Here is a 52,278-nt window from a genome sequence, read left to right on the forward strand (position 1 = left end):
GTCGTCCGCGTTCCGGCGGACGACCCGCGGGCCAGCCTTCGTATCGTGTTCGCGCTCGATACAGCAGTGAACGTCCAGCACCGCCAACGACTCTGTATCGGTTAGTGTCGTCGCTTTGACCGTTGTAACTGTTCGATTCTGACGCTGGAGATAGTACTGCGAGGCTTGGTCACGTTCGAAGAACGTGCTGTCCAAGGCAACGTGTCCAGACTGGCGGAGTTGCTGCGCTGAAACGCGCAGCAACGCCCGCCACACGTACATCGCGTATCGGTCTAACGAGTGTAGAACGTGGTTGGATCAGGCAACGCCTCAGTGTGGATGCCGAGGCGGTCACACACCTCCGGCATCAGCCCGAACCGATCAATGAGTTCCGTGAAGGTGTGGCCTTCTTCCTTGCGAATACAGTGGGCGACGATATGATTCCCCAACGCTTGTTTGGCTACACGTAGTGCTTTCTCAACGAGGTTGAGGAGCGCGACAGCCATAATCGACTTCGCGACCTCATTCTCTCAAACTCTAACGGAACAATCACGGTGAAGTCTGCTGTTTTCAATAGAGCAGTATTTATGGGGGTTGGCGCCGTCATTCGCCGTATGAGCGAATCGGCTACGGCGTCCACGGGGGCGACGAAGCGTCTCTGTGAGTTTGTCGCGGCGGTATCGTACGACGACATCCCTGAAGATGTCATCGACCACGCAACCCTGATGATTCGGGACACATTCGGCGTCTCGCTCGCGGCGACAGTGAGCGATCCATTCGAGCACGTTTACGCGGCGAAACGAGCCGAAATCGAGGGCAGCGAACCACACGCTCGCGTTCTTGGGACACCACTTGCCGGCGTACTCGGTGACGCCGCACTCCTCAACGGAATGCTCGCTCATGCACTTGACTTCGACGACGTCCACCCCGACATGGGTGGCCACCCGTCGTCACCGATTCTGAGTGCGCTCCTCCCGGTCGCCGAACGGCGTAGCGCGTCCGGAGAGGAGCTGCTCCACGCGTTCATCGTCGGGACGGAAGTCGAGATCACACTGGCGAACGTGCTCAACCCGGGCCACTATGAACGCGGCTGGCACCCGACAGCAATACTCGGAACCCTCGGTGCGGCCGTCGCGGTTGGCGTCCTGTTGGAGCAGGGGAGCGAGACGCTTCGTCGAACAGTCGGAATCGCAGCTTCACAGGCCAGCGGCATCAAGGCAAACTTCGGGACGATGACGAAATCGTACCATGTCGGTCGGGCCGCCGCATCAGGGATCGAAGCAGCGCGACTCGCGGACGCGGGTTTCACCGCCAATCCGGACGTGCTCGAAGAGGAGTTTGGTGGGTTCTGCGACCTCTTCGAGGGAACCCCGGAACACGACTTCGACGGCCACCTCGACGCGCTCGGGGACCCGTGGAAAGTCACCACGCCGCGGGTCGGGTTTAAGCCGTATCCGTGCTGTGGTAGCACGCATGGTGCGATCGATGCCGCGATGGCCGCCCGAGAGAAACTGGGTGGCGACGTCGTTCCGGATGACGTCGCCGCGGTTGAGATATCGGCACACTCTCGTCGGCTCGGACATACGAACCGTCCAGTCCCGCAGACCCGACTCGACGCCAAGTTTAGCGCCCAGTACTGCGTACTGGCCGCGCTGGTTGACGGAGATCTCTGGTTTGACCAGTTCGATCCGAAGACGGTCACGGCGATGAACCGACAAGAGGCCCTCAAGCACGTTACGGTACACGAACGGCCGGACGACTTCGCAGGTGACGAGTGGGGAGCCGCCGTTCGCGTTACGTTGGTCGACGGAACAACGGTGTCTGCACGCGTTCCCTCCCCGACGGGAACGGCGGACAACCCGATGTCAGACACCGCGCTTGTACAGAAGTACCGTCGGTGTGCGTCGCGTGCGATCAATAACGAGTGTGTCGAGAAGTCGGTCAATCTCCTCACAACCCTCAATGACCTTGATGACGTGACGACAATACTAGATGTCGTGACTCCGTGAGCCCCCTAACGACCGGCGGCGAGCACTCTACTGGCGTACGATCGGCGTATGGCTTTTTGAGAGTGTGGATAGATGTGTTGAATCGCCATACGGCGTACGATTTCACCGTTTCACGGCTCGCTTGATGTTGTAGACGTTACACATCAGGGCGAGTTCACGATCTCTGTCATTGAGCGCTGATTGTACCGTTCTTGGTCGAGTCGCGCGTTGTGCGCATGGTCGTACGGTGCGAAGATGCGGTGTTTGATGAGCGGGCGAATCCCGAGGACGCGAAGGGATTCGCGCAACGCTTGCTTGTCGTAGCCCTTGTCAGCGGCGAGGCTCCGCAGATCGCCCGCGTTCCGGCGGGCGATCTGCTCACAGAGATCAGCGACACTCCCTTCTCGAGTCGTTGAGCAGTGAACGTCAAGGACGGCTTGGGAGTCTGTATCGGCGAGTTTCGTGACTTTTAGCTTCTGCACGCGGTAACTCGTTCGATGGCAGTAATGGCGGCTCGCAGCAGATCGCTCGTAGAACGTGGCGTCAATCGCACCGTGTTCGGAGGGGTCGTGCAGCTGCGCCGACTGGCGCAGCAGCACTCGACAGAGGCTCATCTCGATTCGGTCGAACGCCTTACACAGCGTGGATGGGGCGGGGAGATCGACCGACTCAAGGCCGATCTCCCCTGTTATTTGCGGCATCTCCTTCAGTAGGTCGATAGTCATGCGGTAGGACGTATCGAGGTAAATTCGGAGACAGTGGAGCGAAACGGAGGCGTAATCGGCGAATCCGCCGCCACCCTCCGGGGCGGCGGATTCGCCTCTCTCACCCGTAACACTTTGTGCGATCGAGACGCAACGTTCGGTGAAGCGGGAGATTTGCGTCATGGACAACTCAAGTCACCCGCTTCAACTCCTTTGATTTAGCGACCTACCCCGATGCCGTCTAGTGATTCAACACAGCCGCTAGAATCGAACCGTCCGATCTCAGAATCTACAGCTAAAGCGCCGCTACCGGTAGAAAATCGGATATCAAAAATTAAATATTTCCGCAGTCTTGCGTTCAACACGGTATTTCAGTTGAACATCCTCGCTGTGTTCCTCGATGCGGTCTTCAACTCTGTACTCGATCCCTATAGTATCGATTAGAAGTAATTGCTCACTTTTGGAATAGATAGTTGGTCGAGAGCGGTATCGATTGCGGTTGTAAGCTCGTTGAGTGAGTCAAAGAAGCGATTGCTGAGAGCTGCTTGGAGCTGTCTCCAACATTCCCCGACAGGGTTTAACTCCGGTGAATACGATGGCAACGTCACGAAATCAAGGCCGTCACGGTCCGCAAGGTCCGTGACGGCCGACTGGAAATACGACGCTCCGTCGAGGACGACGAGCAAGTAATCTTCGAACTCTTCGCATAATGCTGAAATGAAATGTTTCGCGTGCTCGGCGGTAACGTCCTCTTCAAACCGGGAGAAGAAACGATCACCGTCGTCGGTAATCGCGCCCAGCAAGCACGTCCACTCGCGCTGTCCAGAGAGCTCGACCGAAGGCCGCGTGCCGCGCGGAAACCACGCGGCTCAACTTGCACGGATTTCTTGGTCTGGTCGATACAGACTACGGTGGCGTCCATCTCCCGCCGCTTTTTTTTGAGCTCGTCGCGGAATTCCTCTTGCTCGTCCTCCTCGGATTCAGCGGCTGACCGGCGTGGTTTTTGATAGCTCAATCCCGCTTCTTTCAACAGCCGCCGACAGCTCGGGATTGAGTACTCAACGTCGAAGGCGTCAGCGAGAAATTCTTGGGCGAGCGCCGGCGTCCACGCCGGCGCACCGATTCTAACTTCCTCAGGTGGGTCGTGAACAGCGTCCTCGAATTCCTGTTACTGTAATTCTGATAGCTTGCTGTTTCTCTCAGTTCGCTTAGCATCAGTCACAGCCTGCTCAAGCGGCTCGTCGGTGTCGAGCCGCTTGAGCCAACTGTAGATCGTTCGACGACCGGTATCGTACCATCCGGCTAGCTCGGTCTGTGTGACACCGTTTTTGTACGCAATCGCCGCTAACAGCCGCTCTGTCGGCTTCTTCCCCTCCACGTTGTCGAGAGCCTCTTGGAGCTCTTCGACAGATATCTCGTTGAGATGGTCTATTACATACTACAACACGCTCTACGCGGAAAGTTCTACTGACTACTATAGACAGTGCCGGGCTCTTCGTCATGTCCACCACACACTGGAGCCACTCAAATGGCATCTAACATCACACCCGCTGTTGCCGATGACGCCCCGCCCTGGCGGGGACGATCGTCCTCCACGCCGAGAGCATCTGTGAAACCGCCGAGCACCTCTGGCGGGTCCTTGGAAACGTCTCCATTCCACAGAGGGACTGACTGACTCTCGCCAACAGCACAAGGTCACGTTCGGGACCGAGCAGATGGCACGAGTCTACCTCTACCAGTCGATCTACGACCATCCCGATAGCAGCGGAGTTCACACAAGCCAAACAAGCGGATCAGGAGACAGCGATGCGCGTCACCCGTGACGCGTTCGCTGTCGATACACCGATCTAGATGCTCGGAGACAGTGCGTACCGCATTCTCAACTGGCACGACCATCTGTGTTCGGTTAACACCCTCAGTAATATTTCTCCAACTGCTATACAGCCTCTCTTACATGTTCTCGTAGGAATCGTGCTGACCTCAGATTCGGCTACTTCGCCTCGACGTGCCTAACCGAACACGGATGCTGACACAACTACCTGCTGGCCGCAGGGGTCGTGCCAGTCGCTCCGTACAATCCGCGAAATACTGACGGCCCGAAAGACCTCGCGTACAGGGTCGAAGACCGCATCACCGAACACGGCGAGGATGCCCAGCTGAAGCAATCGACGCTAGACCAGACGTACAACCACCAGACAGGAGTTGAACGAACCAACGATGCGGTTAAGGACTCGACCTTGGGCATGTCCGCACCCGAGGCCGCGTCCACGCACGAACAGAAGTGTACATTGCGCTCTGCCTCCGTCTCGTCGTTGCAATGACTAACTAGGCGAGGAAACGAATTGGGCTGTGAGAAGCTATGAGATGGATTCTATGACACGCTCTCTGTGGGGGCGTTTTTGAATGACCTGCTCCTATTCCACCATAATACTGGATGAACAAACAACACAGTCTGAGTAAAGTATATGAGTGTTGTTTTATTGGGCCATTCTCTACTTCGAATATCACGAGAGTATACCGAATATAAATAGGCCCCGTGGGATTACATCAATAGGGGCGTAAATTGAGGTGTCTGATCTATCCGTGGTAAGTCACGCGCTGTACTGAGGGTCTTGTCAGGACGCGACATTTGTCTGTCCCGAATCGAGAGGACTTGGGGACACATTCATCGACATTTCGTGTATCGTTCCAATTCATACGCCTAAATCTGGAAAAATACATCTTCTTGCTTCTGTATTAACCTCGGTATCTGATGAAAGGCGACTAAATAAATATTTCCGCATCCGGTAGAGTCAATAGGTGATGTACTGTTCTCTCGTCCGTGGATTTACGACCACCTACCACCACTGAAATCGAACGGATCGGCGAGGATCTCCACCTCAATCTCACAGACGAGGAGATTGACTACTTTCAGGACCTCCTGGCTGACGGGCTTGACGCCTACCAGACGGTCCGCGACTACGAGTACTCCGAACCCGACGTCACGCCCCGAATGCGTGACCCCGGCCATCGTGTTCAATCAGACGACCCCCTGAACACCTGGATCACGAAGTGCGAAGTAAGCGGGGACGCCGATGGGCCTCTGGCCGACTGGGACGTCGGCGTCAAGGACAACATCGCCGTCGGTGGCGTGGAGATGACGTGTGGGTCGCAAGTCATGGAGGGGTTCGTTCCGAAACGAGACGCGACGGTCGTCTCGCGATTGCTCGACGCCGGGGCCACTATCGTCGGGAAGACTAATATGGACGACTTCGCATTCACCGGGAACGGACACTCAAGTGCGTTCGGGCCGACACTCAATCCCCATGACCCCAACCGGCTCACCGGTGGGTCGTCAGGTGGGTCGGCGAGCGCCGTCGCGGAGGGGGAGGTTGACCTAGCACTGGGCGGTGATCAGGGTGGGTCCATCCGCGCCCCCGCATCGTGGTGTGGTATCGTCGGTCATAAGCCGACACACGGACTCGCTCCGTACACGGGCGCTATCGGCATCGAGAACACCGTTGATCACTGCGGTCCAATGACGCAGGATGTCGTGACCGCAACCCGGGCACTCACGGTTATGGCGGGGCGCGACCCTGAGGATCCGCGCCAACCGGCACACGTCCCGACTGCGGATTACGCCGCGGCGCTCACCGGTGATGTCTCCGATCTCTCTATCGCCGTCGTTGAGGAAGGGTTCGAACAGCCTGAGCACGAGACCGTCGTCAACGATCACGTCCAGGATGCGCTTGCCGCGCTTGAGAACGACGGCGCGACGGTCGAGACCGTGTCGGTTCCGATACACGCCGACTCCCAGGACATCACCACCGTGACGGTGGCTGAAGCGTTCCTCCAGACAGTTCGCGGGGAAGGAATGGGGCACAACTGGAAGGGCCGCTACGATCTCCAGTGGGTCGACGAGTTCGGGAAAGCCCGCCGCGCGCAGGGTGGTGACTTCCCGCCGAGCGTGAAGTACCAGCTCCTCATGGGGGCGTATACTAGCGAGCGTTACCACTCGAAGTACTACGCGAAGGCGATGAACCTCCGTGCGGAACTCACCGAGACGTACGACGAACTCCTCGGGGACTACGACTTGGTCGCGATGCCGACGACGCCAATGCGTGCGCACGAATACAAGCCAGACGCGGATATCTACGAATGGTTCGCTGACTCGTGGTCGAACCTCGCGAACACGTTCGTCTTCGATGTCACCGGACACCCCTCACTCTCAGTTCCAGTCGAGCCCGCCGATGGCCTTCCGGTCGGTCTCCTCCTCACCGGCGCGCATTTCGACGACGAGACGGTACTGAACGCGGGGTACGCCGTTACTGGCGCATAGGGCTGTCCCGCCCGGCTCCGCACTGTATTCGCTGACGGTCGATACTTCCGACTGCCCACGACGATGGTCGGTAGGCCATTAATTTACTGAAACACCACTATAAATATGGGCTATTGGGTCATCCTATTCTAAGATACAGAAAATATGAGTGGGTTTTAGTCCCACAATATATCGCCGCTCACCTCGCAACCGATAGCTACCCCGCCATCGTAGAGGACGAAGAGCAACGGTCGGTGAGTGTATTCTACCGACGCATCAGTAGGATACTTGGCGTCGTAGTCTCGGTCAGTTCATCGCTGCACTGATACCAAGATGACGCTTGATGACACCACTCTCGCGGATCTCCTGACTCGTCCCCTCTGAGACTATCTTCCCGTTCTCCATCACATAATTGTACGAGGACACCTCGAGAGTCAACTCGACGTTCTGCTCGACGAGGAGGATCGTCGTTCCGAGGTCGGCCATTTCCTCGATGACGTCACGGACATTTTCGACGATTTGCGGGGCGAGCCCCTCTGTCGGCTCGTCGAGCAGTAGCACACGTGGATTCGGCCGTATTGCCCGGCCGAGGGCGAGCATCTGCTGCTCGCCGCCACTGAGATTCTTAGCCTTCGAATCCTGTAGCTCCGCGAGGTTCGGGAAGTATTCGAAGATACGTTCCATCTGCCAGGAGTTCGATTCGCTGTGCAGGCGGGGAACCTGTAGGTTCTCCCGGACCGTCAACTCGGGGAAGATCCCGCGTCCCTCGAGCACCATCCCGATCCGCTGTTGATACCGTTCGGTGGTGGACAGGTCGGTGATGTCCTCGCCGTCGAAGGTCACCGAGCCCGAGATCGGATCGATGAGCCCCATAATCGTCCGAAGTGTCGTGGTCTTGCCAACCCCGTTCCGGCCGATGATCGAGGTAATGGAGTCTTGCTCGACGGAGAGAGACACGTCGTGGAGCACTGCCCCCTCGCCGTATCCAGCGGTGATTCCGTCGGCGGTGAGGATCTCGCTCATACGTACCCTCCGAGGTACGCGCGCTGTACCTCCTCGTTGTCCTCGATCTCTTCTGGGCTACCCTGTGCGATTCGCTGTCCGCTCTCGAGCGCAGTAATCCGATCGGAAACGCCCATCACGATGTCGATGTCATGTTCGATCAGAATGACGGTGATATCCGCGGTCATCTCGATAAGTTGGTCGATGATCCGCTGGGAATCCTTTTCGCTCACACCGCTCGTCGGCTCGTCTAGCAGGAGGCAGTTCGGTTTCGTCGCTAAGGACATCCCGATCTCTAGGCGTTTCTTGTCGCCGTGACTCAGATCCTCGGAGTTCGTCGTCGCGCTGACGCCGAGGTCTATCGCGTTGAGCATTTCCTCGGCGTCGCGCTCGTGTCCCTCCTTCTGTCGACTGAGCGGGTTCAGCGACTGTTCTCGCGATTGGGCGGCGAGTCGAAGGTTCTCTTTTACGGTTAGATCCGGGAAGATCTCCGCTGACTGGAAGACGCGCGTGAGCCCGAAACGCGTGCGTGCGTCTAGGCTCTTCTTGGTGACGTCTTGGTCTTTGAACTGGACGGACCCGGCTGTAGGCCTGAGTGAACCCGTGATCAGATTGAATAGTGTCGTCTTCCCGGCGCCGTTAGGGCCGATGATCGTGTGTACTTCTCCCTGTTCGATCGCCAGGTCGACGTCGGATAGCGCTTTGATCTCGCCGAAGCTCTTTGAGAGCCCCTCGACCTCGAGAATCGGCGAGTGGCGCTCGTCGGATCGGTTGGCTGTATCGGCAGACACGAGTGAGACTCTCTGCCGCAGGGATAAATATATTGTGGACCCACAACGATATGCGAGAATAGAGAAGATATGGATTCTATACACCGGTATTAGAGCCCGATTGATGAGAAAATATTGGCATTATGCGCCACATTTTTATCCTACTGTCTGGAAGGTGGTGATGATGGATTGCGACCCAGCGAGCGAATCTCGCGACACAACCCACGAATCGACTTCGCGTACCGCCATCAAGGCGACCCGCCGGCACTGGGTTAAAGGACTCGGCGCGGCCGGTCTCGCTGCGACTGCCGGCTGTAGCACCTCCAGCGGTGGTGGTAGTGGATCGGACAGTGGGAAGTTCGTTCTCGGACTCGATGCCCCACTGAGCGGGGGGAACAGCTTGATCGGGCAGAATATGCAACGGACCCTCCAGATTGCCGTCGACGAGATCAACGAGAACGGCGGTATCCACGGACAGCAAGTCGCCATCGAGGCGGTCGACGACCAGAGTAGTCCACAGACCGCCGTCCAGAAGGTGAACCAGCTCATCAACCAATCCGGCGCCGACGCGATTATCGGCACCGTCAGCAGTGCGGTCCGGAACTCCGTCTCGCCTGTCTGTCAAAACAACAACGTTCCTCTCCTCTACCCGACGCAGTACGAGGGAACCGCGGCGCCGGACTACTGCAACCCGTACCTTGTCAAGACTAGCTGGGTCCCGACGCAGCAGGTCAAACCATCCGTCCCGTACCTGATGGAGAACTACGGTACGAGCTTCTACTTACTCGGCTCCGATTACCTCTGGCCACAGGAGATGAACAAAGCGATCAGTAGCCGCGTCAAGGAGAACGGGGGGACAGTCGTTGCCGAGAAGTATGTCCAGCTCGGTACGACCGACTTCTCCTCGGTCCTCACGGACATCGGGAACAAGAACCCCGATGTCCTCCTCATGACGCTCGTCGGCACGAGCGTGCCTGCCATCCAGAAGCAGCTGTACAATAACGGGATGCGCAAGAACCTCACGGAAGTCGGGTTCGGTCACAGCGTCGCCAGCCTCGCCGGCCTGAGCCCGGAGACTGCCGAAGGTGTGGTCAACATTATGGGCTACCACAACAACATGCAGAACGAGGCGAACCAGCAGTTCATGCAGAAATTCAACAACCGCTACGGCGACAACGAGGACGCGCTGGTTGACGGGATCGCCGGCGGTACCTACTGGACCGCGAAGATGATGGAGAAGTCATACTCGCAAGGAGAGGATACCTCGGCCCAGACGCTGCTGGATGACTTCTCCGGGATGACCTACGACTCGATTGCCGGTGAGCTGACCGTACCGTACGACCAGCAGGTCAAGATTGGCTGCGTCGCCGCCACCGTGAATTCGGACGTTGAATACGAGACGGACACGAAGTTCGAGCCGGCGATGCCGGACGACGCGTGCTCTGATATCTAACATGGTGGATGTAGGGACAGTCGTCTCGGTCGGCTTGAACGCGGTGAGTTCCATCCTCATCCTCGCCATCATCGCCCTCGGTTTGGGGATCATCATGGGGATGATGGGTGTCATCAACCTCGCGCATGGCTCCCTAATGACTATCGGCGCCTACACGGTCTGGTACTTCCAGTCGGAACTCGGCCTCGGGTTCTGGAGCGGTTTCGTCATCGCCCCGTTCGCCGCGGGACTGTTCGGGCTCGCGCTTGAATATTTCGTCATTCGCCACCTCTACGACCGGCTTATCGACACGTTGCTCGCGACGTGGGGGATTTCGCTGGCTGTTACCGAAGTCATCAAGATGCTCGCAGGGGATTCCGGGAAATCGGTGGCGAACCCGATTGCGGGCCGGCTTGATCTGGGCGTGACGACGTATCCGTTCTACCGGGTGTTTCTCATCGTCTTCACCCTTGCGGTGATACTCGCGGTGTTTGGGATCTTTACGCGAACGAACTTCGGGATCCGTCTCCGCGCGGTACTTCAGGACGATGAGGCTGCCTCGCTGCTCGGCGTCAGCCAGCGGCGTACCTATCAGAATGCGTTCGTCTTCGGGTCGGCACTCGCAGGCCTCGCCGGCGCCGCGGTCACGCCGATCGTGGCTGTCGGCCCCAACCTCGGGACGAACTACCTCATTCAGGCGTTCCTCACCATTATTCTCGGTGGTGCCACGACGCCGCTGTCGGTCCTGCCGGGAAGCGCGTTCATCGCCGGGCTCTCGAATATCATGTCGTTCCTGATGCAGCCGGTGCTCGCTGAGACGCTCGTGCTCGTATTCGTCGTCCTTATCATCATCGCTCGGCCGCCGGTCAAGCGGGCCGTCGCCCGCTGGAGGGAGGTGGTATGAGCTTCGTCCAGCAGAAGGGAGACGGGACGGTCACGCTCACTCTCTTCGGATGGGACGTCTCCGTCCCGACGGTGTTGAAGCTGGTCGGGCTGCTGCTGTTGCTCGTCGTTCCCTACATCATGGGATCGTACACGTACCTCCTAACGACGGCGCTCATCTACGTCGTGTTCGCCCTTGGGCTCGACTTCGTTTGGGGATACGGCGGGATCATGTCGTTCGGACAGGCGGCGTTCTTCGGGCTTGGCGCCTACATCGCTGGAAAGGCTTTTACCGAGGGATGGATCCCCGGCTTCGATATCGGCGTCATCCTGCTAGCTATGATCGTTCCGGGGCTGTTCGGACTCGTCCTTGCCGGGGCGCTGTTCTATCAGCGCATGGACCCGCTCAACTTCGCGGTACTGACGCTCGTACTCGCCGCCATCGGCGAGCAGGCCGCGACGTCACTCACCGGGATTACGGGCGGGTCGAACGGGATCGTCGGTATTCCAAACTTGGTCCTCGGGGTCGGCGGGATGGGGGTTGAACTCGGCCAGCTGCAGTACTACTACTTCGCGCTGTTCCTCGCCGTGGGTGGCTACCTCTTGGCGTGGCGGATGCTGCGCTCGCGGTTCGGGACGGCACTCGTCAGCATCCGCGAGAACGAGACGAAGGCGCGTGCGCTCGGGTACAACGTTGAGCTCTACAAGTCGCTGGCGTTCGGAATCGGCTGTGCGTTCGCCGGGCTCGCCGGCGGCGTGTACGCGACGCACGTCGGCTTTATCTCCCCGACTGTCCTCGGATTCGTCCTGTCAACACAGGTCGTCATCTGGGTGCTGATTGGTGGGAAGGGAACGCTCACCGGAGCATTCATTGGCCCGATCCTCATTCAGCTCCTTGAGCAGGAGTTGAGCGAGGCGCTGCTCTTTTCGTGGCAGCTCGTGCTCGCGCTCGTGCTCGTCGTGATGGTCATCGCCCTTCCTGGCGGGCTCGTCTCTATCTACAGTCGCTTCAAGCGACGGATGCGCGCGCGAACAGCCACGAATGCGTCCGATATTGAGGACGCCGACGGCGTCAAGAGCTAACCCACAGATCGACCAACCCTAAACAACTCATTCACATTCTTCTCCCGCTCATACACGAATGTTTATAATCCTATCTTCTGTATATGGGGATGGATGACAACCAAATTAGCGTATATAGCTAGTGAACGTTTCGAGAGTGAGATGCGTGCCATCGATGCGGAATACCGCAGAGGCGACCGTTGATGAGGGCGCCGACGGAGGACGAAGTCGCGGAAATCGCCGCAGACCTCGGCATCACGTTTGGAGTGGGCGAATCCGAAAAAGTCGCGGAGCTCGTCGCGGAGTCAATCGCGCTCCTCGAAGACGTCGAGGAGATGCCGACACCGCGCCTCGGACCGCGTGAGTACACGTACACCGACCGCGGGCCGGGCTATCAGCCCGACGAGGAGGAAGACCCCCACAACGCCTGGATCACGAAATGCGAGATTGAAGGGGCGAGCGACGGTCCGCTCGCTCACATGACTATCGGTCTCAAGGACAACATTAGCCTCGCGGGGATCGAGATGACCAACGGCTCCGACGTCATGCAGGGGTACGTTCCGGCTGCCGACGCGACGGTCGTCACGCGGTTGCTCGACGCTGGTGCCACGATCCTTGGGAAGAACAATATGTGGAGCTTCTCGCTTGGCCCCTCAGATTACGGCCCGGCGAAGAACCCGGCGGCTTCCGAGCGCAGCATCGGTGGTTCGTCCTCGGGGACCGCAGCCGCGGTCGCCACCGGTGACGTCGATATCGGGATGGGTGGCGACCAGGCGGGGTCGGTTCGCATCCCCGCGTCCTTCGGTGGTCTCGTTGGGATGAAGCCGACACACGGACTCGTCCCGTACACGGGGATCTTCGGCGCCGACCCCACTCAGGACCATACGGGGCCGCTCACGCGGACCGTCGAGGAGGCCGCGCTCGCGACTGAAGTCCTCGCTGGACGTGACGGATTCGACCCCCGGCAGCCACACGATCTCTCCGTAGATGCGTACACAAAGGCTCTCAGTGAGGACATCTCCGACGTGACGATCGGCGTACTAACCGAGGGATTCGAGCACGAGGAGAGTGACCCCGAAGTGAATGAAGTCGCCCGCGAAGCTATCGCCGACCTAGAAGAACTGGGTGCCGATGTCACAGAGATATCAGTCCCGACTCACCTCCACTCACGCTCGATTCATACGGCGCTCGGCGGCTACGGCGTCGGCCAAGTGCTCCAGCAGAACGGTATTGGAGTCGGTTTTCAGGGCTGGTACGACACGAACGCCATGGAGTTCCTCGGGCGCGCCTTCAACTCGAACTTCAGCGACCTCCCGAACTCTCTTCTCGTCTCCGTGTTGACCTCGGAGTACCTCAAACGCAACTATCATGGCTCGCTCTACGGAAAGGCCCAGAACCTCACGCTCGAACTCCGCGAGCAGTACGACGAGGCGCTCGCCGACGTCGATGCACTCGTCATGCCCACCATCCCCATCACACCCCCAGAGTACGGCGACGTTCGCTCGCTCGACACACTACTTGAGTCGAACGACCGGGACGCCGTCATCGCGAATACCGCGATGTTCGACCTCACGCATCATCCCGCGTTGACGGTTCCATGCGGAACGGCCGACGACGCCCCTGTCGGGTTGATGTTCGTCGGTGATCGCTTCGATGAATCGACGCTCTTCAATCTCGGATACGCTTACGAGCAGGGACGGACGGACTGAATCGGACGAGCGCTGTCTCTCGGACTGGCGCTAGTCTCAGAACTCGTCTTCTTCCCAGTCGAATCGACTCGCCAGCTCGTGTGCCACGCGGAGAACAGTCGCATCTTCGAACTGACCGCCAACGAGCATCAGGCCGACCGGGAGGTCATCCGTGAGACCGGTCGGCATTGAGAGCGCAGGATGGCCGGTGACGCCGATCGGACATGTGTTCGCGAGCATGCTCATGCCTCGGTTGACGAGATCGATGCGGCTATTTCCTTATCGATACGCTTGTAGGCCGTCTGCGGCGTCGTCGGGAGCGCGAGAATGCCGACGTCCGCGAGCATGTCGTCGTACGCGGCGGCGAGGTCGTTCGAGAGGTTCTGTGCCTTTGCGTAGTAGTGCTTCCCGTAGTTGTCAGCCATGTACTCACCGAGGATGAGCGAGAGTTTGAGTGTCGGCGGGAAGTCGTCGGCTTGCGCGCGTCGAGCCCGGGCGAACGCGTCCATGAACTGTATGTCGTAGCGCCCGTCTCCGAAGTAGCCTGCACTCTCACCAGCGATAGTCGCGGCGACCGCCTCGGTGGCGATCCCAGACCAGATGGCAGTCCCATCGAGATGCATCGGGACGGAGACGGTCTCGACGTGATACCGGTATCCTCAAGGTGGCCGGGGAGCATGTGGACAGTATCGTCGGTACCCTTCTCGATCTCCTCATAATCGAACCCTCTTCAAGAACGCCGATCGTCACCTCGTCAGGGGAATCTTCAGTACCTCACAAAGCCGGTTAGTTGAGTCGTCTGCTTGTTGACGGTGTGTCCAATACCCAACAATCAGATGGTTCGATTCACGAAGACCAGATGCTTAACTTCTTCGTCAACTCGATTGACGAGGAAGTAGCCCTTGGCCTCGGCGAGAACGCCGATTTGACGCCTGAAGGCATCTACGAGGTCCTCGTCGGCGCGACCGGCGACGAAACCTCGATCTCCAGCCTCTGCGAGAAAAGTACGGACGCTCCACACCCGAACAGCATCCTCTACCACCTCCGCGAAAAGTTCGACGGTAACGCCGTCGAACGCATCGGGAACACGCTCCTCCAGCAGGACACGCTTGAGATGCTCCCCCAGCAGGTGGAGGTCATCACCGACCTCCACCTGCGACCCTACTACAGCGACGAAGGCGACATAGACGGCCTCTACCACTTAGAATCGAACCGAGGCACGACGGCGTTTCACGCCTATGCGACGCTCTACGCGCGTGTGCGCAACAAGTAGTACTATGCTGGCGGTGCGCCGTCTCGTCGACGGCGACACCGCCAGCGACGTCCTTGCAGCGTTCCTCGCTCTCCTCGACGGCCTTGACGTTGGCGTCAAGGCGGTCTACCTCGACTGAGAATTCTACGACAGCAACTGCCTCACACCCCTGAAGCGGCACAATCTGGCGTACGTGATTCCAATCGTCCGGTGGGGGAAGACGATCAAGCAGGAACTCTCCACCGGATGGAGTCGGATCATCCAGCACGACCTCTCGGGGGAACTCAACGGTCAGGCCGTGACCGTCGAGTTCCCGCTCTACATCGATGCGACGTACCAGCGGGGTCGCTACGGTGAGCATGGAGTGGCGCGTCACGGCTCGCCGTGGACGCGCCGTTCATCGAGACACCGCGCGAAGCGCGATACCACTACGGGAAACGGGTCGGTATCGAGGTGATCTACCGGCTCTGTGAACAGGCGTGTGTCTCGACGACGACGCGAGATACGGTGGGACGGCTATTGTACGTGGTGGTGAGCCTGTTGTTACAGAACTGTGGCGGTATCTGCACTGGGAATACGTGGCGACGCCCCGCCGTGGCGGCCGTCGCCTCTGGAAGTGGCCATTCGCGGAGTTCATCGAGATGGTGTGCCGAGCAGCGTGGACGGCCCGACGCACCGCGAGGGCCGTCCCCGCGAACCGGCCACCGGACGACCGGTTCGGCCGGTAAGCACCGACCGGGTATGCCCCTCTCGTGAGTGGCAACGCTGTCGCGTCGGCGGCTAACTGCCGCCGACAGCGACAGCTCCCTTCTCGCTTGCCGCTTCTCACTCACCGCCACCGCCTCGTCAGGTCAAACAGCCGGATTCAAGCCGAGTTGCTGCTGACGCTTTGTGAGGTACTGATACTGTCGGCTAAAAATTCATGGAGCTTGAGCCAATAGTGGCGGTATGGCGACGTTGGAGAACGTCTCTGTGGAAGACCTCCGCCAGATCCTGGCGGAGGTCGATGATGCCGATGCGACAAAGCGGCTCATGGCCGCAATCACCTACAAATGGACGACCTCACGCAGGCCGACGCTGCCTCACTCTACGGATTTTCTAGCAGTTGGGCTTCGAAATGGTTCAACCGACTCGAACGGCTCGCCGACGAGCCGTTCGAGTCGTTCGTCTACGATGAACCACGTGAAGAGAGACCGTCCGAACTCTCAGACGAAGAATACGACCAGTTCGTTGAGGCACTCCACGACTCACCCGAAGAAGCTGGATTAGATGCGCCCGCGTGGTCTGTTCCACTAGCTCGTCACTACCTCCTCGAGGAATTCGACGTTGAATACTGTGAGCGGCACGTCCGACGATTGATGTCTGAGGCCGGGCTGTCCTGGAAGACAGCCCGGCCGGAGTTCTACAAATCCGACGAGAGAGCACAAGAAGCCTGGCAAGAAGGCTTCAAAAAAAAGCGCAACGACCTGGACGACGAATACACGATCTTGACGATCGATCAGACGAGACAGGTTCTCTCGACGCTGATCTATGCGTGGTTTCCAGAAGGAGAGCGCCCGTCACTCCCGGTGACGGGCGCGTGGGAGAACATCAAGTTGCTCGGTGCAGTCAGCGACGGCGGTGAGACGTTCTTTCTGCCGTGTGCAGAGAATTTCAACAGCGACACAACAATCCGGTTACTCGACGCACTTCAGACCGAGTTCGGCGAGCAAATCTGTGTCGTCTTGGACAACGCGTCGTATTTCACGGCGAACGCAGTGCAGGAATCCGTCGAAGACACACTGATCGAACTCTGTTACCTTCCGCGGGGTTCAGCTCCGGTGAACCCCGCGGAAGAGTGCTGGAGACAACTCGATCAAGAACTCGGGAACCGTCTGTTCGAGACACTGGACGATCTTCGTGGTGCTGCTCTCTCTGCACTCGACCGAATCGAAGTTCCAGATGTCTTCACGTATTTATGTCTGTGAGTATGAGATTTGGAAGCCGAATTCGGCGAAGATAGCCCAAGTCGGACCGCTCGAAGACGAGACGGGACGCATCAAGTCACCAGCTGGGTCCGGTCGAACGCGAAGCACGTTGAGGAAGGTGAGCGTGTGCAGATTCGCGGTGCAAGAACAAGAGGTTGTACCAAGGGCGTGTCTCGATTGCAGTGACTGGCTGGACCCATCTCCAACTCCCTGAGCGCGGCTACTACTGGGAGTAACACGACCAGCGTGAGATCGTTCTTTTTGTCTGCCAGACCCCGCCACCCCACACCCCACACCCCCCGCTCCGTGCTCGCGACCAGACGGTTGCTGCGCGCGCAGCCACAACCTCGCTGATGGTCGTTCCAGCAGGACATCGCCGAGGTGCTGTACAGTGAGGATTCCGACTGTATGCCGCATTCAGCTATTTCGACACGACGTATCGCGACTACGCCGAGCGTTCAAGGACCCATCTCATCCGAAGTTCTCCACGGGAGAGACCCCACTTTGCAACTGTTAGGGGGCGCTTTTGGCTTCGATTTCTTCGCGGACGTTGAGAACGGCATTGAGGTCCATGTTGGCTTCCCAGACGTAGCTGCGGCCACCACCCTTGCCGCGGTTCTCCTCGCTCTTGATGACGAATCCGAGCATTCCGAGGTCGTCGAGATGGCGCTGTGCGAACTTGAGGGAGGTACTAGGGTCGGGGTCGCCGTAGGATCGGGCAACCTGCTGGTAGTATTCTTGGATTTCGCGCGTCCGCGGTGGCGTCCCAGTATCGCGTTGGAGGCGAGCAGCAGCCTCAAGAATGCGCTGGGCGTTCGTGGTTTGGTCGCTGATTTTGTCGTGGAGCTGGCCGCGGTCGATGTCGTCGCGGAGAAGGTTGAGTGCGCTCGGGCGGGTGCCGAACCGCCCGCGATGCCCTGTGTGCGACGGCGCTCGTCGAGGTGGCATACGAGTCTGCGCGGACCTCCCGTACACTCTCGTCGTCGAGCGCGAGTGGTTCCGGCCGATCATCCGGGACGCGAACCTTTAGGGTCAGGTTCCCTGACGAGTAGTGTGATGAACGACTCCGCCCAGTCGGGGTGTGTCGCGAATGAGTGAGATGGCCACGCCAGTGACTGTCGGCGTCGTACAGGCCGACCCGACGGTCGGGAACGTAGAGGCGAACCGCTGCGCGCTCGACGACGCGACGGCGGATATCGTCGCGGCGGGCGCGGATTTCATCGTCCTCCCCGAGCTCGCGAACACGGGCTGTGTCTTCGAGACGCGTGAGGAAGCCTTCGAGCTCGCGGAGCCCGCGGACGGCCCGACAATCTCCGCGTGGTGCGAGACAGTGGCGGACGCGGGCATCTGGCTGGTCGGCGGATTCGCCGAGCGCGACGGGAACACCCTCTACAACAGCGCGGCCGTTGTCTCTCCCGACGGTCTGGAGACAGTCTATCGGAAGGTCCCCCTCTGGGACCGTGAGCACCTTTTTCTTCGAGCCGGGCGACGGTGGGCCCCTCATCATCAACACGCCGTTTGGGCGCTTCGGTGTGCATGTCTGTAACGACCTCTGGTTCCCGGAGGCGACGTGGACGCAGGCGCTCGCGGGCGCCGACATCGTTGCTCTTCCGACGAACTGGCCGAACGAGGGCGAGCGCCTGGTGGCTGGACGAACGCAGTCCACCTCGCGGTCGCACGTTCGACAACGAACCGCGTGTCCTTCGCGTGCGCCGACCGCTGTGATGTCGAGCGCGGCGTCACCTTCGAGGGACAGAGCGTCCTCGTCGACCCAGCTGGAAACCCAATCGCGGGCTCGGCGGACGACGCGGACCCGACAACGCTTGTTGAGACGGGGGACTTCGCGGAGGCGCGCAGAAAACAGCTTGCGTCGCACGCCGACGTCTTCGGCGACCGGTGGCCGGAGACGTACGACTTAGACGCAGTAGCTTACTCCGCGAACGTGCGTTCGAGGAGCGTGACGAGCAGGTAGGCACCGAGGCGGGCGGTGCTCCCCTCGGGGTCGAACGGCGGGGAGACCTCCATCAGGTCGACCGCGCCGACGGCGTCGTGCCCGCCGAGCGTCTCCATGACGGCGAGCGCCTGATGCGCGCTCAAACCGCCGGACTCGGGCGTGCCGGTGCCGGGCGCGACGCTCGGGTCGACGCCGTCAATGTCGAAGGTGACGTAGACGGCGTCGGTGTCGGCGGCCGCGGCCTCGACGGCGTCCTCGGCGACGGCGGCGATTCCGCGTCCGTCGACATCGTTCATTGTGAAGAGGTTGAGCCCAGTGTCGTCGGCGAACTCGAAGAAGTCAGGGGACTCGTAGCCGCGGATGCCGATCTGACTCACCGAATCGAACGACCCGTAGTCGCCGGTGGCGATGTGGTGGGTGCTCGAGCCGTGGAAGTCTTCGCCGAAGACCGGGCTTCCCTCCGCAGTGTCGGTGTGCGCGTCGATCTGGACGAGGCCGACCGAGTCGTGGCCGGCGCCCATCGCGAACCCCTCGAAGGACGGCCATGTGCAGAAGTGGTCGCCGCCGACGAGAACGGGAAACGTCTGCTCGGCAATCGTCGCGGCGTGCGCGCGGATGGACTCCGCGGTCTTCTCGTGGTCCATTGGGAAGACCGGGGCGTCCCCGGCATCCACGACGTCGAACTGGGAGTAGTCGACCTGCTGTTCGGTGCGCATGTTCGTCAGGCCGTCCTTGTAACCGGAGAGGTACGCCCACCAGGCGCTCGCCTCGCGGACCGCGTTCGGCCCGTAGCGCGCGCCCGGCCGGTTGCTCACCGCGTTGTCGTAGGGGACGCCGATGACGGCGGCGTCCGCGTCGCCGACGTCCTCGACATCCGCGGGACGGCCCTTCAGGAAGGTGTCGAGGCCCGCGTACGGGAGTTCGACGTTCGCGCCGCTCGCGCGCTCGCGGAACTCGCCGGCGCGCTCGTAGTCGTGGCTCACGCGGACTCCTCCTTGATGGCCGCGTGGAGGCCCTCGACGGCGGTCTGGAGCTGGTCGCGTTCGATGGTCAGGGGCGGCTGGAAGCGCATGACGTTCCCGTAGAAGCCGCCCACGCCCATGACGATTCCCCGCTCGCGGAGGTTGTCGCTCACGCGTTTGGCGAGGTCGTCGTCGGGCGCCGGGGCGACGCCCATCGGGCCGAGGCCGCCGTCGGGGTCGACGAGTTCGACGCCCTGCATCAGGCCGAGGCCGCGGGTGTCGCCGACGACGCCGTAGTCGGCTTCAAGGTCGGCAAGCGCGTCGCTCAGCCACGCGCCCTGCTCGCGGGCGTTATCGACGACGCCGCTCCGCAGCCGGTCGATCGTGGCGAGCGCCGCGGCGGCCGTGACGGGGTTCCCGCCGAACGTCGAGAGATGGTCCCCCGGCTCGAAGGAGTCGGCGACCTCGGCGCTCGCGCTGAACGCGCCGAGCGGGAGGCCGTTCGCGATGCCCTTCGCCTGTGTGACGATGTCGGGTTCGACGTCGAAGTGCTCGACCGCCCAGAACTCGCCGGTGCGCCCGTAGCCGGACTGGACCTCGTCGACGATGAGGAGAGCGTCGTGCTCGTGGGTAATCCGCTGGATCTCGGCGAGCCACCCCTCGGGCGGGACGATGATACCGCCCTCGCCCATTACGGGCTCGACGACGACGGCAGCGAGGTCGTCGGCCGTGTGGCTCTCGATGACGCGCTCAAGCTGGCTCGTACAGGCGTCGTCGCAGTCGCTCTCGCAGCTCTGACAGCGGTACGCATACGGGGGAGCGGTGTGCGCAACGTCGTTGATCGTCGGCGCCATCCCGTGCTTGTACTTGTGGTTGCCAGTGAGCGCGAGGCTCCCGAGCGTGCGGCCGTGAAAGCCCATCTCGAGGGAGACGACTTCCTTCGAGCCGGTGTATTTGCGCGCGAGCTTCACGGCGCCTTCGACGGCCTCGGTGCCGGAGTTACAGAAGAAGCTCTTCTGGAGGTCGCCGGGGGTAATCTCGGCGAGCGTCTCGGCGAGTTCGGCGACCGGCTCGTTCGGGTGGACGTAGCTGCAGCCGTGGACGAACTCGTCGAGCTGGTCTTTCGCGGCCTCGACGACCGACTCGTCGCCGTGACCGACGTTCGTGACGGAAATCCCGGAGAAGACGTCGAGGTACTCGTTGCCGTCGAAGTCCTCGAGCGTGCACCCGGACGCCCGCTTCACGGGGACGTCGAGGTTCTTCCAGATCGGCATGACGTGCTCGTCGTACTGTGCTTCGATCCGGTCGTTGGATGGGGATGGATCGGACATATTTCGGTGGCAGTGTGTTGCCGGTGTTTGACCTTTGCTATCCCCTTCCAAAAGTATACCGTCGTAGGGTCGACAATCCCTTACCCCACCATCAATGCACCTATCGCCAAATCAGTCTGTACCCGTAACCTATTTGAGGGACAGTCACACTCTATCAGGGTGGAGAGATATGACCACCTCTGAGCCGAACACCCACGATCGTCGCAGTTTCCTGCAGGCCAGCGGAGCCCTCGGTGCCGCCGGCGTTCTCGGCGGCCTCGCCGGCTGTTCCGGCGGGGGCGGTGGAAGCGGCGGCAGCAGCACCGTCAAGCAGAAGGACCCCTCGAAGGACGACCCGCTGACCGTCGCCGTCTACGGCGGCACCTTCAAGGACGTCCTCGATAAGCAACTGTTCGAGCCGTTCCGTAACGAAACCGGGATTCCCGTCGAGTCGAAGGCGGAGGAGACGTCCTCGGCGGCGCTCTCGAAGCTCAAGGCTGCCTCGAACGCGGGGAAAGCTCCCGTCGACCTCTCCATCATCAAGGTCACGGGCATCCTGAAGGGCGAGAACGTGGGGATCTGGCACCACTGGAGCCCCGACGAATTCGACAACGTCTCGAAAATCGCGGACAACCTCAAGCACACGGACGAGGACGGGAACCTCGTCGGTATCGGCGCGCTCTCCTGGTTCATCAACCTCGTGAATAACACGAACCAGATGGACTCGCCGCCAACGTCGTGGAAGGCGCTCTGGGACGACCAGTACAAGAACCAGCTCGGCCTGCTGAGCCTCGCGAGCAATAGCTACCTGCTCGACGTCACCGCCGAAGTCTACTTCGACGGGAAGTCCACTCTCCAGACGAAGGACGGGATTAAGAAGGTCCTGCAGAAGCTTGAAGGGATCAAGCCTCAGGCGGGGATGTGGTACAAGGACGAGGCCCAGTTCGAGCAGAAGCTCAAGACGGGCGACGTGCCCGCGGGGATGCTCTACAACGACGTCACACTCGTCATGGAGGATAAGGGCGCGCCCGTGAACTCGCACTTCGTCGACGAGGGCTCGATCATCGACCACGGCGAGTGGTGTACTCTCAACACTAGCCCGCACCTCGACGCCGCCAAGACGTTCATCGATTACGCCTCGAAGCCCGAGGTGCAAGACCGCATTGCAAAGAACCTCTACGACCCCCCAGTCGTGAAGAAGAAGTACTCGGACCTCTCCGACGACACCTACAAGAAGATCGCCGGCCCCGGCCCGCAGGCTGCCATCACCCCCAACTACCAGATGTACATCGACCGCTCGAGTTGGATCAGCGAGCAATGGAAGCAGCTCATCATCGGCTAATATGAGCCGGATAGAACTCTCCGACGTCTCGAAACGCTACCCCGGCGGCGTGCTCGCCGTCGACGACGTCTCGCTCGACATCAAGGATGGCGAGTTCGTTTCGTTCGTCGGCCCGTCCGGCTGCGGGAAGACGACGACGCTCCGCATGGTCGCCGGCTTCGAGCAGCCCACGGACGGCGCGGTCAGCATCGGGAACGAGGACGTCACCGACCTTCCCCCGTATCGCCGGGACACCGGGATGGTCTTCCAGAGTTTCGCGCTCTTCCCGCACATGACCGTCGCGGAGAACGTCGCCTACGGCCTCGAGGTCGACGGCGGCTACACGGACGCCGAGATCGACGAGCGCGTCCAGGAAATGCTCGACCTCGTCCAGCTCCCGGACGTCGGCGACCGCAAGCCGGAACAGCTCTCCGGCGGGCAGCAACAGCGCATCGCCCTCGTGCGCGCCATCGCGCCCGAGCCGAAGGTGCTCTTACTCGACGAGCCGCTCGCGAGCCTCGACAAGAAGCTCCGCGAGGAGATGCAGGTTGAACTCCGTAAGATCCAACAGGAGATCGGTATCACGACGATCTTCGTTACGCACAACCAGGAGGAGGCACTCACGATGAGCGACCGAGTCGTCGTCCTCAATGACGGACAGGACGAGCAGGTGGGCGCGCCGAGCGAGGTGTACGACGAGCCGGTCAACCAGTTCGTCGCGGACTTCGTCGGCACGGCGAACTTCTTCACCGGCAAGGTGAGCGCGAGCGGCGACGGGGGCGCGAGCGTGGACTGCGGCGGCGTCGAACTCGACGTCGAGCGCACCCGCTTTGACGTCGGGACGGACGTGACGGTGATCGTCCGGCCGGAAGACGTCAGCCTCGGCGGCGGCCCGAACCGGATCGAGGGAACGCTGGAGATTGCCCGGCTGCTCGGGAGCGCGACCGAATACCGCGTCGAGACCGCGGGCGGGCAGGAGGTCGTCTCCCTCAGCCATGCCCGCCGGAACGTCGAACCGGGCGACGACGTGAGCGTCACCATCCCGCCGGAGGACTGTTACGTCCTGGAGGGAACCGTCGATGGCAGCTGAATCCGCGTCCGCCGCCGAGGGGCGCGCGGGCATCCGCTCGCGCACGAAGTACCTCGTCGCCGCCTACCCGAGCGTCCTCCTCGGCCTACTGTTCGTGATCCCGCTGTTGATGCTCGTCGTCTTCAGCTTCTACCTCAACGTCAACGGCGGCTACTTCAAGCCCGGGTTCACGTTCGAGAACTACGTGCGCTTCTTCACGCACCGCCTCTACCGCGGGCAGCTGCTGTTCACGCTCCAGATCTCGTTCGTCACGACACTCATCACGCTCGTGCTCGGCTATCCGCTCGCCTACTACCTCAGCCGGATGAACAACGGCCTCGTGCGTCGCGCGGTGATGATCCTCGTCGTCTCGACGCTCTGGATTACGTACGTCATCCGCGCGTACGTCTGGACGGTACTCCTCGCGAAGAGCGGCCCGATAAGCAAGATCGGCGTCGCGCTCGGGATCCTCCCCGAGCCGACCGGCTGGACGCCCGGCTACTGGGCGCTCGTCATCGGGATGGCGTACGCCTTCCTCCCCTTCATGATCCTCTCGCTCTACAACAGCCTGAAGAACATTGACGGCGAGCTGATCGAGGCGTCGAAGAACCTCGGCGCCGGCCCCCTGGAGACCTTCCGGCGGGTGACGCTCCCACTCTCGAAGAACGGCGTGATCAGCGGGTCGGCGCTCGTCTTCATCCTCTCACTCGGGGTGTACGTCCTCCCGAAGATCCTCGGGAGCCCCTCGCAGTGGACCATCGCCATCATCATCGGCGACCAGGTCAACCAGCAGCAGAACATCCCGTTCGCGGCCGCGATGAGTATCGCGCTGATGGTCGTCGTCGTCGTGATCCTCGGCGCCGTCGCGCGCTTCACCGATGTCTCAGCCATCGGCATGGGGGGTGACGTCCAGTGAGCACCGCGTTCCGCGACCGCCTGCCGGGGCTGGCGCTCAGCGCCTACTCCTGGCTAGTCGTGCTCTTCATCGGCCTGCCTCTCTGCGTCGTGCTCGCGGTGTCGGTGACCTCCGGGCAGTTCTTGAGCTTCCCGCCGAAGGGCTTCAGCCTCAAGTGGTTCGGCGCGTTCTTCGCATCGAGCGACTGGATGAACGCGATGCGCACGAGCCTCGAAGTCGCGCTCGGCGCGGCGGTCATCAGCACGACCATCGGCTCCGCGCTCGCGTTCGCCCTTGACCGCTACGAGTACAGCTACGGCGGCCTGCTCGCCGGCCTCGGGGTTCTCCCCGTTCTGCTCCCGCCGGTTATCGTCGGCGTCGCGTTCATGATCTTCTTCTACAGCGTCGGCTTCAGCGGCACCGTCTGGAATCTGATGATCGCCCACGGCATCTTTTACTCGCCGTTCCCGTTCATCCTCATCTCGCAGGGCCTCGACGAGATCGACCAGGGCTACGAGGAGGCAGCGATGAACCTCGGGGCGACCCCGACGTACACGCTCCGGACGATCACGATCCCGCTGCTGCGCTCGAACGTCATCAGCGGTGCCATCTTCGCGTTCATCCTCTCGCTGAACGAGTACATCATCGCGTGGCTCCTCTCCGGGTTCGTCCTGACGACGATCCCGATCCAGATCTTCACGAGCCTCCGGTACTCCTACTCGCCCGTCATCGCGGCGGTGAGCGTCATCTTCGTGTTCATCACGGTCGTCGTGATGTCCGTCATCGACTACCTCTCCGGGGGGATCTGGGAGTGATCATCCGATGACCGAAGGCGTGACGGCGCTCCGCGAGGGTGTCTACGACGTCACCGTCGAACGCCGCGGGCGGGCGCGCTATCGCGTGTTCGCTGCCACGGGCGCGGAGACGGTGCTCTTCGATACCGGCTTCGAGGAGACGGCGGACGACCTCGCCGAGCGCCTCGAGGCCGCCGGCCTCGTCCCGGTCCACGTTGTGTCGTAACGCACGCGGACTATGACCACGTCGGCGGTCTCGCCGGCCTCGCCGCCCACTTCCCGGACGCGACGACGCACGTCCCCATGGAGTCCGAGGTAGACGTCGTCGTCGATGACCGGTATGCGGACGGCGACGATGTCGCCGGCTTCGAGACCGTCCACGTCCCGGGGCACCGCGCGGACAACCACGCGCTGGTCGACGAGTCGCGCGGTCTGCTCGTCGCGGGCGACGCGCTCATCGGCGCGGACTGGCGCGGCCTCCCAGCGGGCTACCTGCTCCCGCCGGAGGCCGACTACTCGGACGACCAGACAGCAGCCTAAACATCGAGCGCCTCCTGAACTACGCGTTCGAGGACGCGCTCGTCTATCACGGGTCGCCCGCGCTCGGGGCGGCGCGCGAGAGACTCGACGCGTACGTCAACTTCCCAGGAAAGCCGGACTGAGAGGAGCGGAGGCCGTCCGCGGATTGCGGCCGTTTTCCGGTCCACCGGCAACGGCGGGTATGGTTCTCTGAGACTTCTCGCTGTTCTGGCGGCGCGCCAGCACCATCCCGTTCATCGTCGGCGTCATCTTCAGCCAGCTCGTCACCTTCTACCTCGTCTTCGGGAACGCCGGCCTCCCCGGCTGGGTCGACCTCAAGTTCTGGGATATCATGGCTATCAGCCACATCCTCTCGACCGGCATCGTCTTCCTCGGGAGCCTCTTCACGCCCGACGATTTCTCCTTCGACGACATAGCGAGTGAACCCGCGCGGACCGACGGGGGTGAGGAGTCGTGATTAGCGTCACCGCCTTCAACGTTCTCGTCGTCCTCGCGTGGCTCGCCAAGTTCTCCTTCGGTGCCGTGATCATCTACTGGTTCGTCACGCAGGGGCTCAGCGATCCGGAGAGCGCCACCGTCGCCAGCCCGCACGCGCAGGCGGAATCCTCGCGCTCCGTTCGGATATCCCTCGCCGCCTGGGTCGCGTTCTTCATCGTCATCGTCGCGATGATCGTCCCCGCGAGCTAACCCTTCTTCCTCCCCCACCCGAACGACCATGACCGTGTATCCCCAAGAGCCGTGACGATGGTCAACCTCGACCCGCGTACGTACGACCTGCTCCGGATCGTGCGCGAGCACAGCCCGATAGGGAGTATCCGGCTGACCGACGAAATGCAGCGCCGCGGCTACTCGATCCAGGACCGGACGATACGCCTCACCCTCTCGGAACTCGACGAGGCGGGGCTGACCGAGAAGATCCCCGGCCGGGGGCGTCACCTCACGGAGGAAGGGCGTCGCGAACTCGAGCGCGGCGACGTTACCGGGCGCCTCAACGACGTCCGCGAGCGCATCGCGACGCTCACCAGTCAGGTGACCTACGACCCCGCCGACGACATCGGCGACGTGGTCACCGTCACCGCGACCGTGGACGCCGCGGCCGTCCCCGACGCGCTCGAGCGCCTCGAAGCCCTCGAGGCCACCCCAATCGGTCCCGTCCCCACCGACATCGAAGAGACCGACGAGGGGGACGTCCGCCTGTTCGTCCCGTCCAGCATCACGCTTGGTGGCGTCCTCCTGATGCGAGGCATCCAGGCGCCCCTCCAGACAGGCGGCCTAATCCAGTACGACCCGACCGCGGCCGCGCGTGACGACGACACCGGCCGCGACCCGCGCGTCGTCCGCTACGTCGACGCCATAAATGGCGAGGGCTCCTCGATGGACGTCGTCTCGTTGCTCGTTGAGGCCGGCCGAACAGACATCACCTCGGTCCTCCGCGGCGAGGAGTCGACGCTAATCGCGGACAACCGCGGGTTCCCGATCCTCAACCTAGAGGAGACGGTCGACATCACCGCCGCGACCGTCGAGCGACTCGGCGGCGTGATGGACATCCGCCGACCGCGCGAGTCGAGCACGCTCCCGCAGGGTCGCCCGAACTTCGACTTAGCGTCGCTCACTTACGCGGGCGCCGGCGAACTCGCCGTCTCGCTCCTCTTCGAGGACGGCCTCGTCGAGGAGTGGTCGTCGCTCGCCGACCTCCGCGACCGGGTGTCGTTTTGCGAACCCGCCGCCCTCAGGCACGAACCCGCGGTGGTGCGCGCGCTCAAGTGACGGTCCGTCGGCGTCCACTTATACTGACGGCTGAATCTTTTTCAATCAGGAATCCGTTACCCCGATATGGCTTCCCTCGACGACGTGTCTACCGACGACCTCCGCCAGGTCTTGGCGGAGGTCGAGGGGAAAAAGCCGACACAGCGGGTTATGGCGGCGATCAACTACCTCGAAGAAGACGAAGCGACGCTGGAAGATGTAGCTGAACGCTATGGATACACTGCTGGCTGGCTCTCACGATGGCTTGACCGACTCGAACGGCTCGCTGACGAGCCGTTCGAGGAGGTTGTCTACGACGAACACCGTTCCGGGAGGCCGGCTGAACTCTCTGATGAACAGCATGAGCGGTTCGTTGAGGCACTTCACGACTCACCCGAAGAAGTTGGACTAGACGCGCCCGCGTGGTCAGTTCCACTGGCGCGTCACTTCCTCTCCGAAGAATTCGGCGTTGAGTACTGTGAACGCCACGTCCGACGACTGATGTCCGAGGCCGGGCTGTCCTGGAAGACAGCCCGGCCGGAGTTCTACAAATCCGACGAGAGGGCCCAAGAGGCGTGGCAAGAAGGCTTCAAAAAAAAGCGCGACGACCTGGACGACGAATACACAGTCCTGACGATCGATCAGACGCGACAGGATCTCTCGACGCTGATTTATGCGTGGTTTCCCGAGGGTGAGCGCCCGTCACTGCCGGTGACGGGCGCGTGGGACAGCATCAAGTTGCTCGGTGCAGTCAGCGATTCCGGCGAGACGTTCTTTCTGTCGTGTGCCGAGAACTTCAACAGCGACACGACAATTCGATTGCTAGACGCTCTCCAGACCGAATTTGGCGAGAAAATCTGCGTTGTCTTGGACAACGCGTCGTATTTCAGGGCGAACGCAGTGCAGGAATTCGTCGAAGACACACCGATCGAACTCTGTTACCTTCCGCGGGATTCACCGGAGCTGAACCCCGCGGAAGAGTGTTGGAGACAACTCGATCAAGAACTTGGGAACCGTCTATTCGATACGCTTGACGATCTTCGTGACGCTGCTCTCTCTGCACTCAACCGAATCAAGGTTCCAGATATCTTTACGTACTTATGTCTGTGAGTATTAGGGTGTGACGATGAGTTTGCCGCCGCGTTCGTACCCTATCGCCAGCGTCCACTAGTATACCGTCAGCGCACGACGCCTGCGACCGCCGATTGGCTCCGGCATTGGGTCGGCCCCATTTTGACGACAAGCAGTACGCTGAGGGGGTTGCGCGTCGGGCCGCTGATCGACGGCACCGCTCGGTGGTCGACGGAGCTCGATATGTCGCTCGAAAAACCGGTCTTCGGTGTAGTGAAGCGACCGGTCAGAGGCAGAGTCCACGCATCTCCTTTGCGTCGCCGATGCGCGAGAGTGCCACCGCGATTGTCGCGTCCCGCCTCGTCATTCCCGAACCTTCGTACTCGGTCCGGACGGCATCCCACGCCTTCAACATCTCTTCCTCAAGTTCCTCGTGAACGCGCTGGAGCGACCACTGGCGGCGGTTGATGTCCTGGAGCCATCGAAGTAACTCACCGTCACGCCGCCCGCGTTCGCGAGGATATCCGGAATCACCGGCACCCCGCACTCCTCGAAGATCGCGTCTGCCGCGAATGTCGTCGGGCCGTTGGCACCCTCGACAATCATATCGGCTCGCACGTTGTCGACGTTCTCTGCCGTCAGCACGGTCCCTACCGCCGATGGAATCAATATGTCCACGTCGAGTTCGAGCAGTTCCGCATTGGTCATCGACGGGGGGCGTTGTATCCCGAAACCATATCCGGCTGCTCGTCGTGTCCCTCCATGCTTTCCGGGTTCAGGCCGTCCAGATCGTAGATCGCACTATCGACCTCGGAGACAGCGACGACGTCAGCGCCCCAGCCGTCGAGCAGGCGGGCGGTGTTCGTCCCAACACTCCCGAATCCCTGAATGGCGATCGTCGCGTCCTCGATGTTCCAGTCGTAGTACTCGGTCGCTGCGCGCGTGACGATGGCGACACTACGACCAGGTGCCTCCTCGTGACCGTACGATTCGCCGATGACCGTGTGGGTTTCCTGGTGACGACGCCCGGTGTCGTCTCGCCCTGCTGCATCGAATAGGCGTCCATAAACCACGCCACCTCCTGTGGACCGGTCCCCATATCCGGAGCGGAGACGTCGCGTTTCGGGCCGACTACGTCACGGAGTTCTTCCGCGAAGCGCCGCGTGAATCGTTCGACCACCCCGTCAGAGAGTGTCTTCGGGTCGACGGTGATACCGCCTTTCCCCCTCCGAACGGCAAGTCCATCACGGCACATTTCCACGTCATCCACATCGAGAGGCCAATACACTCCTCAGCATCGACATCGGGGTGGTAGCGGAGCCCCCCCCCCTCCTTGTACGGGCCGCGGACGTCGTCGTGCTGTGCGCGATACCCCGTGAACACCTCGAGTGTTCCGTCGTCGCGTCGAAGCGGGACCGACACCTGCTGGAGCTTCGTCGGGTACTTCAGGCGGTCGATGACGCCGCCGTCGATGTCGATATGGGCGGCCGCTTGCCCCAGCTGTCGGCGAGCCGTCGCTACTGCGGACTCTGCCGCGACGTCCACAGCGTCGACACTCGAGGTCGCTTTCGCTGCTCCGTCACTTGGGGTTCCGGTTAGGTCTGGCGCGGTCATTGAGTTGTGGATAGTCTCTGCGGACGTTTGTGGGCAGTTCGGCTCCGTGCGGAGTGACGTCCTCGCTGTACTCGACACCGCGGTCGTCGCCGTCCGATCGTTCTCCCAAGTTTCTTCTAAACCCACGTCCAAGACATCTTTGAGCAAGTCTTCGATCATCCTTGAACAAGACCCCCCGACAACCTGCTCATTCCTCAAACTAGCTCAACTAGACAGTGCCGTCCGCCTCATCCTCTAACTTAACGCGACCTTCAGCACTGCAGCAAGAGTTATTTCATGACACCACCGGCTAGAGGTATGGGCAACGCCGCGATCCCACACTGGTACGAACCGAAGCACGAGCCCGACACGTTCGTCGAGGGAGAGGGCGCCCGCGTCTACAACGACGAGGGCGAGGAGTACCTCGACTTCGTCTCCCAGCTCTACTGCGTCAACGCCGGCCACTCCCAGCAGCACATCGTCGACGCGATGACCGAGCAGGCCGAGAAGATCCCCTACGTCTCTTCCGGGAGCCGCAACCCCCAGCGCGATCGCCTCGCCCGCCGCCTCACCGAGAAGGCACCGCCAAATATGAGCAATGTCGTCTTCTCCATCTCCGGGAGCGAGGCCAACGAGACCGCGATGCAGATCGTTCGGGACTACCAGGACGCCCCGAAAATCCTGACGCGCTGGCGTTCCTACCACGGCGCCACCTACGGCGCCGGCGCGCTCACCGGCGAACCGAGCACGCGCACCGTCCTCGAGAAGCACTCCGCCGCGTCCGGCCACGCGAAGTTCCTCCCGCCACTCGACTTCTGCGGCCCCTTCGACGCTGACACCCCCGAGGAACTCGGCGAGCAGGCCGCCGACCACCTCGAGTGGGTGATCCGCAATGAGGGCCCAGACTCCATTGCCGCGCTGTTCACCGAACCGATCGCGGGCTCCTCTGGCGCCTACCCCGCCCCGCCGGGCTACTTCGATCGCGTCCGCGAGATCTGCGACGAGCATGACATCCTACTCGTCGCCGACGAGGTCATCACGGGCTTCGGGCGCTGCGGCGAGTGGTTTGGCGTGCAGACCGAGGATCTCCAGCCCGACGTGATCACGTTCGCGAAGGGCGTCACGTCCTCCTACGCGCCGCTCGCCGGCGCCATTGTCAGCGAGGAACTCGGCGACTACCTCGAGAGAGAGGGGCTCCCCGTCGGCCAGACGTTCGCCGGCCACCCCGTCTCCTGTGCCGCGGCGAACGCCGCCATGGACGTCTACGGCGACGGCCTCATCAGGAACGTCCGCGACCTCGAAGGCCACCTTGAGTCGCACCTGCGCGAACTCGAGGAGTTCCCGAAGGTCGCGGAGGTCCGCGGTCGCGGCTTCCTCTGGAGCGTTGACTTCGGCGACCCCGACGCTGAGGACAACGCCTTCCTCTTCGACCCGCGCGTCGACGAGGGCGACAACCCGATCGAGACACTTCGCGAGCACGCCCACGACCGCGGCGTCGTCTTCGGTGCCGGGCGCCCGGACACGCAGGTACTCATCTGCCCGCCGCTCTGCGCGACCCGCGAGGAGATCGATGAGGCCGTCGACGTGCTCGCCGAGAGTATCGACGCGACCTTCTGAGGGGCCGTCGATCGGCGGGCGGGTGACGCGGCGATACGGAAAACAGTTTTTCGGATGCCGGGACAACGGACGCGAGCGGGAGCGCTCGCAGGCTTACAGTTCGGGTTCGTCGAGCTTGAGGTTGACCGTCTTCGACTGTGTGTACTCGTCGAGGGTCTCCTTCGCGCACTCGCGGCCGATGCCGGACTCCTTGAAGCCGCCGAACGGGACGCCCGGGCCGTCGCCGTGGTACTCGTTGACCCAAACGCTGCCCGCGAGAATGTCCGCGGCCGCGTGGTGGGCGATCGAGGCGTCGTTCGTCGCGACTCCCGCCGCGAGACCGTAGGAGACGCCGTTCGCAATCTCGATGGCTTCCTCGTAGCTCGAGAAGGTGATGATCGACTGGACCGGCCCGAAAATCTCCTCCTGAGCGATCCGCATGTCGTTGTCGACGTCGTCGAATACGGTCGGTTCGAAGAACCAGCCGTCCTCGAACTCTTCGCCGTCGGGATCGCCGCCGCCAACGACGAGGTTTGCGCCCTCCTCCTCGCCGATCTCGACGTAGTTCGAGACCTTCTCGTACTGGTCGTCGAACGTCAGCGGGCCCATCGTCGTGCCGTCCTCCAGCGGGTCGCCGGGCTGCCACGTCTCCGTGGCCTCCTCAAGGTAAAGGTCGAGGAACTCGTCGTGGGCGTCCTCGTGGACGAGGATGCGCGTACAGGCGTCACAGGACTGGCCCGTGTTATAGAAGATGCCCGCGGCGGACGTCTCTGCGGCCTGCTCGAGGTCCGCATCCGGGAAGACGACGAAAGGAGACTTCCCGCCGAGTTCGAGCGTCACCGGCTTGATCCCCTCCGCGGCGGCGGACATGACCTGTTTGCCGACTGGGACCGACCCTGTGAACGAGAGTTTATCGATGGCGTCATGGTTCGTCAGAGGCTGGCCCGCCTCCTCGCCGAAGCCGTTCACGATGTTCAGCACGCCGTCTGGGAGGATACCCTTCGAGAGCTGCGCGACCCGAGTCGCCGTCATTGGTGACTCCTCGGAGGGCTTCAGGACGACCACGTTCCCCGCGGCGAGCGCCGCGCCTGCCTTCCAGCCGAACAGCTGCAGAGGGTAGTTCCACGGCAATATTTGGCCGGCGACCCCGAAGGGCTCTTGACGGACGTAGGCGTGGTTGTCCGGGCCGACCGGGAGCTCGCTCCCCTCGTGTGCCTGCGCGACAGAGACGTAGTACTCCAGGTAGTTGAACGCCTCTTTAGCTTCGTCTCGCGCGTACGCGAGCGGCTTTCCGGTGTCGAGGCTCTCGAGAAGCGCGAGCTCGTCGAGGTGATCGCGGAGCGTCGACGTCCACTCGCGGATGATGTCGTCGCGCTCGCGCGGCGTCGTCTCCTTCCAGGATCTGAGGGCCGCCTCGGCCGCCTCGACGGCGTCGTCGATTTCGCTCTCCGTCCCCTGCGCAACGTCGACGATCGGTTCGTCGATCGCGGGGTCGGACGTCTCGAAGCGCTCGCCGTTCGCTGACGCGACGGACTCCCCGTCGATCCAGTGGTCGACGGTCAGGTCCTGCGTTGCCTCCTCTATCGCATCGCGGTGGTTCTCACGAATGTCACCCATGGATCGGGACACGTGCCGTGATTACGAGCGATCCCTGATAAAGCTATACCTGCCGGGCTGAACGGGACCGCGACCGGTAAAGAGAGGCGATACTACGCGGATGCGTCGGCGCTGCACGGGGGTCGGAGAACGACCGCCGGGGAGAGGGGGGGTGATCGAGGGAGTGCGCTTACCGGTCGAGGATGACTTCGCCGGCTTCCACGGAGAAGCCGACATCGACCGAGTCGCCGCGCTCGCGCGGCGTCGTCGTTTTCCGCATCTGTTGCTCGACGAGGAACGTCCGGTCGCCTACGTCGACATCGTACTGGATGAACGATCCCTTGTAGACGACGTCGCCAATCGTACACTCCCAGCGGTTCGGCGTGTCGAGCGAGTCGGCAATCTCGATGTCCTCCGGGCGGACAGTAAGATGGACGCTGTCGCCCACGCTCAACTGGTCAGTCTTCTCCGACTCGACACGGATGTCGCCCTCCTCGGCATCGATGACGAGCGTCTTGACGTCGATCTCCGAGACCACCCCCGTGAAGAAGTTTGTCTCGCCGACGAAGTTCGCGACGAACTCGGACTGTGGGTGCTCGTAGAGCTCGTAGGTCTCGCCGACCTGCTCGAGGTGGCCGTCGTTCATCACGGCGACTCGGTTGCTCATCGTGAGCGCCTCCTCCTGGTCGTGCGTCACGTAGATGAACGTGATGCCGAGCTCCTCTTGCATGTTCTTGAGCTCGATCTGCATCGTCTGGCGGAGCGAACGGTCGAGGCTCGACAGCGGCTCGTCGAAGAGGAGGACGTCCGGCTCAAGGACGATGGAGCGCGCCATCGCGATCCGCTGCTTCTGCCCGCCGGAGAGCTGGCTCACCTTCCGGTCCTGGTAGCCCGGGAGCTCGATCAGTTCGAGCGCGTGCTCGATACGTTCCTCGCGTTCGGCCTTCGGGACGTCGCGCATCTCCAGACCGAAGGCGATGTTCTCCTGCACGGTCATATGCGGGAAGAGCGCCCACTCCTGGAACACCATGCTCGTGTTCCGCTTGTTCGCCGGGATGTCCGTGACGTCCTCGCCGTTGATCTTGATCGTACCGGACGTCGCGGTTTCGAGTCCCGAGATCAGCCGGAGGGTCGTCGATTTCCCGCACCCGGAGGGGCCGAGGAGTGTCAGGAACTCCTCGGCCTCGATCTCGAGGGAGAGGCCGTCGACGGCGGTAACGTCGTCGAATTCCTTGCGGAGGTCCTCGATAACGACGCTCCCGTGCCCTTCGTCTGTCGCTTCGTCCGCGTTGATGGAGCTAGAAGATGACATTGTCGGTGTTTTAGACGCTCGCACGTGCCTTCGCCTCTTCCCAGATCTTATTCCACTCCTGATAGGAGGGCGGAATCTCGTACTGAACACACTTGTCGAGGACCTCTTGGGAGGCACTGAAATCCTTGCCCTGGTAGAACATCGCGGCCTTCTGCTCCTCCGCGCTGAACTTCGACCACGCGTTCTTGTTGACCGGAATACCCTTCGTCGCCCCGCCGTAACAGACCTTGTACTGGCCCTCTGGCGAGAGCACGGTCTGCATGTACTGCTTCGCGAGGTTGGCATTGTGCGGGTCCTTCACGAGGCTCATCCCTTCCGTCCAGTAGATCCCACCCGTCTTTGGGATGGCGCCCTTGAACTTCTCGTGGCCCTGAGCAGCGAGCTGGCTCAGCCCGAAGTTCCCGAGGCCGACCTGGATCCAGGCATCGCCGCTCAGCAGCTCCTTGCGAACCGGCGCCGACGAGGTGTGGATCGAGTAGGCGTTGTTAAACGTCTTGATGAGCTTATCCTTTATCTGGTCCAGCTCGTCCTGGGACATCTTCTTGTACGGCTTGATGCCGAGCTCCATTGCGACCATCGGGATGTACCAGGTCGGGTCGCCGCCGACGATTATCTTGCCCTCGTACTTCCCGTTCGGGCCGCCCGTCCACGCGAACTCGTAGGAGTCCAGGTCTGTGGAGTCGACCTTCTCTGAGTTGTAGCCGATGCTGTCCCAGCCCCACCGCGAGGGGACGCCGTACTGCTTGTCCTCGGAGACGAACGGGTTGAACGGCCACTTGTACTGCTCCACCCAGTTCTCCTGGGAGGGGAAGTCGGATTTCTTGAGCGGCAGGAGGTGCCCAGCCTGCGCGTTCTTCGCGACCCAGCTGTTGTCCGAGATTAGCACGTCGTAGTCACTCGTGCCGCCGGAGGAGAGCAACTGGAAGCCCTTCTGGTCCGAGGATATCAACTTGATGTTGGTCTTCGCGCTCGAATTCGATTCGAGCATCTTCGCGGGGCCGCCATAGCCACCCCAGGCGAGGATGTTCACGGTGTTGCTGGCGCTCCCGCCGCCTCCGTTCGAGCTGGAGGTGGTACCGTCGCTGGAGGAGTTGCCACCCGAACATCCCGCGAGGGCGGCGACACCAGCGGCACCGGCGGTACTCAGCATCGTCCGACGGGACATCATCGAATCCATCAGTTCATCTCTGCCAGTCATTATCTACCGTCGATTGCCCCCGCGACTATTTATAGGTTTCCCTGCCGCCTCGGCGCCAGAACACGGCGGACACCGCTCCGGTAATTTTCCGAAGGGACGAGGACAGTCATTGAAAATATGCTGAATACCACTCGATATTCTGGCAATGAGACGGATTAGAACAGCACAACCAGAATATAATTAAATGTTATATGTCGGTATCGGAAGTTCGATCGAACGCGTCCATCTGACCGTCTCGCCGGTGTATGATACATATCTACCACCATATATTTACAAACATATTGTTGTAATGGTACTGTCCGTTCGATCACTCCGCGAGACATTGGATATATTCCAGTGTGCCCTGCGTGCGCGCAATATGTGAAACTCACGCGTGTTTGGTTCCCTAGGAGCTGACGGGAGACCGCCCCAATCTGACTGTTTGAGATTTCTACAATCGGGGCACTGTTTATAGCAATCTCCAGAAGTGTTTGCTCACATCTCACGGTGCTGCTCCGAAAATCAGGGGATCACGCCTGTCTCCACCGGTTGACTCTACAAAGACTTTCAAATTCTACTATAGTTCTGCACCTCCGTAGCTGGCATTTCTCCAGTCTAATGCTTGATTCGGCCGATGACGTTGTAAGAGTGTCTGAACCGTCGCAACCAGCGTCTCGCGCTTGATTGACTGCCCCGCCAAAACGAGTGAAAGCGGTCGATCCACAGTGAGACTGTCTGGAACCATTTTTCGATGTGGTTCCGGTCTTGGTAGTCGAGATGACCGCTTGATCCGTGTCGATCGAGGGCAGTCAGATAGCCACCAGCATCGACGAGAAACTCTGTCTCGGCAATATCGTGTTTCTCGGTGAGACGGTGGCGGAACGCCGCCGCGGACAGATCGCGCGGTGGCTGTACACGTCGACCTCTAAGAGCAGCTTTGACTCCGTGCCGATGGCAGCGTAAAGCCATTTTTCTTGCCGTCAATCTCGATTTGTTTCTCGTTGACCGCGCCCCGCGACGGCGTCGCCGTCACCAGAACCTGTTGGGTTCTGGTTGGCCACACGAGAGCGGCGCTCTCGTGAACGTCAGCGGGTCGCCTTGTTACTCAGCCAGCGTCTCTTTCCAGTTCCAAATCACCTGATGACCGCGACCGACACCCAGCCACTCTAAGACAGCCTTGACTTCACGTAACGACAGCCCCACCGAATGAAGTCGAACTGCAAAACAGAGGACGGGTATCGACGTACGCTCATTCTTCCAAACCTCTTGATTCTCCCTCTAAGCGTTCCTTGTGGGGGTCTTCGAGTTCCAGGATCCGTTCTCGCTACGGCCTCCTCACTTCTCAAACCCACTCAACTAGACGGTGCCTCGCGGCCAGTCGTCATTCTAGTTGGATGATTTCCCGACTACGTCACAGATGTGTGGACGAGGTTGGACGACTGGCGCTCGAATTGCCCTTTTATCGCCCTCTACCACCCACCTTTATTAGGACGCTCTCGCGAATTGCAACCGATGAGTCAAGGTGGCGATCCACACGACCACGCGGCGCGGTACCGGGAGATGACCCCGAAGAGCCGGAAGTTCCACGAGCGGGCGGCGGACGTCACGCCGCTCGGCGTTGAGTCGAACATTCGGTCGTTCGACCCGTACCCGTTCTACACCGAGTCTGCCAATGGCTCGTACATCACTGACGTCGACGGGAACGAGTACCTCGACTTCCTCCTTGCGCTCGGTCCCATCATCCTTGGGCACAACCACCCGAAGGTGACCAATGCCGTCCAGGAGATGGCCGAAGCCTCCGACATCACGGCCACGCCAACCCCGGTCGCAATCGAGTTCATGGAGAAAGTCGCGGAGATGACGCCGTGCATCGAGCGCGTCCGCATGTCGAACTCTGGGACGGAGGCGACAATGCACGCGCTCCGCGTCGCGCGCTCCTACACGGGGAAGTCGAAGATCGCCAAGCCCGAGGGGGGCTACGCGGGCGCGCACGACTATGCGCTCCAGTCCGTCCACGGATCCAAGGAGGCGCTCGGCCCGGCCGAGGAACCGAACACGGTCCCGCACGGTACCGGCATCCCCGAGCAGGTCTCCGAGACGGTCGTCCCCATTCCGTTCAACGACAAGGGGAACACGGAGAAGATCCTACGCAAGCACGCCGACGACATGGCTGCGGTCATCATTGAACCGGTCATGTTCTCGTGCGGCTGCCTGAAGCCCCGCGACGGCTATCACGAGTTCCTCCGCGACCTCACTGAGGAACTCGGTATCGTCTTGATCTGGGACGAGGTAATGACGGGCTTCCGCCTCGGCCCAGCCTCCGCGCAGGGGCGCTTCGACGTTATACCGGACATGGCGACGTTCGCGAAGGCCGCGGGCGGCGGCTACCAGGTCGCCGGCTTCGGCGGGGAGGCGGAGATCATGAACGAGATAATCCCCCCCGGGGAGGACGAGGAGGGCGAGTCGTGGAACTCCTCGGCGTTCCACGGCGGCACCTACAACGGCCACCCGCTCGCGGCGGCCGCGGGGCTGGCGACGCTCGAGGTCCTTGACGGCGGCGACGTCTACGACCACATCGACCGCCTCGGCAACCGCCTCTTCACGGGCCTGCAGGAGGCTGCGGACGACACGGGCGTTGACGCGAACGTCCAGCACATCGGCTCGATGGGGCAGGTGTACATGACGGACGCGAAGATCCACCGCTTCCGCGACACCTGGCAGGCAAACGAGGAGCAGTTCGCGGACTGGTGGATCGAGGCCGCGGCCAACGAGGTCATTTTCGGGAACCCGATCCAGGACGAGCGCTTCTTCACCACCTACACGCATACAGAGGAGCAGATCGACCACGCGATCGAGGTCGCCGAGGACGCCTTCCGCGCGGTTGACCACGAGTACTGACTTCCCGGTCGACGCCTCCGCTCTGACGGCGATCCTCTCCCCGATAGCGACCCTCGATCTGACGGCGGGCCGCACCCCGCCCTGACAGCGTCCCCGATAGCGGCGCGTCGACGACCACGGAACGGCGCACCCTTGCCGTCGCTGTCTCTCGGTTTCGTTTTCGAGCGCAGAGACAAATCTTTAATACCGACGAACATCGCCATGGGTACATGGCAACAGATGGCTCGGAACAGACCGACACCCGTAGCTTCCTCTCCGAGGTGCAGTTGGGAGGGCTCAATCTGGAGCTCCTCTCGACGGCGGGGCCGGTCTTCGCTTTAGAGACGCTGATGTTCGTTGTACCACTTCTCATCATGTTCGGTATCGGATTCATGGAGATGGTCAACTTTCAGCTCGTCTCGAAATTCACGGTTCAACACTACGTCGACGTCTTCACGTACTACCCCAACCAGGTCGCTATCTACAACACGTTGACGACTGCAGTGCTCGTCACGCTCGCGACGATCATAATCGCGTACCCGATCGCCTACTGGATTGCGCGCCGCGGCGGCAGCCACAAGAACCAGCTCGTGATGCTTCTCATCGTCCCGTTCTGGACGAACTACGTCATCCGGACGTACGGCTGGTCGATTGTGCTCTCGAAGCAGGGCCCGTTCAACCAGCTCCTCCAGTTCATCGGCGTGATCAACGACCCTATCGGCTGGTGGCTCAGTACCAAGTTCGCGATCTGGCTCGGCCTCACCTACCTCTGGCTGCCGTTCATGATCCTGCCGCTGTACGCGGCCCTTGAGAGCATCGACCAGTCACTCATTGAGGCCGCCTATGACCTCGGTGCCTCGCGCTACGCGGTCTTCCGCCGGGTCATCCTTCCGCTCTCGATGCCCGGTCTCACCGCAGGGATCATCTTCGTGTTTATCTTCAGCGTCGGTGCGTTCATCGTCCCGAACATCCTCGGCGGCGGCATCCCGTTCCTCGGCTCTCGCATCAGCTTCGCGTTCGGGAGCGGCGGCAACTGGCCGGCGGGCGCGGCGCTCAGTAGCGTCGTGATGATCTTCGTCGCCATTGTGCTCGGAATTCTGATGCGCTACGCGGACATGGAGGCGATAGCATGAGCGCGCTCAACCGCCTCAAGTCCGGTATCGAGGGCGGCTGGCTTGGTGGCTGGACGGCGCTCGTCTACGTCTTCCTCTACACGCCGATCGTGGTCATCGTCGCGTTCTCCTTCGAGAAGGGCGAGTTCTCGACGCTCCCGTGGACAGGATTCACCCTCCACTGGTACTCGAAGCTCTTCGCGACGGATATCGCGATGAACGCGATCTACAACAGCCTCTACGTCGCGGTCGTCGTCGCCGTCGTCGGGACGGCGCTCGGGACGCTCGGCGCAGTCGGCTACGTGCGCTACGACTTCCGGGGTAAACGCCTCTTCGACGGCCTGATCACGACGCCGATGACCGTCCCCGGTCTCATCCTCGGTATCGCGCTGCTGATCTGGTTCCACCTGATCGGGCTCAACACGTCGCTGAATACGGTCATCATCGGCCAGCTCGTCTTCGTCGTGCCGTTCGTCGTCGTCACCGTCTCCTCCTCGCTCCGGCAGTTCGACGTGGAGCTCGAGGAGGCGGCCCGCGACCTCGGCGCCTCGCGCTGGACGACCTACCGGCGCGTCACGTTCCCACTCATCCTCCCTGGCATCATCAGCGGGATGCTGTTCGCGTTCTCGCTCTCCTTCGATGACTTCCTCATCGCGTTCTTCACGAGCGGGGTGCAGAACACGCTCCCGATCTACATCTTCTCGAAGATCGGTCGCGGCGTCACGCCGGTGCTAAACGCTATCAGCACACTCGCGCTGGTCGTGAGCTTTCTCCTCGTCTTCTCAACCGAGCTCATCCAGCGCTACATCTGAGTCTTCGGTAACGCTCCCTCCGCTTCTCCGCCCTCCTCCCCGACTGAGAGCCGTCAATCCTAGTTGTCATTGTTAGAAGTTTTCGTACCTCATTTGGAGTTTAATAGAACGATCATCTATAGATGGAAGTCCCCAATATCTTCTTGAACCAGCCGTCCACGTTGAGAATCAAGCTGAAGAAGTCCAGACACCCCATAGTGGTGATTTGACATATCTGAACTTCCCTAGCCACTGGTGAAGGACGCTGTGGCGGTTCTCGTAACTGTTGACGTGAGCACCACCGACAACATCGTGTTCGTCGGGTACTGTCTAGTTGAGCCACACCGACCGATTTCCTCTGGGTGAGAGGTAGGGAAACTCGCGGAGAAGCCGATCTCGTTGATTTCAGGACAAACAACAGATAGCGGATATTAGGGCGTGATTGCAAATATTGTGTAGATTTGGACATATAGTTCGATGCTGAGGCACTCACTCAACGAAATTCGCTCATCTACTCAGCTTTGCACATTGGCTAGTTTACATACATTTGGCCGAAACGGGCAGTAGAAGCGACCGGAGAACAGGATTTGGGAGACCAGTTGGACGGTGATTCCTCAACTGGAGTCACGATCGATGCCGAATATCCAGTCATATCTTCCTAGCGAAGATCGGCCCACCGCTCACTGATTGTCAAGTTCGCTGGAAGACCATTTTTCACGTCTGTTTTTGAGATCTATATATCATATTCACAATGTGAATATCTGAGTGAACACATCATGTCTTAAACCGGTAGGTAGACCAACCAAAGTATGTGGCGTATTCTATGTCTCTCTCCTATTCTGTTGTTTGGCTGTCCATTGGTTACTCGATATTGGGGCAAGCAATCTTCTCTCCGTGGCTGACTCAGAACCAGGGGCACGTCTGTCTGCGTGTCAAATATAGTAATATCTCCCAGAGCGGGTCCGAAAACCAAGAGATAGCGCCCGGCTCCATCGACACTACAAAGACTTCCAGATCCTACTATACCTGTCGAGTCAGTCCCGCTCGAGAATCGCGTCCTTCGCACGAGCGGGCATCCCCACGACGACATTCGGATTGCTTTTCACCTCGTCCATGACGAACCGTGAAGAGGTCTGATTAACCCCGTTGATCGCAACGATCTGGTCGATGACGTCGTTCATCTGGTTCCGGTTCTGGACGCGCACGATCACGACGAAATCGACATCGCCCATCGTGTAGTAGGCCTGCTCGACACCCCCGATCTCGCTGAGTTTCACGCCAACCTTCTCGGAGTAGCCGCTCTCGTGTGTGACCGATACCTCCGTGATGGCGACCATGTCGAGCCCGAATGCCAGCGGGTCGAGGTCCGCGGTCACTCCCTCGACGACACCTCGGTCTTTCAGCTTGTTCAGCCGGTAGTGGACCGCCGACTTCGAGAGGTCGAGCTGCTCGGAGAGAGTCTCGAGGCTCACGTCGAAGTCCGTCTCGATATACTCCAGTAGCTCCAGGTCGGTCTCGTCGAGCTCCGCGACCGGCCTCTCGGCGTTGGACATAGTTCATCGTAGGCCGCGTCCCGTTATAAAATTTCGATCTATTCGAACGCTTTCCGACTTCTGTGCGTCACAAAGGCTGTCCGTTTAAACCGCGGGTGGCGCCCGTCAGTCGACCATCGCGTCGTCGGACACCTTGAGGGCGACATCGAGGGCGGCGATCGCCTCGTCGATCTCGTCGGGCGTGATGGTAAGCGGCGGCGCGACGATAAGGGTGTTGATCATGTTCGCGACGTACGCGCCGTTCTCGTAGGCCATCCCGGCCACCTGATCGACGACGGTGCTCCCCTTGGCGAGTTTGTCCGACCGTTCGCCGAACGGCATGCGCTCCTCACTGCTCTTGGTGAGCTCGATACCCCGGAAGAGCCCGACGCCGCGCGTGTCACCCACGCTCGGGTGGGCCGCCGCGAGCTCCTCAATCCGCTCGCCGAGGTACTCTCCGACCTCGCCGGCGTGCTTGATGAGGTTTCCCTCCTGGTATGTCTCGATCGTCGCGAGCCCCGCCGCGCACGCGACCGGGTGGCCGGCGTACGTGTGCCCGTGGGTGAGCATGTTGTCCTCGAAGTGCGCTGCGATCTCCGAGTTCACGATCGTCGCGCCCAGCGGCTGGTAGGCCCCGGTCAGTCCCTTGGCCATCGTCATGATGTCGGGCTCGACGTCGAAGATGTCGCATCCGAACCACTCGCCGGTCCGGCCGAAGCCGGCCATTACCTCATCGCAGATAAGCAACGCACCGTGATTGTGGGCGATTTCCTTCAACCGCGGGAGGTACTCCGCGGGCGGGACGAGGATGCCGTTCGAGCCGACGATCGGCTCGACGAGTACCGCGGCGACCGTGTCACCCTCGAGCATCAGCATCTCGTCGATATACTCGAGACTCTCCATCGGGTCGAGCGTGGAGCCGTACGCGTACGGGTCGGGCGCCTTGATTGCGCCGGGGATCCCGGGCTCGGCGGCGAGTCGACGTGGGTCGCCCGTGACGCTGATCGAACCGTACGTCGCACCGTGATAGGAGCGGTAGCGCGAGACGACCTTGTCCTTACCGGTGTAGAACTTCGCGATCTTGATCGCGGCCTCAATCGCCTCGGTGCCGCTCGTCGAGAAGAACGTCTTCGTGAGGTCGCCCGGCGTCACTTCGGCGAGCTTCTGGCCGAGTTTCGCGCGTACCTCCGTGGTGAACCCGGGCGCGAAGTAGGCGCCCTTGGCGGCCTGCTCGGCGATGGCGTCGGAGACCTTCTCCGCGGAGTGCCCAAGGTTCGAGCACATGAGTTGCCCGGAGAAGTCGATGAACTCGTTGCCGTGCGCGTCGCTGAAGCGCATGCCGTCGCTGCCGACGACCTGCGTCGGGCTGACCTCGCTCTGGTAGGACCACGTGCCGAAGACGTGCTCCTTGTCCATACGTTCAATTTCGTTCAGTTGATCTACTTCCTGACGGGACATCGTGTAACCCCACTTTCAGCCGATGTATGATTAAACTTTGTACTGTAAGGCACACATAAGACATTGTTCTAACGCTGAGCTGCTCGGTAGACGCGTATCCACGTCGCCCGACTGCAATGGAATCTGTCCATATATATAATAGATATCGCGAATACTATTCATATATTACAGAATATTTAAGGTGTGGTACAGTCGAGCTAGGCCTGTACCCATGACAGCCGAAGAGACGCAGTACGGAGAAGTGCAGAACTACGTGAACGGGGGGTGGGTCGACGCGAGCGACGAGGGCCAGCGCGTCGTGAACCCGGCGACCGGCGAGACGATTGCGAACGTCGACTTCAGCTCCGAGAGCGACATCGACGAGGTCGTCGCCGCCGGCCAGTCCGCCTTCGAGGAGTGGCGCCAGGCGCCCATCGAGGAGCGCATTCAACCCCTGTTCGAACTCAAGCGGCTCCTCGAGGAGCACCAGGACGAACTCGCCGAGCTCCTCGTAGAGGAGCACGGCAAGACGTTCGGCGAAGCGAAGGGCGAGCTTCGCCGCGGTATCGAGAACGTCGAGGTCGCCTGCGGCATCCCGACGCTCATGCAAGGCGGTCACGTCGAGAACGCCGCCCCGCGAATCGACGAGACCGCTGTCCGCCAGCCACTCGGCGTCTACGCGGCGATTACGCCATTCAACTTCCCCGGCATGATCCCGCTCTGGTTCCTCCCGTACGCGGTCGCCACTGGGAACGCCTTCATCCTCAAGCCCAGCGAGCGCGACCCGCTCACCTCCGAGCGGATGTTCGAGCTCGTCGACGAGGCCGGCTTCCCGGACGGTATCGTCCAGCTCGTCAACGGTGGCGTCGACACGGTCAACGCCATCCTCGAGCACGACGGTATCGAGGGCGTCTCCTTCGTCGGCAGCACGCCCGTCGCGCGCACCATCTACGAGAAGGCGGCCGCGAACGGCAAGCGCGTGCAGGCACAGGGCGGCGCGAAGAACCACGTCATCGTCACCGAGAGCGCGGACCTCGAATTCGCCGCCTCGAAGGCCGTCAGCTCCGCGCTGGCCTGCGGCGGCGAGCGCTGTCTCGCGAACGACGTCCTCGTCGTCGAGGAGTCCGTCTACGACGAGTTCCTCGACCTCGTGGTTGAGGAGGCCGAATCGCAGGTCGTCGGCTACGGCCTCGACGACGAGACGACTGTCGGCGCGCTCATCACGCCCGAACACGAGGAGCGCGTCCGTGAGTTCGTCGAGAGCGGTATCGAGGAGGGTGCCGAACTCGTCGTCGACGGTCGCGACGTTGAAGTCGAGGGCTACGAGGGCGGCAACTTCCTGGGCCCGTGCGTCTTCAGCGGCGTCGACCCCGATATGAAGATCGTCCGTGAGGAGATCTTCGGCCCCGTCCTCGGTCTGATATCCGCCAGCGGCATCGACGAAGCCATCGAGATCCTGAACGTGAGTGAGTTTGGGAACGCGGCGAGTCTCTTCACGGGGAGTGGCGTGGAAGCCCAGAAGTTCCGCCACAACGCCGAAGCGGGCAACCTCGCGGTGAATGCCGGGACGGCCGCGCCGATGGCGTTCTTCCACTTTGGCGGCGCGAAGGACTCGTTCTTTGGCGACCTCCACGCCCAGGCCGAGGACGTCGTCCGCTTTTACACCGACGAGCGCGTCTACATCGAGCGCTGGCCCGACGCCTGAGAGGCGCCGCGCGGCGCGCATCGTCATTTGATCGACTCCTTCTTTCGCGGATGAACGGCGAGCAGCGGCACCGACCGCAGGATGGTCGCTCGCTACCGGATCAAGTTCAGCGCTCGACGGCGCCGTGAGCGTCGCTGTTCGTCGACGCGCTCGAACAATATGTCGTCGAACCATCCGTTCTAGTTTTGTAGCGGGTCGGAGTGAAATTTACCGGGCCTAAACACGTACACCTGTACAATACAGGGGTGTCATAGAACAACTATAGTAGGCGGTAGAACTTCCTGCCTAGAGAGGGTTGTAGTATGTAATGGAACACCTCGACGAGATCTCCATCGAAGAGCTCCAAGAGACTCTCGACAACGTTGAGGGGAAGAAGCCCACAAAGCGACTGTTGGCCGCGATTGCGTACAAAAACGGTGTCACCCAAACCGAGCTAGCCGGATGGTACGATACCGGTCGTCGAACGATCTACAGTTGGCTCAAGCGGCTCGACACCGACGAGCCGCTTGCGAAGGCTGTGACTGATATTAAGCGAACTGGGAGAAACCGAAAACCCTCAGAATTCCAGTAACAAGAGTTCGAGGACGCTGTCCACGACCCACCTGAGGAAGTTGGAATCGACGCGCCGGCGTGGACGCCGGCGCTCGCCCAAGAATACCTCAATGACGCTTTCGACGTGGAGTACTCAATCCCGAGCTGTCGGCGGCTGTCGAAAGAAACGGGATTGGGCTATCAAAAACCACGCCGGACAGCCGCTGAATCCAAGGAGGACGAGCAAGAGAAATTCCGCGACGAGCTCAAAAAAAAGCGGCGGGAGATGGACGTCACCGTAGTCTGTATCGACCAGACCAAGAAATCCGTGCAAGTTGAGCCGCGTGGTTTCCGCGCGGCACGCGGCCTTCGGTCGAGCTCTCTGGACAGCGCGAGTGGACGTGCTTGCTGGGCGCGATCACCGAAGACGGTGATCGTTTCTTCTCCCGGTTTGAAGAGGACGTTACCGCCGAGCACGCGAAACATTTCATTTCAGCATTATGCGAAGAGTTCGAAGATGATTTGCTCGTCGTCCTTGATGGGGCGCCATATTTTCAGGCGTCGGCCGTCACGAGCCTCGCGGATCGTGACGACCTCGCCTTCGTGACGCTTCCATCGTACTCACCAGAGCGGAACCCTGTCGAGAAGCGCTGGAGACAGCTTCAAGCCGCTCTAAGCAATCGCTTCTTTGATTCACTTACCGCGCTCACCACCGCAATCGATAGCGCTCTCGATCAGCTCACTATCCCAAAAGTAAGCAATTATTTCTAATCGATGCTATAGTTCCTCGAGCGAAGTCACCGCACGACCCCCATCTCGTCCGTCTGCAACTCCGCAAGGGTCTCCTCACCGTACTGCTCGTCTGCGGTCTGGTGGTGTTGGTGGAGGCGGTAGGCGTTCCGGAGCCGTTCATCGTCGTCCGTGATTGCCCAATACGGGCGCTTATGCCGCACCAGACCGCACTCCTTCAGTCGTGGCAGATACGTGTCCAGTGCATCCCCCGCAATCGGTCCCAGCTGAACTTCCTCGCTCGCTCCACCGGATCGGTCGGTGGGCGCTCTCCATTCAGCGCCCGTTCGAGGACGTCCGCGACGCCGTCCACCGTCGGCGCCGCGAGGAAATCCGCGTCGTCGACGACCTCATCCACAGCCGACTCCGGGTGGTCCGCGGCGATCACGACACAGCCCGCCGCCATCGCCTCCGCGGCCGTAATTCCGAATCCCCCCTCGTCGACGGCGACGCGAAGATCTCGGCGGCGCGCATCTGCGCCAAGACGTCCTCGTACTCCTCCAGGAATCCCGTGAACGTGATCCGCGATCTGCACTTCCGAGACCGGCCGCTTGTGCCGCAAGCGCCTCGCTCCGGGCCGTCTCCGACGATGCCGAGCGTCTCGACCGTCGACACCCGATCGAACGCCTCCAGCAGCACGTCGACCCGCTTGTCCTCGATCAACCGGCCCACGAACAAGACATCGAACCCATCAGTCGCAGATTCCGCACTCCGAATCCGCTCGACGTCGATACCGTTCGGAACGATCCCGATGGTGTCGCGTGCAGGACTAATTGTGGTGAGACGGTCGACCGTGATCGACTTCCAGATTTCGGTCAGGCGGATGCAGGTGATTCCGAGCTCTCGCCGACCGACTTGTTTAGCTCGACCTCGATCTTGATGGTGTCGTAGGGAACGTACGGCTTCTTCGCCCCGCCTTCTTCGCGGAAATGGACGATTCCGTACTCGTTGAGAATCTGGACGTCATCGTGCACCTGTCGAATGTCCCGATCGAGGCGATCGGCGAGGTTGCGGATGCTCTCTGCTGGCTCGTTCATTAGACTCCGGACTATCTCCAACCGGCGAGGGGTGAGAACGCGCTGAAGCCGGCTGGCGTCCTGGAAGTTGACGACGTGCGGGACTTCTTCGCCGTCTTCCCAGCGTTCCGCGCGGTCGAGAACGCTTTTTTTGTGTTCGTCGAATGGCTTCGACGTGATGCGGAGCGTAGCCGGGTGCTCGGCGTCGTTCGGCGGCGTGTGGGCGTTGTCAGGCGAATTTGTCGTCATGGATGGTTTCGACCTCGTTTAGGAATTTCTCGATGTGGGGGCGAAGACCTTCGAATTCGATTCCCTTTACCTCGCCACGGTAGTGGCGATGATGGCGGCCAACGCCGTGGGCGTCGTTGGCGTTGTCGTACCGGAGGATCTGTTCATCGCCGGGTCCGAGGTACTGGAAACTATACTTCAATCCCTCGGGGAACTCCTCACTTGTCGGGACGTCCCAGGCGAGAATCCGCCACCGGTCACCGGAGGGGAATTCGTCGTCTTCTTCGAGGATCTTCGTCGCGGGCATCGGGATCCCTTGTGTTGTCCACATAGGACATCACCGTCTACGGACATAGGTGTTGTGGTAGCGCCACAGCATACACTCGGGGAGTGCCAGTGAAGTACCGCGCGCACGGTGGCGCGCGGCGTCCGTGTCTATCCCGGATGGGGAGCAACGGGCTTTAATTCCTCTCGCGCTTCCCCAGTGGGGTCGCGCCGACCACTGCGGTCGGTCACACCCGAACACGAGACGTGTCCGTGAGAGTCGCCCCCTTCACCGAGGCCCGATGCCGTCCGTCTCACCGTCCACACACGTGGAAGGGTTTCGAGAGACGGCACATTCTCATCTTCTCTGTCGAACCACTCTTGGCAGACGCATACCGCCGCTTTCCGATCTGCGTGATCCTGAAACCGACACTCCGTACACCATCGGTGTTCGGTTAAGCCTGACGCGCCGGTTCAGAGAGGGTTGAGCAGTGTTCAATTCCGTCGTGTACAGCCAAATCAGGGAGTCTCGGAAGGCGTAGAATATTACTGGGAGTGTTAACCGAACACGGATGGTCGAGGGGAATTAAATTCGTCTGCGACGGCACGCCCCGTCTTGGGTCGTGCGGTCAAGACGGTGAAGCCTCGGGGCTTGTCCCCGAGGTACTTCACGGTCGAATCATGTCGTCAACAGCGTCCGCGATGAGTTCCATGCCTTCGTCAGTGAGGCGTCCCTGCGGGAGCGTATCGTCAATACTGGAGAGCGGAATCGTATAAATGGCCCACGGGAGAACGTACGTGGTCTTCTTGAGGTGGGCATTCGTGATGACGTCGTTCGGGAGTACAGGCGTCGAGTGGCCGTACCGGTCGTCGGCCTTCGTGCCGAGACACACGACGGTCGCTTCCTCTTCGAGGTAGGGTCGTTCGGCATCCGAGATGACAACGACAGGCCGTGGATTCGTATGAGCGCCCGTTGGAACGTCTGCGAAGACGAGGCTCCCCTGAAAGTACCACGTCATACCGAGTCGTCAGTCCTGCTCGGAATCGTCAGTACTCTCGATCCAGTCCTCAGGGGTAGGTCCTTCAGTAGTGCCGCTGTCCTGCTCAGCCCCAGACTGTGCGTCACTCGTCGGATTCTCACCTGTCTGCTCAATATCGGCAGGAGTGAACTCATCGTCGTAGCGGTCAGTGAGGTCCTGAACCTGAACGAGGCCGCGAGCGAATCGTCGGAGATCGTCGCGGCTCTCAAGCGCGTGATAGTAGCCGTCAGCGGTCTTCCCGATGTCGCCGTCGTTCAGAAGGCGGGTGAGCGTACCCGTGATGCTCCCCTTCGGGATATCCGCAAGTCGGTCGTGGATTTCAGAGGGTGTGAACCCGTAGTTGGGGTTCGTGTAGAGGAGTCGGATAATGGCGGCCTTGTTCGTACGTGGGTCGATACCGACGTCGTCGGATGGATCGTGCGTTCGGAGGTCAACAGGCATCGTACGTTTCTGTAGTTAATTGTAGGCGATTGCAGGCAATAAATGTTCGACTGAGACGAGACGCGAAGAGCTGACTCCGCTGTTGTCCGTTCACGTAACTCCATCGCGGCCAGCCACTCATCCAGACACCCCATGCCCAACGCATGCTCGACCACCTCACACCGAGCCAGCACGGGATCCTCGACAGGCCGTTCCTCGCGACACCAAACCGACAGCCCACTACGGCGGCAGATTATCGATGCTCACGACAGCACCACCAGAGCCTCCTACACTCACCACTCGCCGTCGCGCGCCGCCCGATACGCCTCGAGTGCATCCGCCGCGACCTGCCCCCAGTCGAAGCGCTATGTACGCGCCACCGGATCCGTCGGTAGTCGCTCGCCCGCTAGCGCTTCCCCAAGCACGTCCGCGACGCCGTCGACAGTTGGACAGCCGCTTCTGGAACATCATCTCGGTATGCGATGTACTGTGTGCGCTTCGTCCCGAGGAGTGGCGTGCGTGGATGCTGTTCAGTTTCCAGCGCTGTGTCGAGGTACTGTCGGCCGCGTCGCCTACCGGCATCATACATCGTTGCGGCTGGCGGACCGCTACCCCCTCTACTTCTCTTGGGGGCGACACCCCTGACCGGTGGCGACGCAACTCACCAGCGATGGTGCACAGCTACTCGTCGTGGAGTCGGTCCGCAAGTACCGCACGGACCTCCCAGAGTACACCGACAGGTGCTGTTGCCTCGATTGACGCCTCGTCGTAGTCATACTCGGCGTCGGACGACATGCGCTCCTGGTAGTGCAGGTGGCCCTCGACGTGTGGATTCGGTTCGAGATGAACGCCGCAGTCGAATCCCGACGATTCCTGATAGTGGATGTTGAAGTTCGACGTCAGCGACGTCCGCTGGCGGTCTTCAAGACTCGTCCCCGGTGGGAAGCGCGGATCTGGCTGCCAGGTCACGCGGAGCGACGCCGACGTGGCGTCGCGGCCGAAGTACGCTGGATCGATGTCGACTGTGACATCGGCGTAGTGTCCGTCCGGACTCCCACGAGTGGCGACGACGGCAGGGTGCCGTTCGAGCTGTTCCCGCAACGACCGCAAGATACGATGGCGTTTCTCGACGTCGACCTGCGACGTGTCACGACCACCATCCGGTCGTCGTGGGCGACGACCGAACGCATCGTCGGACGCAGTCTGCGCGACGCACTCGACCCGCTCCTCTACAGTCATACGGAGGCGGAGGGGCGTGCCGTGTAGGTGTCGTAGTGGTCGATCGCGTCCCGAAGCAGGGAGAGCTGATACCGCGCCGATTCCCAGTCCGACGCAGCCTCCAGACGCGCTTCAGCCTCCGTGAGGGCGATATCGTCTGTAACCGATGCGCAGAGTTCGCGCGGCGTCTCGACGTCGTACTCGTCCTGCCACGCCGCGATATCCGCCTGAATCTCGGTCGCCTGCTCGGTGAGTGCTGTCTCCGAGTTCTCCGCGACGAGCTCCTGGATCGCAGTCAGGCGCGTATAGACTGGATCCGGGTAGTGCGTCTTCCCCTGTCCCGTTTCGTCGACCACGAGGACGCCGAGGTCGACGAGGCGCTCGAGATGATCACGCGCCGTCGGCTCCGAAACGTACGCCTCCCCGGCGATCCAGCCTGCTGTCCGCGGCTCCTCGAGCGACGACGCGACTGACCGCACACGGTCGAACCCCGTCGTCGCCTCCTTCCACCGCGACACATACGCCAGTTCACTCCCCCTCTCGCGTGAGTCAGCCATAGCTCACACTACGCCCTGTGGAAAGATGACATTTCCTACGAGGAAAATAATCTATCTACTCTTTGGACCGCGTCGCTCGTCGTGTTCGGACATGGTTGCATATAGGGGTACGCTACTGCCCCTCCTGGGGGCGATAAACCCGACCGGCGGCGACGCAACTCAACAGCGTTTTTTGCGCTACTCCGCCTTATGGAGACGATCCGAACGAGATCACGATGAGGTGGGCGTCGACGCAGCGTCGAAGTCCACGCTGTCGAGTTCGTCGTGGAACGCCGGCCGGTTGGTGTGCTTCTCGCGGAGATGGGCGAGGAAGTCCGCGAATCGGTCGTCGAGTCCGAGCGCCGCCATCTCTCGGAGGTGATCGATGACGGTTCGATAGTGGTTGCGTCCGGTCTCGGCGGCGAGATACGGCTCCAGCACTTCCCGGTAGGCCTCGAAGTACGCCTCGGGGTCGAGGTCGGCGACGTCCGCACGGTACGCCTGCAAGACGTCGAGGTCATGGCTCTCGAGGACTTTGTCGAGAGCCTTCTCCTGTTCGCCCTCGTAGAGATAGAGGTCGATCAGCTGTGTCGTCTCGAGACGGCCGAGCTGCGACCGGATCGTGTGCGAGACGGACTGCCACTCTTCGTCCGTACAGGCCGCCTTCAGGTCGTCGTACGCATCCCAGTCCTCGAAGCGGACGACACGGGTCTGCAGGCAGTCGCGATCCTGGTAGAAGTCGGTGGCGACACGATACGCCGCCGGTGAGCGACCGAGGTCGTCGAGGCCGTCCTCGACGACGATCCGTGCTCGCTCGGACGCG

At 61.3% G+C, this 52,278-nt stretch carries 45 protein-coding genes and 13 pseudogenes; 29 read left to right on the forward strand and 29 right to left on the reverse strand.

Annotation, left to right across the window (positions count from 1 at the left end; translation table 11 throughout):
* Positions 1-485: pseudogene (locus AOZ13_RS15600) on the reverse strand (IS5/IS1182 family transposase); the annotation flags it as partial.
* Between the two features lie 108 nt (positions 486-593).
* Between AOZ13_RS15600 and AOZ13_RS02745 the strand changes: the two are divergent.
* On the forward strand, positions 594-1,988 hold the full coding sequence (locus tag AOZ13_RS02745) for an MmgE/PrpD family protein (protein WP_020222139.1): 1,395 nt from the start codon (positions 594-596) through the stop codon (positions 1,986-1,988).
* A 102-nt stretch (positions 1,989-2,090) separates the two neighbouring features.
* Here AOZ13_RS02745 and AOZ13_RS02750 read toward each other — a convergent pair.
* Positions 2,091-2,854 (reverse strand): annotated as a pseudogene (locus AOZ13_RS02750) (IS5 family transposase).
* A 257-nt stretch (positions 2,855-3,111) separates the two neighbouring features.
* Positions 3,112-4,103, reverse strand: a pseudogene (locus AOZ13_RS02755) (IS630 family transposase).
* Between the two features lie 314 nt (positions 4,104-4,417).
* Here AOZ13_RS02755 and AOZ13_RS13780 point away from each other — a divergent pair.
* The 3 genes and pseudogenes from AOZ13_RS13780 to AOZ13_RS02765 form a co-directional block, all read left to right on the forward strand.
* A pseudogene (locus tag AOZ13_RS13780) lies at positions 4,418-4,519 on the forward strand (IS5/IS1182 family transposase); the annotation flags it as partial.
* Positions 4,520-4,707: 188 nt separating this feature from the next.
* Positions 4,708-5,034: pseudogene (locus AOZ13_RS02760) on the forward strand (IS5/IS1182 family transposase); the annotation flags it as partial.
* Between the two features lie 458 nt (positions 5,035-5,492).
* Positions 5,493-6,989 carry an amidase gene (locus AOZ13_RS02765; protein WP_020220488.1) on the forward strand — a complete coding sequence of 499 codons (1,497 nt, stop codon included), beginning with the start codon at positions 5,493-5,495 and terminating at the stop codon, positions 6,987-6,989.
* Positions 6,990-7,274: 285 nt separating this feature from the next.
* Here AOZ13_RS02765 and AOZ13_RS02770 read toward each other — a convergent pair whose 3' ends face one another.
* Both AOZ13_RS02770 and AOZ13_RS02775 read right to left on the reverse strand, forming a co-directional pair.
* Positions 7,275-7,991 carry an ABC transporter ATP-binding protein gene (locus AOZ13_RS02770; protein WP_020220489.1) on the reverse strand — a complete coding sequence of 239 codons (717 nt, stop codon included), beginning with the start codon at positions 7,989-7,991 and terminating at the stop codon, positions 7,275-7,277.
* Positions 7,988-8,761 carry an ABC transporter ATP-binding protein gene (locus AOZ13_RS02775; RefSeq protein WP_020220490.1) on the reverse strand — a complete coding sequence of 258 codons (774 nt, stop codon included), beginning with the start codon at positions 8,759-8,761 and terminating at the stop codon, positions 7,988-7,990. Before AOZ13_RS02775 ends, AOZ13_RS02770 begins: the two co-directional genes overlap by 4 nt.
* Positions 8,762-8,924: 163 nt before the next feature.
* Here AOZ13_RS02775 and AOZ13_RS02780 point away from each other — a divergent pair, with 163 nt between their 5' ends.
* From AOZ13_RS02780 to AOZ13_RS02795, 4 genes are all read left to right on the forward strand, one after another.
* Positions 8,925-10,193: a substrate-binding protein gene (locus tag AOZ13_RS02780; RefSeq protein ID WP_267879152.1), complete on the forward strand. Its 1,269-nt coding sequence runs from the start codon at positions 8,925-8,927 to the stop codon at positions 10,191-10,193.
* Between the two features lie 43 nt (positions 10,194-10,236).
* Positions 10,237-11,076, forward strand: coding sequence for a branched-chain amino acid ABC transporter permease (locus AOZ13_RS02785; protein WP_159101003.1), 840 nt, complete (start codon positions 10,237-10,239; stop codon positions 11,074-11,076).
* Positions 11,073-12,137 (forward strand): branched-chain amino acid ABC transporter permease, encoded by a 1,065-nt coding sequence (locus AOZ13_RS02790; protein ID WP_021779752.1) that lies wholly within the window; start codon positions 11,073-11,075, stop codon positions 12,135-12,137. Before AOZ13_RS02785 ends, AOZ13_RS02790 begins: the two co-directional genes overlap by 4 nt.
* 182 nt (positions 12,138-12,319) lie before the next feature.
* The gene (locus AOZ13_RS02795) at positions 12,320-13,825 is read left to right on the forward strand and encodes an amidase (RefSeq protein ID WP_021779753.1); all 1,506 of its coding nucleotides are present in this window, start codon (positions 12,320-12,322) and stop codon (positions 13,823-13,825) included.
* A 36-nt stretch (positions 13,826-13,861) separates the two neighbouring features.
* Here AOZ13_RS02795 and AOZ13_RS15205 read toward each other — a convergent pair whose 3' ends face one another.
* Positions 13,862-14,044: an amidase family protein gene (locus AOZ13_RS15205; RefSeq protein ID WP_159101004.1), complete on the reverse strand. Its 183-nt coding sequence runs from the start codon at positions 14,042-14,044 to the stop codon at positions 13,862-13,864.
* Positions 14,045-14,046: 2 nt separating this feature from the next.
* The gene (locus AOZ13_RS02805) at positions 14,047-14,427 is read right to left on the reverse strand and encodes an amidase family protein (protein ID WP_021779754.1); all 381 of its coding nucleotides are present in this window, start codon (positions 14,425-14,427) and stop codon (positions 14,047-14,049) included.
* Positions 14,428-14,618: 191 nt separating this feature from the next.
* On the opposite strand from AOZ13_RS02805, the pseudogene AOZ13_RS02810 reads away from it, so the two are divergent.
* Positions 14,619-15,784 (forward strand): annotated as a pseudogene (locus AOZ13_RS02810) (ISH3 family transposase).
* 220 nt (positions 15,785-16,004) lie between these two features.
* A protein-coding gene (locus AOZ13_RS02815; protein WP_234402815.1) for an IS630 family transposase occupies positions 16,005-17,023 on the forward strand; the annotation gives its coding sequence in 2 pieces (ribosomal slippage) (positions 16,005-16,109 and positions 16,112-17,023; 1,017 coding nt in all).
* 513 nt (positions 17,024-17,536) lie between these two features.
* Here AOZ13_RS02815 and AOZ13_RS02820 read toward each other — a convergent pair.
* Positions 17,537-17,971, reverse strand: coding sequence for a Cdc6/Cdc18 family protein (locus tag AOZ13_RS02820; RefSeq protein WP_234402816.1), 435 nt, complete (start codon positions 17,969-17,971; stop codon positions 17,537-17,539).
* Between the two features lie 151 nt (positions 17,972-18,122).
* Here AOZ13_RS02820 and AOZ13_RS14365 point away from each other — a divergent pair.
* Positions 18,123-18,573: pseudogene (locus AOZ13_RS14365) on the forward strand (nitrilase-related carbon-nitrogen hydrolase); the annotation flags it as partial.
* 146 nt (positions 18,574-18,719) lie between these two features.
* Entirely contained in the window at positions 18,720-18,995 is a 276-nt protein-coding gene (locus AOZ13_RS14370; protein ID WP_021779761.1) for a carbon-nitrogen hydrolase family protein, read from the forward strand.
* Here the strand turns inward: AOZ13_RS14370 and AOZ13_RS02830 are convergent.
* The gene (locus tag AOZ13_RS02830) at positions 18,953-19,960 is read right to left on the reverse strand and encodes an agmatinase family protein (protein WP_020220497.1); all 1,008 of its coding nucleotides are present in this window, start codon (positions 19,958-19,960) and stop codon (positions 18,953-18,955) included. The genes AOZ13_RS14370 and AOZ13_RS02830 overlap by 43 nt on opposite strands.
* The gene (locus tag AOZ13_RS02835; protein WP_020220498.1) at positions 19,957-21,270 is read right to left on the reverse strand and encodes an aspartate aminotransferase family protein; all 1,314 of its coding nucleotides are present in this window, start codon (positions 21,268-21,270) and stop codon (positions 19,957-19,959) included. Before AOZ13_RS02835 ends, AOZ13_RS02830 begins: the two co-directional genes overlap by 4 nt.
* Positions 21,271-21,439: 169 nt before the next feature.
* Between AOZ13_RS02835 and AOZ13_RS02840 the strand changes: the two genes are divergently transcribed.
* The 10 genes from AOZ13_RS02840 (at position 21,440) to AOZ13_RS02870 (ending at position 28,724) form a co-directional block, all read left to right on the forward strand.
* On the forward strand, positions 21,440-22,591 hold the full coding sequence (locus tag AOZ13_RS02840; protein ID WP_020220499.1) for an ABC transporter substrate-binding protein: 1,152 nt from the start codon (positions 21,440-21,442) through the stop codon (positions 22,589-22,591).
* A gap of 1 nt (position 22,592) precedes the next feature.
* Positions 22,593-23,660, forward strand: coding sequence for an ABC transporter ATP-binding protein (locus AOZ13_RS02845; protein ID WP_021779763.1), 1,068 nt, complete (start codon positions 22,593-22,595; stop codon positions 23,658-23,660).
* Entirely contained in the window at positions 23,650-24,555 is a 906-nt protein-coding gene (locus AOZ13_RS14375) for an ABC transporter permease (protein WP_020220500.1), read from the forward strand. Before AOZ13_RS02845 ends, AOZ13_RS14375 begins: the two co-directional genes overlap by 11 nt.
* Positions 24,552-25,349, forward strand: a complete 798-nt coding sequence (locus tag AOZ13_RS14380) for an ABC transporter permease (protein WP_020220501.1) — start codon at positions 24,552-24,554, stop codon at positions 25,347-25,349. The genes AOZ13_RS14375 and AOZ13_RS14380 overlap by 4 nt, the downstream gene beginning before the upstream one ends.
* A gap of 7 nt (positions 25,350-25,356) precedes the next feature.
* Positions 25,357-25,554, forward strand: coding sequence for a hypothetical protein (locus AOZ13_RS14735; protein WP_020220502.1), 198 nt, complete (start codon positions 25,357-25,359; stop codon positions 25,552-25,554).
* 77 nt (positions 25,555-25,631) lie between these two features.
* On the forward strand, positions 25,632-25,868 hold the full coding sequence (locus AOZ13_RS14740; RefSeq protein WP_020220503.1) for an MBL fold metallo-hydrolase: 237 nt from the start codon (positions 25,632-25,634) through the stop codon (positions 25,866-25,868).
* 331 nt (positions 25,869-26,199) lie between these two features.
* Entirely contained in the window at positions 26,200-26,325 is a 126-nt protein-coding gene (locus AOZ13_RS15210; RefSeq protein ID WP_020220504.1) for a hypothetical protein, read from the forward strand.
* Positions 26,322-26,555 (forward strand): hypothetical protein, encoded by a 234-nt coding sequence (locus tag AOZ13_RS02860; protein ID WP_020220505.1) that lies wholly within the window; start codon positions 26,322-26,324, stop codon positions 26,553-26,555. The genes AOZ13_RS15210 and AOZ13_RS02860 overlap by 4 nt, the downstream gene beginning before the upstream one ends.
* A gap of 57 nt (positions 26,556-26,612) precedes the next feature.
* The gene (locus tag AOZ13_RS02865) at positions 26,613-27,635 is read left to right on the forward strand and encodes an NrpR regulatory domain-containing protein (RefSeq protein ID WP_044956937.1); all 1,023 of its coding nucleotides are present in this window, start codon (positions 26,613-26,615) and stop codon (positions 27,633-27,635) included.
* A gap of 66 nt (positions 27,636-27,701) precedes the next feature.
* Positions 27,702-28,724, forward strand: a complete 1,023-nt coding sequence (locus AOZ13_RS02870) for an IS630 family transposase (protein ID WP_081706755.1) — start codon at positions 27,702-27,704, stop codon at positions 28,722-28,724.
* A gap of 247 nt (positions 28,725-28,971) precedes the next feature.
* On the opposite strand, the pseudogene AOZ13_RS15215 reads toward AOZ13_RS02870, so the two are convergent.
* The 3 genes and pseudogenes from AOZ13_RS15215 to AOZ13_RS14755 all read right to left on the reverse strand — a co-directional run.
* Positions 28,972-29,393 (reverse strand): annotated as a pseudogene (locus AOZ13_RS15215) (hypothetical protein).
* Entirely contained in the window at positions 29,390-29,758 is a 369-nt protein-coding gene (locus tag AOZ13_RS15220) for a Rossmann-fold NAD(P)-binding domain-containing protein (protein ID WP_020220510.1), read from the reverse strand. The pseudogene AOZ13_RS15215 and the gene AOZ13_RS15220 overlap by 4 nt, the downstream one beginning before the upstream one ends.
* Positions 29,759-29,796: 38 nt before the next feature.
* Positions 29,797-30,458, reverse strand: a pseudogene (locus AOZ13_RS14755) (Glu/Leu/Phe/Val dehydrogenase dimerization domain-containing protein); the annotation flags it as partial.
* Positions 30,459-30,596: 138 nt separating this feature from the next.
* Between AOZ13_RS14755 and AOZ13_RS02880 the strand changes: the two are divergent.
* Entirely contained in the window at positions 30,597-31,895 is a 1,299-nt protein-coding gene (locus tag AOZ13_RS02880) for an aminotransferase family protein (RefSeq protein ID WP_020220511.1), read from the forward strand.
* A gap of 93 nt (positions 31,896-31,988) precedes the next feature.
* Here the strand turns inward: AOZ13_RS02880 and AOZ13_RS02885 are convergent, their stop codons facing one another.
* From AOZ13_RS02885 to AOZ13_RS02900, 4 genes and pseudogenes are all read right to left on the reverse strand, one after another.
* On the reverse strand, positions 31,989-33,491 hold the full coding sequence (locus AOZ13_RS02885; RefSeq protein WP_049933761.1) for an aldehyde dehydrogenase family protein: 1,503 nt from the start codon (positions 33,489-33,491) through the stop codon (positions 31,989-31,991).
* Positions 33,492-33,660: 169 nt separating this feature from the next.
* Positions 33,661-34,782 carry an ABC transporter ATP-binding protein gene (locus tag AOZ13_RS02890; RefSeq protein ID WP_020220512.1) on the reverse strand — a complete coding sequence of 374 codons (1,122 nt, stop codon included), beginning with the start codon at positions 34,780-34,782 and terminating at the stop codon, positions 33,661-33,663.
* A 10-nt stretch (positions 34,783-34,792) separates the two neighbouring features.
* Positions 34,793-35,980 (reverse strand): ABC transporter substrate-binding protein, encoded by a 1,188-nt coding sequence (locus AOZ13_RS02895; RefSeq protein WP_049933763.1) that lies wholly within the window; start codon positions 35,978-35,980, stop codon positions 34,793-34,795.
* Between the two features lie 546 nt (positions 35,981-36,526).
* Positions 36,527-37,198: pseudogene (locus AOZ13_RS02900) on the reverse strand (IS6 family transposase).
* A gap of 273 nt (positions 37,199-37,471) precedes the next feature.
* Between AOZ13_RS02900 and AOZ13_RS02905 the strand changes: the two are divergent.
* From AOZ13_RS02905 to AOZ13_RS02915, 3 genes are all read left to right on the forward strand, one after another.
* Positions 37,472-38,857, forward strand: a complete 1,386-nt coding sequence (locus AOZ13_RS02905) for an aspartate aminotransferase family protein (protein WP_020220516.1) — start codon at positions 37,472-37,474, stop codon at positions 38,855-38,857.
* Positions 38,858-39,066: 209 nt separating this feature from the next.
* Positions 39,067-39,969 (forward strand): ABC transporter permease, encoded by a 903-nt coding sequence (locus tag AOZ13_RS02910; RefSeq protein WP_020220517.1) that lies wholly within the window; start codon positions 39,067-39,069, stop codon positions 39,967-39,969.
* Positions 39,966-40,760, forward strand: a complete 795-nt coding sequence (locus AOZ13_RS02915; protein WP_020220518.1) for an ABC transporter permease — start codon at positions 39,966-39,968, stop codon at positions 40,758-40,760. Before AOZ13_RS02910 ends, AOZ13_RS02915 begins: the two co-directional genes overlap by 4 nt.
* Positions 40,761-41,773: 1,013 nt before the next feature.
* Here the strand turns inward: AOZ13_RS02915 and AOZ13_RS02920 are convergent.
* Complete coding sequence (locus tag AOZ13_RS02920) at positions 41,774-42,292, reverse strand: Lrp/AsnC family transcriptional regulator (RefSeq protein WP_020220520.1); 519 nt, start codon at positions 42,290-42,292, stop codon at positions 41,774-41,776.
* Between the two features lie 105 nt (positions 42,293-42,397).
* Positions 42,398-43,687, reverse strand: a complete 1,290-nt coding sequence (locus AOZ13_RS02925) for an aminotransferase family protein (protein ID WP_020220521.1) — start codon at positions 43,685-43,687, stop codon at positions 42,398-42,400.
* Between the two features lie 253 nt (positions 43,688-43,940).
* Here AOZ13_RS02925 and AOZ13_RS02930 point away from each other — a divergent pair, with 253 nt between their 5' ends.
* Both AOZ13_RS02930 and AOZ13_RS02935 read left to right on the forward strand, forming a co-directional pair.
* Positions 43,941-45,413 carry a CoA-acylating methylmalonate-semialdehyde dehydrogenase gene (locus tag AOZ13_RS02930; RefSeq protein WP_021779771.1) on the forward strand — a complete coding sequence of 491 codons (1,473 nt, stop codon included), beginning with the start codon at positions 43,941-43,943 and terminating at the stop codon, positions 45,411-45,413.
* Between the two features lie 307 nt (positions 45,414-45,720).
* Positions 45,721-46,715 (forward strand): annotated as a pseudogene (locus AOZ13_RS02935) (IS630 family transposase).
* A 26-nt stretch (positions 46,716-46,741) separates the two neighbouring features.
* Here the strand turns inward: AOZ13_RS02935 and AOZ13_RS14765 are convergent.
* The 8 genes and pseudogenes from AOZ13_RS14765 to AOZ13_RS02970 form a co-directional block, all read right to left on the reverse strand.
* Positions 46,742-46,924: pseudogene (locus tag AOZ13_RS14765) on the reverse strand (MarR family transcriptional regulator); the annotation flags it as partial.
* Complete coding sequence (locus AOZ13_RS14770; protein WP_021779772.1) at positions 46,912-47,139, reverse strand: hexosyltransferase; 228 nt, start codon at positions 47,137-47,139, stop codon at positions 46,912-46,914. The gene AOZ13_RS14770 and the pseudogene AOZ13_RS14765, both read right to left, overlap by 13 nt.
* Positions 47,118-47,396, reverse strand: coding sequence for a glycosyltransferase (locus AOZ13_RS14775; protein ID WP_234402818.1), 279 nt, complete (start codon positions 47,394-47,396; stop codon positions 47,118-47,120). The genes AOZ13_RS14770 and AOZ13_RS14775 overlap by 22 nt, the downstream gene beginning before the upstream one ends.
* A 152-nt stretch (positions 47,397-47,548) precedes the next feature.
* Positions 47,549-47,998 carry an HVO_A0114 family putative DNA-binding protein gene (locus AOZ13_RS02950; RefSeq protein WP_020222000.1) on the reverse strand — a complete coding sequence of 150 codons (450 nt, stop codon included), beginning with the start codon at positions 47,996-47,998 and terminating at the stop codon, positions 47,549-47,551.
* Complete coding sequence (locus tag AOZ13_RS02955; protein ID WP_020222001.1) at positions 47,979-48,284, reverse strand: toxin-antitoxin system TumE family protein; 306 nt, start codon at positions 48,282-48,284, stop codon at positions 47,979-47,981. Before AOZ13_RS02955 ends, AOZ13_RS02950 begins: the two co-directional genes overlap by 20 nt.
* A gap of 625 nt (positions 48,285-48,909) precedes the next feature.
* A complete protein-coding gene (locus AOZ13_RS02960) occupies positions 48,910-49,260 on the reverse strand; it encodes a type II toxin-antitoxin system PemK/MazF family toxin (protein ID WP_020222002.1) in 351 nt (116 codons plus the stop codon).
* Positions 49,261-49,269: 9 nt separating this feature from the next.
* Positions 49,270-49,722: a hypothetical protein gene (locus tag AOZ13_RS02965; RefSeq protein WP_020222003.1), complete on the reverse strand. Its 453-nt coding sequence runs from the start codon at positions 49,720-49,722 to the stop codon at positions 49,270-49,272.
* 660 nt (positions 49,723-50,382) lie between these two features.
* Entirely contained in the window at positions 50,383-50,811 is a 429-nt protein-coding gene (locus AOZ13_RS02970; RefSeq protein WP_234402819.1) for a hypothetical protein, read from the reverse strand.
* 6 nt (positions 50,812-50,817) lie between these two features.
* Between AOZ13_RS02970 and AOZ13_RS14150 the strand changes: the two genes are divergently transcribed.
* Positions 50,818-50,967, forward strand: a complete 150-nt coding sequence (locus AOZ13_RS14150) for a hypothetical protein (RefSeq protein WP_020222005.1) — start codon at positions 50,818-50,820, stop codon at positions 50,965-50,967.
* Here AOZ13_RS14150 and AOZ13_RS02975 read toward each other — a convergent pair.
* Positions 50,937-51,476: a DUF7342 family protein gene (locus AOZ13_RS02975; RefSeq protein WP_044957826.1), complete on the reverse strand. Its 540-nt coding sequence runs from the start codon at positions 51,474-51,476 to the stop codon at positions 50,937-50,939. The genes AOZ13_RS14150 and AOZ13_RS02975 overlap by 31 nt on opposite strands.
* A 210-nt stretch (positions 51,477-51,686) precedes the next feature.
* Positions 51,687-52,278 (reverse strand): annotated as a pseudogene (locus AOZ13_RS14385) (SWIM zinc finger family protein); the annotation flags it as partial.

Source organism: Halarchaeum acidiphilum MH1-52-1, from assembly GCF_000474235.1.
GTDB classification, from domain to species: domain Archaea; phylum Halobacteriota; class Halobacteria; order Halobacteriales; family Halobacteriaceae; genus Halarchaeum; species Halarchaeum acidiphilum.

What these genes read in the sequence shown, in the direction of transcription:
- AOZ13_RS02885 (WP_049933761.1), bottom strand. Translation starts at nt 33,491, where the DNA reads ATGGGTGACATTCGTGAGAACCACCGCGATGCGATAGAGGAGGCAACG.
- AOZ13_RS15210 (WP_020220504.1), top strand. Translation starts at nt 26,200, where the DNA reads ATGGCTATCAGCCACATCCTCTCGACCGGCATCGTCTTCCTCGGGAGC.
- AOZ13_RS02820 (WP_234402816.1), bottom strand. Translation starts at nt 17,971, where the DNA reads ATGCCACCTCGACGAGCGCCGTCGCACACAGGGCATCGCGGGCGGTTC.
- AOZ13_RS02845 (WP_021779763.1), top strand. Translation starts at nt 22,593, where the DNA reads ATGAGCCGGATAGAACTCTCCGACGTCTCGAAACGCTACCCCGGCGGC.
- AOZ13_RS02805 (WP_021779754.1), bottom strand. Translation starts at nt 14,427, where the DNA reads ATGCATCTCGATGGGACTGCCATCTGGTCTGGGATCGCCACCGAGGCG.
- AOZ13_RS02960 (WP_020222002.1), bottom strand. Translation starts at nt 49,260, where the DNA reads ATGACGTGGTACTTTCAGGGGAGCCTCGTCTTCGCAGACGTTCCAACG.
- AOZ13_RS14150 (WP_020222005.1), top strand. Translation starts at nt 50,818, where the DNA reads ATGGCGTTTCTCGACGTCGACCTGCGACGTGTCACGACCACCATCCGG.
- AOZ13_RS02880 (WP_020220511.1), top strand. Translation starts at nt 30,597, where the DNA reads ATGGGCAACGCCGCGATCCCACACTGGTACGAACCGAAGCACGAGCCC.
- AOZ13_RS02895 (WP_049933763.1), bottom strand. Translation starts at nt 35,980, where the DNA reads ATGACTGGCAGAGATGAACTGATGGATTCGATGATGTCCCGTCGGACG.
- AOZ13_RS02950 (WP_020222000.1), bottom strand. Translation starts at nt 47,998, where the DNA reads ATGACGACAAATTCGCCTGACAACGCCCACACGCCGCCGAACGACGCC.
- AOZ13_RS02905 (WP_020220516.1), top strand. Translation starts at nt 37,472, where the DNA reads ATGAGTCAAGGTGGCGATCCACACGACCACGCGGCGCGGTACCGGGAG.
- AOZ13_RS02955 (WP_020222001.1), bottom strand. Translation starts at nt 48,284, where the DNA reads ATGCCCGCGACGAAGATCCTCGAAGAAGACGACGAATTCCCCTCCGGT.
- AOZ13_RS02890 (WP_020220512.1), bottom strand. Translation starts at nt 34,782, where the DNA reads ATGTCATCTTCTAGCTCCATCAACGCGGACGAAGCGACAGACGAAGGG.
- AOZ13_RS02865 (WP_044956937.1), top strand. Translation starts at nt 26,613, where the DNA reads ATGGTCAACCTCGACCCGCGTACGTACGACCTGCTCCGGATCGTGCGC.
- AOZ13_RS14770 (WP_021779772.1), bottom strand. Translation starts at nt 47,139, where the DNA reads ATGGCGGCGGGCTGTGTCGTGATCGCCGCGGACCACCCGGAGTCGGCT.
- AOZ13_RS02920 (WP_020220520.1), bottom strand. Translation starts at nt 42,292, where the DNA reads ATGTCCAACGCCGAGAGGCCGGTCGCGGAGCTCGACGAGACCGACCTG.
- AOZ13_RS14375 (WP_020220500.1), top strand. Translation starts at nt 23,650, where the DNA reads ATGGCAGCTGAATCCGCGTCCGCCGCCGAGGGGCGCGCGGGCATCCGC.
- AOZ13_RS02870 (WP_081706755.1), top strand. Translation starts at nt 27,702, where the DNA reads ATGGCTTCCCTCGACGACGTGTCTACCGACGACCTCCGCCAGGTCTTG.
- AOZ13_RS02840 (WP_020220499.1), top strand. Translation starts at nt 21,440, where the DNA reads ATGACCACCTCTGAGCCGAACACCCACGATCGTCGCAGTTTCCTGCAG.
- AOZ13_RS02745 (WP_020222139.1), top strand. Translation starts at nt 594, where the DNA reads ATGAGCGAATCGGCTACGGCGTCCACGGGGGCGACGAAGCGTCTCTGT.
- AOZ13_RS02965 (WP_020222003.1), bottom strand. Translation starts at nt 49,722, where the DNA reads ATGCCTGTTGACCTCCGAACGCACGATCCATCCGACGACGTCGGTATC.
- AOZ13_RS02910 (WP_020220517.1), top strand. Translation starts at nt 39,067, where the DNA reads ATGGCAACAGATGGCTCGGAACAGACCGACACCCGTAGCTTCCTCTCC.
- AOZ13_RS02930 (WP_021779771.1), top strand. Translation starts at nt 43,941, where the DNA reads ATGACAGCCGAAGAGACGCAGTACGGAGAAGTGCAGAACTACGTGAAC.
- AOZ13_RS02770 (WP_020220489.1), bottom strand. Translation starts at nt 7,991, where the DNA reads ATGAGCGAGATCCTCACCGCCGACGGAATCACCGCTGGATACGGCGAG.
- AOZ13_RS02790 (WP_021779752.1), top strand. Translation starts at nt 11,073, where the DNA reads ATGAGCTTCGTCCAGCAGAAGGGAGACGGGACGGTCACGCTCACTCTC.
- AOZ13_RS02925 (WP_020220521.1), bottom strand. Translation starts at nt 43,687, where the DNA reads ATGGACAAGGAGCACGTCTTCGGCACGTGGTCCTACCAGAGCGAGGTC.
- AOZ13_RS02835 (WP_020220498.1), bottom strand. Translation starts at nt 21,270, where the DNA reads ATGTCCGATCCATCCCCATCCAACGACCGGATCGAAGCACAGTACGAC.
- AOZ13_RS15205 (WP_159101004.1), bottom strand. Translation starts at nt 14,044, where the DNA reads ATGCTCGCGAACACATGTCCGATCGGCGTCACCGGCCATCCTGCGCTC.
- AOZ13_RS14740 (WP_020220503.1), top strand. Translation starts at nt 25,632, where the DNA reads ATGGAGTCCGAGGTAGACGTCGTCGTCGATGACCGGTATGCGGACGGC.
- AOZ13_RS02975 (WP_044957826.1), bottom strand. Translation starts at nt 51,476, where the DNA reads ATGGCTGACTCACGCGAGAGGGGGAGTGAACTGGCGTATGTGTCGCGG.
- AOZ13_RS02795 (WP_021779753.1), top strand. Translation starts at nt 12,320, where the DNA reads ATGAGGGCGCCGACGGAGGACGAAGTCGCGGAAATCGCCGCAGACCTC.
- AOZ13_RS14735 (WP_020220502.1), top strand. Translation starts at nt 25,357, where the DNA reads ATGACCGAAGGCGTGACGGCGCTCCGCGAGGGTGTCTACGACGTCACC.
- AOZ13_RS02915 (WP_020220518.1), top strand. Translation starts at nt 39,966, where the DNA reads ATGAGCGCGCTCAACCGCCTCAAGTCCGGTATCGAGGGCGGCTGGCTT.
- AOZ13_RS02780 (WP_267879152.1), top strand. Translation starts at nt 8,925, where the DNA reads ATGGATTGCGACCCAGCGAGCGAATCTCGCGACACAACCCACGAATCG.